57 protein-coding genes and 2 tRNA genes (1 of these 59 running past the window's edge) are annotated in these 53,693 nt (G+C 67.3%); 24 read left to right on the top strand and 35 right to left on the bottom strand.

Annotated features, from left to right (window positions below; genetic code table 11):
- The 3 genes in view from GO488_RS10600 to GO488_RS10590 are tightly spaced (each overlapping or abutting the next) and all read right to left on the bottom strand, a layout consistent with a single transcriptional unit that may run on beyond the window.
- Nucleotides 1-400, bottom strand: partial view of a DUF58 domain-containing protein gene (locus GO488_RS10600; protein ID WP_162317797.1) — the beginning only. 872 nt of this gene lie to the left of the window's left edge; only the first 400 of its 1,272 coding nucleotides appear in the window; the start codon lies at nt 398-400; the stop codon falls past the left edge of the window.
- Nucleotides 397-1,068 carry a DUF7269 family protein gene (locus tag GO488_RS10595; RefSeq protein WP_162317796.1) on the bottom strand — a complete coding sequence of 224 codons (672 nt, stop codon included), beginning with the start codon at nt 1,066-1,068 and terminating at the stop codon, nt 397-399. The genes GO488_RS10600 and GO488_RS10595 overlap by 4 nt, the downstream gene beginning before the upstream one ends.
- A complete protein-coding gene (locus tag GO488_RS10590) occupies nt 1,065-1,859 on the bottom strand; it encodes a DUF4129 domain-containing protein (RefSeq protein WP_162317795.1) in 795 nt (264 codons plus the stop codon). The genes GO488_RS10595 and GO488_RS10590 overlap by 4 nt, the downstream gene beginning before the upstream one ends.
- Nucleotides 1,860-2,072: 213 nt before the next feature.
- On the opposite strand from GO488_RS10590, the gene aglM reads away from it, so the two are divergent.
- Complete coding sequence (aglM, locus tag GO488_RS10585) at nt 2,073-3,377, top strand: UDP-glucose 6-dehydrogenase AglM (protein ID WP_162318630.1); 1,305 nt, start codon at nt 2,073-2,075, stop codon at nt 3,375-3,377.
- Between the two features lie 21 nt (nt 3,378-3,398).
- Here aglM and GO488_RS10580 read toward each other — a convergent pair whose 3' ends face one another.
- Nucleotides 3,399-4,382: an NAD-dependent epimerase/dehydratase family protein gene (locus GO488_RS10580; protein WP_162317794.1), complete on the bottom strand. Its 984-nt coding sequence runs from the start codon at nt 4,380-4,382 to the stop codon at nt 3,399-3,401.
- Nucleotides 4,383-4,509: 127 nt separating this feature from the next.
- On the opposite strand from GO488_RS10580, the gene GO488_RS10575 reads away from it, so the two are divergent.
- Nucleotides 4,510-5,595, top strand: a complete 1,086-nt coding sequence (locus tag GO488_RS10575) for a guanosine monophosphate reductase (protein WP_162317793.1) — start codon at nt 4,510-4,512, stop codon at nt 5,593-5,595.
- 36 nt (nt 5,596-5,631) lie between these two features.
- On the opposite strand, the gene GO488_RS10570 is transcribed toward GO488_RS10575, so the two are convergent.
- Complete coding sequence (locus tag GO488_RS10570) at nt 5,632-7,011, bottom strand: uracil-xanthine permease family protein (protein WP_162317792.1); 1,380 nt, start codon at nt 7,009-7,011, stop codon at nt 5,632-5,634.
- Nucleotides 7,012-7,101: 90 nt separating this feature from the next.
- Complete coding sequence (hpt, locus tag GO488_RS10565) at nt 7,102-7,647, bottom strand: hypoxanthine/guanine phosphoribosyltransferase (RefSeq protein ID WP_162317791.1); 546 nt, start codon at nt 7,645-7,647, stop codon at nt 7,102-7,104.
- Nucleotides 7,648-7,754: 107 nt separating this feature from the next.
- On the opposite strand from hpt, the gene GO488_RS10560 reads away from it, so the two are divergent.
- The gene (locus GO488_RS10560; RefSeq protein WP_162317790.1) at nt 7,755-7,982 is read left to right on the top strand and encodes an antitoxin VapB family protein; all 228 of its coding nucleotides are present in this window, start codon (nt 7,755-7,757) and stop codon (nt 7,980-7,982) included.
- Nucleotides 7,969-8,382: a type II toxin-antitoxin system VapC family toxin gene (locus GO488_RS10555; protein WP_162317789.1), complete on the top strand. Its 414-nt coding sequence runs from the start codon at nt 7,969-7,971 to the stop codon at nt 8,380-8,382. The genes GO488_RS10560 and GO488_RS10555 overlap by 14 nt, the downstream gene beginning before the upstream one ends.
- Before the next feature lie 18 nt (nt 8,383-8,400).
- Here GO488_RS10555 and GO488_RS10550 read toward each other — a convergent pair whose 3' ends face one another.
- Nucleotides 8,401-9,333 (bottom strand): NAD-dependent epimerase/dehydratase family protein, encoded by a 933-nt coding sequence (locus tag GO488_RS10550; RefSeq protein WP_162317788.1) that lies wholly within the window; start codon nt 9,331-9,333, stop codon nt 8,401-8,403.
- 2 nt (nt 9,334-9,335) lie between these two features.
- On the bottom strand, nt 9,336-10,508 hold the full coding sequence (locus GO488_RS10545; protein ID WP_162317787.1) for an NAD-dependent epimerase/dehydratase family protein: 1,173 nt from the start codon (nt 10,506-10,508) through the stop codon (nt 9,336-9,338).
- A 128-nt stretch (nt 10,509-10,636) separates the two neighbouring features.
- Between GO488_RS10545 and GO488_RS10540 the strand changes: the two genes are divergently transcribed.
- Nucleotides 10,637-10,709, top strand: a tRNA-Pro gene (locus GO488_RS10540).
- 200 nt (nt 10,710-10,909) lie between these two features.
- Here the strand turns inward: GO488_RS10540 and GO488_RS10535 are convergent.
- Entirely contained in the window at nt 10,910-11,179 is a 270-nt protein-coding gene (locus GO488_RS10535) for a hypothetical protein (RefSeq protein WP_162317786.1), read from the bottom strand.
- A gap of 137 nt (nt 11,180-11,316) precedes the next feature.
- Nucleotides 11,317-12,909, bottom strand: coding sequence for an ATP-binding protein (locus tag GO488_RS10530; protein ID WP_162317785.1), 1,593 nt, complete (start codon nt 12,907-12,909; stop codon nt 11,317-11,319).
- A gap of 173 nt (nt 12,910-13,082) precedes the next feature.
- Between GO488_RS10530 and GO488_RS10525 the strand changes: the two genes are divergently transcribed.
- The 3 genes from GO488_RS10525 to GO488_RS10515 all read left to right on the top strand — a co-directional run bounded on the left by GO488_RS10525 (nt 13,083) and on the right by GO488_RS10515 (nt 14,965).
- Nucleotides 13,083-13,745: a hypothetical protein gene (locus GO488_RS10525; RefSeq protein ID WP_162317784.1), complete on the top strand. Its 663-nt coding sequence runs from the start codon at nt 13,083-13,085 to the stop codon at nt 13,743-13,745.
- 147 nt (nt 13,746-13,892) lie between these two features.
- Nucleotides 13,893-14,489 carry a tRNA (pseudouridine(54)-N(1))-methyltransferase TrmY gene (gene trmY / locus GO488_RS10520; RefSeq protein WP_162317783.1) on the top strand — a complete coding sequence of 199 codons (597 nt, stop codon included), beginning with the start codon at nt 13,893-13,895 and terminating at the stop codon, nt 14,487-14,489.
- Nucleotides 14,490-14,542: 53 nt separating this feature from the next.
- A complete protein-coding gene (locus GO488_RS10515; RefSeq protein WP_162317782.1) occupies nt 14,543-14,965 on the top strand; it encodes a VanZ family protein in 423 nt (140 codons plus the stop codon).
- Nucleotides 14,966-15,168: 203 nt separating this feature from the next.
- Here the strand turns inward: GO488_RS10515 and GO488_RS20075 are convergent, their stop codons facing one another.
- Nucleotides 15,169-15,294: a hypothetical protein gene (locus GO488_RS20075; protein WP_277814709.1), complete on the bottom strand. Its 126-nt coding sequence runs from the start codon at nt 15,292-15,294 to the stop codon at nt 15,169-15,171.
- A gap of 83 nt (nt 15,295-15,377) precedes the next feature.
- On the opposite strand from GO488_RS20075, the gene GO488_RS10510 reads away from it, so the two are divergent.
- From GO488_RS10510 to GO488_RS10490, 5 genes are all read left to right on the top strand, one after another.
- Nucleotides 15,378-15,923 carry an NUDIX hydrolase gene (locus GO488_RS10510; RefSeq protein WP_162317781.1) on the top strand — a complete coding sequence of 182 codons (546 nt, stop codon included), beginning with the start codon at nt 15,378-15,380 and terminating at the stop codon, nt 15,921-15,923.
- Between the two features lie 52 nt (nt 15,924-15,975).
- Nucleotides 15,976-17,448, top strand: coding sequence for a tRNA guanosine(15) transglycosylase TgtA (tgtA, locus tag GO488_RS10505; RefSeq protein WP_162317780.1), 1,473 nt, complete (start codon nt 15,976-15,978; stop codon nt 17,446-17,448).
- Between the two features lie 147 nt (nt 17,449-17,595).
- Entirely contained in the window at nt 17,596-18,900 is a 1,305-nt protein-coding gene (locus GO488_RS10500) for an acetamidase/formamidase family protein (protein WP_162317779.1), read from the top strand.
- A gap of 118 nt (nt 18,901-19,018) precedes the next feature.
- A complete protein-coding gene (locus GO488_RS10495; protein WP_162317778.1) occupies nt 19,019-19,627 on the top strand; it encodes a class I SAM-dependent methyltransferase in 609 nt (202 codons plus the stop codon).
- A 192-nt stretch (nt 19,628-19,819) separates the two neighbouring features.
- A complete protein-coding gene (locus GO488_RS10490; protein ID WP_162317777.1) occupies nt 19,820-21,394 on the top strand; it encodes an FAD-dependent oxidoreductase in 1,575 nt (524 codons plus the stop codon).
- A gap of 5 nt (nt 21,395-21,399) precedes the next feature.
- Here the strand turns inward: GO488_RS10490 and GO488_RS10485 are convergent, their stop codons facing one another.
- The 3 genes from GO488_RS10485 to GO488_RS10475 are packed head-to-tail and all read right to left on the bottom strand — an operon-like array spanning nt 21,400 to nt 22,535.
- On the bottom strand, nt 21,400-21,930 hold the full coding sequence (locus tag GO488_RS10485) for a hypothetical protein (RefSeq protein WP_206674406.1): 531 nt from the start codon (nt 21,928-21,930) through the stop codon (nt 21,400-21,402).
- Between the two features lie 53 nt (nt 21,931-21,983).
- On the bottom strand, nt 21,984-22,235 hold the full coding sequence (locus tag GO488_RS10480; RefSeq protein ID WP_162317776.1) for a zinc ribbon domain-containing protein: 252 nt from the start codon (nt 22,233-22,235) through the stop codon (nt 21,984-21,986).
- 42 nt (nt 22,236-22,277) lie between these two features.
- A complete protein-coding gene (locus GO488_RS10475) occupies nt 22,278-22,535 on the bottom strand; it encodes a MoaD/ThiS family protein (RefSeq protein ID WP_162317775.1) in 258 nt (85 codons plus the stop codon).
- Nucleotides 22,536-22,617: 82 nt separating this feature from the next.
- Between GO488_RS10475 and arcS the strand changes: the two genes are divergently transcribed.
- From arcS to GO488_RS10460, 3 genes are all read left to right on the top strand, one after another.
- Nucleotides 22,618-24,405, top strand: coding sequence for an archaeosine synthase subunit alpha (gene arcS / locus GO488_RS10470; RefSeq protein WP_162317774.1), 1,788 nt, complete (start codon nt 22,618-22,620; stop codon nt 24,403-24,405).
- A gap of 79 nt (nt 24,406-24,484) precedes the next feature.
- Complete coding sequence (locus tag GO488_RS10465) at nt 24,485-24,850, top strand: VanZ family protein (protein WP_162317773.1); 366 nt, start codon at nt 24,485-24,487, stop codon at nt 24,848-24,850.
- A gap of 482 nt (nt 24,851-25,332) precedes the next feature.
- A complete protein-coding gene (locus tag GO488_RS10460) occupies nt 25,333-26,409 on the top strand; it encodes an archaeosine biosynthesis radical SAM protein RaSEA (RefSeq protein WP_162317772.1) in 1,077 nt (358 codons plus the stop codon).
- A 38-nt stretch (nt 26,410-26,447) separates the two neighbouring features.
- On the opposite strand, the gene GO488_RS10455 is transcribed toward GO488_RS10460, so the two are convergent.
- From GO488_RS10455 to purS, 3 genes are all read right to left on the bottom strand, one after another.
- Nucleotides 26,448-26,747: a DUF7967 family protein gene (locus GO488_RS10455; protein WP_367398176.1), complete on the bottom strand. Its 300-nt coding sequence runs from the start codon at nt 26,745-26,747 to the stop codon at nt 26,448-26,450.
- Between the two features lie 219 nt (nt 26,748-26,966).
- Nucleotides 26,967-27,644, bottom strand: coding sequence for a phosphoribosylformylglycinamidine synthase I (gene purQ, locus GO488_RS10450; protein ID WP_162317771.1), 678 nt, complete (start codon nt 27,642-27,644; stop codon nt 26,967-26,969).
- The gene (purS, locus tag GO488_RS10445; RefSeq protein ID WP_162317770.1) at nt 27,641-27,895 is read right to left on the bottom strand and encodes a phosphoribosylformylglycinamidine synthase subunit PurS; all 255 of its coding nucleotides are present in this window, start codon (nt 27,893-27,895) and stop codon (nt 27,641-27,643) included. The genes purQ and purS overlap by 4 nt, the downstream gene beginning before the upstream one ends.
- 414 nt (nt 27,896-28,309) lie before the next feature.
- On the opposite strand from purS, the gene GO488_RS10440 reads away from it, so the two are divergent.
- Together GO488_RS10440 and GO488_RS10435 are read left to right on the top strand one after the other, a co-directional pair.
- A complete protein-coding gene (locus GO488_RS10440) occupies nt 28,310-29,299 on the top strand; it encodes a formyltetrahydrofolate deformylase (RefSeq protein ID WP_162317769.1) in 990 nt (329 codons plus the stop codon).
- Nucleotides 29,300-29,525: 226 nt separating this feature from the next.
- Nucleotides 29,526-30,161 (top strand): RAD55 family ATPase, encoded by a 636-nt coding sequence (locus GO488_RS10435; RefSeq protein WP_162317768.1) that lies wholly within the window; start codon nt 29,526-29,528, stop codon nt 30,159-30,161.
- Here GO488_RS10435 and GO488_RS10430 read toward each other — a convergent pair.
- Nucleotides 30,158-31,192 carry a phosphoribosylaminoimidazolesuccinocarboxamide synthase gene (locus GO488_RS10430; protein ID WP_162317767.1) on the bottom strand — a complete coding sequence of 345 codons (1,035 nt, stop codon included), beginning with the start codon at nt 31,190-31,192 and terminating at the stop codon, nt 30,158-30,160. The genes GO488_RS10435 and GO488_RS10430 overlap by 4 nt on opposite strands.
- Nucleotides 31,193-31,226: 34 nt before the next feature.
- On the bottom strand, nt 31,227-32,132 hold the full coding sequence (locus GO488_RS10425; RefSeq protein ID WP_162317766.1) for an NAD+ synthase: 906 nt from the start codon (nt 32,130-32,132) through the stop codon (nt 31,227-31,229).
- A gap of 133 nt (nt 32,133-32,265) precedes the next feature.
- Here GO488_RS10425 and GO488_RS10420 point away from each other — a divergent pair, with 133 nt between their 5' ends.
- Both GO488_RS10420 and cofH read left to right on the top strand, forming a co-directional pair.
- The gene (locus tag GO488_RS10420) at nt 32,266-33,285 is read left to right on the top strand and encodes a sodium:calcium antiporter (protein ID WP_162317765.1); all 1,020 of its coding nucleotides are present in this window, start codon (nt 32,266-32,268) and stop codon (nt 33,283-33,285) included.
- Nucleotides 33,286-33,382: 97 nt separating this feature from the next.
- Entirely contained in the window at nt 33,383-34,732 is a 1,350-nt protein-coding gene (gene cofH, locus GO488_RS10415) for a 7,8-didemethyl-8-hydroxy-5-deazariboflavin synthase subunit CofH (RefSeq protein WP_162317764.1), read from the top strand.
- Nucleotides 34,733-34,914: 182 nt separating this feature from the next.
- Here cofH and cofG read toward each other — a convergent pair whose 3' ends face one another.
- The 5 genes from cofG to GO488_RS10390 all read right to left on the bottom strand — a co-directional run bounded on the left by cofG (nt 34,915) and on the right by GO488_RS10390 (nt 39,736).
- Complete coding sequence (cofG, locus tag GO488_RS10410; protein ID WP_162317763.1) at nt 34,915-36,021, bottom strand: 7,8-didemethyl-8-hydroxy-5-deazariboflavin synthase subunit CofG; 1,107 nt, start codon at nt 36,019-36,021, stop codon at nt 34,915-34,917.
- Nucleotides 36,022-36,054: 33 nt separating this feature from the next.
- Nucleotides 36,055-36,660 (bottom strand): 2-phospho-L-lactate guanylyltransferase, encoded by a 606-nt coding sequence (gene cofC / locus GO488_RS10405; protein WP_162317762.1) that lies wholly within the window; start codon nt 36,658-36,660, stop codon nt 36,055-36,057.
- Nucleotides 36,660-37,442, bottom strand: a complete 783-nt coding sequence (locus tag GO488_RS10400; RefSeq protein ID WP_241692927.1) for a hypothetical protein — start codon at nt 37,440-37,442, stop codon at nt 36,660-36,662. The genes cofC and GO488_RS10400 overlap by 1 nt, the downstream gene beginning before the upstream one ends.
- Nucleotides 37,414-38,598 carry a tubulin/FtsZ family protein gene (locus GO488_RS10395; protein WP_162317761.1) on the bottom strand — a complete coding sequence of 395 codons (1,185 nt, stop codon included), beginning with the start codon at nt 38,596-38,598 and terminating at the stop codon, nt 37,414-37,416. The genes GO488_RS10400 and GO488_RS10395 overlap by 29 nt, the downstream gene beginning before the upstream one ends.
- Nucleotides 38,599-38,833: 235 nt before the next feature.
- On the bottom strand, nt 38,834-39,736 hold the full coding sequence (locus tag GO488_RS10390; protein ID WP_162317760.1) for a complex I NDUFA9 subunit family protein: 903 nt from the start codon (nt 39,734-39,736) through the stop codon (nt 38,834-38,836).
- Between the two features lie 121 nt (nt 39,737-39,857).
- Here GO488_RS10390 and tmk point away from each other — a divergent pair, with 121 nt between their 5' ends.
- Nucleotides 39,858-40,451, top strand: coding sequence for a dTMP kinase (gene tmk / locus GO488_RS10385; RefSeq protein ID WP_162317759.1), 594 nt, complete (start codon nt 39,858-39,860; stop codon nt 40,449-40,451).
- Between the two features lie 2 nt (nt 40,452-40,453).
- On the opposite strand, the gene GO488_RS10380 is transcribed toward tmk, so the two are convergent.
- Both GO488_RS10380 and GO488_RS10375 read right to left on the bottom strand, forming a co-directional pair.
- Nucleotides 40,454-40,774, bottom strand: coding sequence for a DUF7991 family protein (locus tag GO488_RS10380; protein WP_162317758.1), 321 nt, complete (start codon nt 40,772-40,774; stop codon nt 40,454-40,456).
- A gap of 44 nt (nt 40,775-40,818) precedes the next feature.
- Nucleotides 40,819-41,049, bottom strand: a complete 231-nt coding sequence (locus GO488_RS10375; RefSeq protein WP_162317757.1) for an Lrp/AsnC family transcriptional regulator — start codon at nt 41,047-41,049, stop codon at nt 40,819-40,821.
- A 108-nt stretch (nt 41,050-41,157) separates the two neighbouring features.
- Here GO488_RS10375 and GO488_RS10370 point away from each other — a divergent pair, with 108 nt between their 5' ends.
- Together GO488_RS10370 and GO488_RS10365 are read left to right on the top strand one after the other, a co-directional pair.
- Nucleotides 41,158-41,844 (top strand): potassium channel family protein, encoded by a 687-nt coding sequence (locus tag GO488_RS10370; RefSeq protein WP_162317756.1) that lies wholly within the window; start codon nt 41,158-41,160, stop codon nt 41,842-41,844.
- Between the two features lies 1 nt (nt 41,845).
- Nucleotides 41,846-42,076, top strand: coding sequence for an Lrp/AsnC family transcriptional regulator (locus GO488_RS10365; protein WP_162317755.1), 231 nt, complete (start codon nt 41,846-41,848; stop codon nt 42,074-42,076).
- 160 nt (nt 42,077-42,236) lie between these two features.
- Here the strand turns inward: GO488_RS10365 and GO488_RS10360 are convergent, their stop codons facing one another.
- From GO488_RS10360 to GO488_RS10335, 7 genes are all read right to left on the bottom strand, one after another.
- Entirely contained in the window at nt 42,237-42,749 is a 513-nt protein-coding gene (locus tag GO488_RS10360) for a DUF5813 family protein (protein ID WP_162317754.1), read from the bottom strand.
- A gap of 66 nt (nt 42,750-42,815) precedes the next feature.
- Nucleotides 42,816-44,828, bottom strand: coding sequence for a PAS domain-containing protein (locus tag GO488_RS10355; RefSeq protein WP_162317753.1), 2,013 nt, complete (start codon nt 44,826-44,828; stop codon nt 42,816-42,818).
- A gap of 499 nt (nt 44,829-45,327) precedes the next feature.
- Nucleotides 45,328-45,412, bottom strand: a tRNA-Leu gene (locus tag GO488_RS10350).
- 40 nt (nt 45,413-45,452) lie between these two features.
- Nucleotides 45,453-45,794 (bottom strand): ferredoxin, encoded by a 342-nt coding sequence (locus tag GO488_RS10345; RefSeq protein ID WP_162317752.1) that lies wholly within the window; start codon nt 45,792-45,794, stop codon nt 45,453-45,455.
- A 57-nt stretch (nt 45,795-45,851) separates the two neighbouring features.
- Nucleotides 45,852-46,028, bottom strand: a complete 177-nt coding sequence (locus GO488_RS19665; RefSeq protein WP_164509637.1) for a DUF7501 family protein — start codon at nt 46,026-46,028, stop codon at nt 45,852-45,854.
- A gap of 410 nt (nt 46,029-46,438) precedes the next feature.
- Nucleotides 46,439-47,215 (bottom strand): MOSC domain-containing protein, encoded by a 777-nt coding sequence (locus GO488_RS10340; protein ID WP_162317751.1) that lies wholly within the window; start codon nt 47,213-47,215, stop codon nt 46,439-46,441.
- A 46-nt stretch (nt 47,216-47,261) separates the two neighbouring features.
- A complete protein-coding gene (locus GO488_RS10335; RefSeq protein WP_338401341.1) occupies nt 47,262-49,625 on the bottom strand; it encodes an amino acid permease in 2,364 nt (787 codons plus the stop codon).
- Nucleotides 49,626-49,729: 104 nt separating this feature from the next.
- Between GO488_RS10335 and GO488_RS10330 the strand changes: the two genes are divergently transcribed.
- The gene (locus tag GO488_RS10330) at nt 49,730-52,090 is read left to right on the top strand and encodes an amino acid permease (protein ID WP_162317750.1); all 2,361 of its coding nucleotides are present in this window, start codon (nt 49,730-49,732) and stop codon (nt 52,088-52,090) included.
- 29 nt (nt 52,091-52,119) lie between these two features.
- On the opposite strand, the gene GO488_RS10325 is transcribed toward GO488_RS10330, so the two are convergent.
- Together GO488_RS10325 and GO488_RS10320 are read right to left on the bottom strand one after the other, a co-directional pair.
- On the bottom strand, nt 52,120-52,668 hold the full coding sequence (locus tag GO488_RS10325; protein ID WP_162317749.1) for a peptidylprolyl isomerase: 549 nt from the start codon (nt 52,666-52,668) through the stop codon (nt 52,120-52,122).
- A 76-nt stretch (nt 52,669-52,744) separates the two neighbouring features.
- The gene (locus tag GO488_RS10320; RefSeq protein ID WP_162317748.1) at nt 52,745-53,671 is read right to left on the bottom strand and encodes an alpha/beta fold hydrolase; all 927 of its coding nucleotides are present in this window, start codon (nt 53,669-53,671) and stop codon (nt 52,745-52,747) included.
- Nucleotides 53,672-53,693 lie beyond the last annotated feature (22 nt).

Below are 53,693 nucleotides of genomic sequence, written 5' to 3'. Positions count from 1 at the left end.
ACTGGTGGCGGCCGTGGTCGGCCCCGACCTCGTAGCTGAACTCGGTGGTCTCGCCGGGGCGAAGCACCGCTCCGTGGCGGGGACTGCCCGACGCGACGGTGAGCATCGGCGGCACGCCGTCGATTATCCGGACGTCGGTGAGCGTGCTGTCGCCGACGTTGGTCAACCGCGTCGTCACCGTGACGGGGTCGCCCCGATCCGGGTGGTGGTCGTCGACGCGGCGGTCGAGTTCGAACTCGGCGCTCGGCGGGCCGGTCAGGCGCGGGTACAGCGCGAAGCCCGCGCCGACGACGCCCGCGAGCATCACCGGCGGACGGTCCGTGAGGATGCCGACGGCGACGGCGAACAGCGCGACGGCGACGATGCCGCGCCAGCGGCCGGTCGCTCTGACCGCCGTCATCGCGTCTCACCGCCGCTCGCTTCGCCGCTACTCGGCTCCGGCTGGCTCGCGCGCCGCTCCCTCTCTACGGGGCGCTCCGTCTCGGTCTCCCGGGTGAGTTCCCGCGCCGTCGCTCGCGCGCCGTGCTGGACCCACGAGTCGCCGAGCAGCCACAGTTTCGCTTGCTCGCCGAGCGCGGGCGAGGACGGATCATCGCTGACGAACTGACTGGCAACGGGGTCCTCCGTCCAACGGCCGTCGGCGACGCGCTTTTTGGCCCGCTCGCGCGAACGCCCGCCTCGCATCTCCGCGCGGACGGCCGCGGTCCGCAACCGGTCGCGCAATCGCTCGGCGGTCTCGCCGCTGTCCCGGTGACGCGGGACGGTCGTCCCGAGCAGGTCGTCGAACCCCTCACCGGGGCGGGGCGCATCGAGGATCGTCTCCGGGTCCGGCGGGTCCGCCTGCGTGACGCTGCCGGTCGCGCGCCGGCCGACCATCCACGCGAGCACCGCCAGCGCGACGCCGCCGAAGAGACCGAGCAGGAAGTAGTCGTTCCCCAGCGCCTCGACGAACGCCTCGACCGGGAGCGACGACGCCGCGCCGGGAACGACCGCGACCCCCAACGCGGCGACGCCGAGCGCCACCAGCAGCGCCCAGCCGAATCGGCGCACGCTGGACGTCCCGCTCATCTGCTATCGCCCTCCCGCTCTTCGCCGTCGCGCTCCGGTCGCCGGTCATCACCCGTCGACCGGCCGCCGTCGCTCTCCAACCGTCCGCCACCGCCGTCCAGCGTTCGCAGCGTCTCGCGGGCGCTGCGCTCACGCTCTTCGGTCGGCGGCGCGCCGCCGTACTGGACGTCCTCGAAGGCCCGGCGCAGTCGGTGGACCGCGTCGGCGTCGAACCCGGTCTCGACGGCGGCCCGGGCGCAGTCCCGCGGCGTCCGCGTCCGCGGCCGACTCACGCCCGCTCGCGTCACCAGCTCGACCCACGCCCGCTGGACGTCGTTCTCCGGAACGGGGACCGCCCGCTCGCCTCGTGCCTCGTCGCCCGAGTCGTCGGTCAACCGCCCGAACAGCGCCCGCAGGCGCTCTCGGTAGTAGTAGGCGACGCCTACGAGCGCGGCGAGCACCAGCAGCGCCGCCAGTAGGGCGACGAGATCGCTCTGCGAGGCGGGGTCGGCGCTCGAGGACGCGCTCGAGCTCTGCTGGCTCTGCGAGCTAGCGGAGGACGACGAGGACTGCGACTGCGACTGAGACTGCGACTGTGACTGGCTCGCCTCCTGATCGTACTGGTCGTGCAGTCGCTGTGCGGCCTCCTCCACGTCGTCGCCGCTGTCCCCGAGGGGAAGCGCCTCGTACTCTACGTCGATGGCGTCGGACGGGTCGGTCTCCATCGACGACCCCAGCGTCGACGCGGAGAACGTCAGGGCGACGACGACGGCGACGGCGATGCCGACCGACACTGCTCGTTCCGTGTTCATTGTCCCTTGCGTGGCGACCGGAATCGCCAGGCTGGTTCGGGCTGAGTCAGGCGGAGGCGTTGTTATAGGCCGGTTACGGCTGCAACGGACGCAACTGTCTCGGGACAGTCTCCGCGGCGGGCGCGTTCGGCGGGCCCGATTCGACGGCCGCGCTGCGGATTCCGGCCCGAAGGAACCGAATTCTCAAGGGGGGTGATGGCCAAACCATCGCCGATGAACGTCAGCATCGTGGGGAGCGGCTACGTCGGCACTACCGTCGCGGCCTGTCTCGCCGAGCTGGGTCACGAAGTCACGGCAATCGACGTCGACGAGGGTATCGTCGCCGCGATCAACGACGGCGAGTCGCCCATCCACGAGCCCGGGCTGGACGAACTCGTCGCCGAGCACGGCGGCGAGCGACTGCGCGCGACGACCGACTACGCCGCCGTCCGCGAGACGGACCTGACGATGCTGGCCCTCCCCACGCCCTCGAACGGGGACGGCAGCATCGACTTGCAGTACATGGAAGCGGGCGCGGCCTCCGTCGGAGAGGCGTTGGCCGCGGGCGAGGGCCGCGAGGAACCGCACCTCGTCGTCACCAAATCGACGGTCATTCCGACGACGACGGACGAGCGACTCGCCCCCCGCATCGCCGAGGAGGGCCTCGAACGCGGGACGGACTTCCTGGTCGCCTCGAACCCCGAGTTCCAGCGGGAGGGCACCGCCGTCGAGGACTTCCTGAACCCCGACAAGCTCGTCTTCGGGGCCGACGACGAGCGGGCCTTCGCCCTGTTGCGCGTCCTCTACGCTCCGCTTCGGGACGCCGCCGACGGCGAGGTTCCGGTCGTCGAGACCGGTATCGCCGAGGCCGAGATGATAAAGTACGCCAACAACACCTTCCTCGCCTCGAAGGTCAGTCTGATCAACGACATCGGCAACGTCTGCAAGGAGTTCGGCGTCGACGCCTACGAGGTGGCCGACGCCATTGGGTTAGATGACCGCATCGGCGAGCAGTTCCTCCGGAGCGGGGTGGGCTGGGGCGGATCGTGCTTCCCGAAGGATACTGATGCGATCATCGCCGCCGCCCGCGAGCGCGGCTACGACCCCGCCGTTCTCTCGGCGGCCGTCGAGTTGAACGACGCTCAGCCCGAGCGCCTCCTCTCCCTGCTGGACGACCACGTCGCCGTGCGGGGGAAGCGCGTCGCCGTCCTCGGACTGGCGTTCAAGCCCGGTACGGACGACATCCGGAACACGCGGGCCGTGCCGGTCATCGAGGGCCTACAGGAACGCGGGGCCGACGTGGTCGCCTACGACCCCGTGGCGACGGAGAACATGCGCGAGCGCTACCCCGACATCGAGTACGCCGCGTCGGCCGGCGAGGCGCTGGAGGGGGCGTCCGGCGCGGTGGTCGTCACCGACTGGGACGAGTTCGCGGCGCTCGACGCCGAGTTCGACGAGATGGCCGACCCGGTAGTCGTCGACGGCCGGCGGATAATCGAGCGGCGCGACGGCATCACGTACGAAGGACTGACGTGGTGAGCGGCGAGACGGAACGAGACGCTACTGCTCGCCGCCGTCTTCGGCGGCCAGCGCGTCGCGGATCACGGACTCGACGGTGTGGGTCGGCTCCCAGCCGAGCACCTCGCGCGTGCGACTCGTGTCGACGGTGAACGAGTCGACCATCGTCTCGTCGTCGCCGCGGGGGTTCTCGACCAGCGAGACGTCCACGTCGATGCCGGCCTTGGCCGCGGCCGACCGGACCAACTCGGCGACGTCGCGGACGCTCGGGTCCTCGTCGCTGGCGATCTCGTACTTCTCGACGCCCGTCTCGCCGCCGTCCAGTTGCTCGACCATCCGCTCGGCGCTGCGGACGTAAGCGCGGGCGACGTCCTTGACGTGGACGAAGTTGCGGGACTGTGTTCCGGGTTCGTACACCGTCAGCGTCTCGCCCGCCTCCGCGCGTCCGAGGAAGAAGTTGATGACGGTGCCCTTCGAGACGGACTGGCCGTCTATCTCGTGGCTCCCGTAGAGGTTCGAGATCATGAACTGGTGGGCGGGGAACGCGCCGTCGGCGAAGTCCTCGATGGCGCGTTCGGAGAGGAGTTTCGTCCGCCCGTACCAGTTCAGCGGGCCGCGCGGATTGTCGACGGAGATGGGGAAGTCAGACGGGTCGCCGATGACGGCCATCGAGAAGGGAAAGACCATCCCCGCGCCGGTCTGCCGGCAGAACCACGCGACGTTGTTCGTGCCCTGGACGTTCACCTCGTAGGCCAGGTCCTGCTTGTCCTCGCAGTCGTCGACGCCGGAGATGGCCGCTAAGTGCATCACGATATCCGCTCCGTCGAGCGCGGCCTCCAGCCGGTCGCGGTCGCGGATGTCGACGTGGTCGACGTCGACGTCCCCGACCGACTGGACCTGTCCGAGATAGAAGTTGTCCAGCGCGGTTATCTCCCAGTCGGGGTACTGCTCCCGTAGCTCGTAGACGACGCGACTGCCGATGTAACCCGCAGCGCCGGTGACGGCGACGTGGGGGGAATCCGCCATGCTACGGGGGTTGACACGAGACGGTATAAACACCCCGTGGTTTGCTGTTCGACGGGGGCGGCGGTCGGGCAATCCGGTGGGGGAATCGAGGGGTTTATTCCCGTGACACCCCTTAGCAATCGCGGTCATGAACGAACTCCGAACGGGGTTGAGCTACGGCGACGTACTGCTGGTTCCCCAGCGGTCGCCGGTCGATAGCCGGAACGACGTCGACCTCTCGACGCGGTTGACGCCCGGTATCGACCTCGAAACGCCGCTCGTCTCGGCGGCGATGGACACCGTCACCGAAGCGGACCTCGCCATCGCGCTCGGCGAGGCGGGCGGCGTCGGGACGGTTCATCGCTTTCTCACCGTCGAGGAGCAGGCCGAGACCGTCGCGGAGGTGGCCGCCGCGGGGGTCCCGGTCACGGCGGCGGTCGGCATCGACGAGGACCACGTCGAACGGACCGACGCGCTGGTCGAGGCGGGCGTCGACGCCGTCGTCGTCGACGTCGCCCACGGCCACATGGAGCGGACCCTCGACGCCGTCGCTGACCTCCGCGAGGAATACCCCGAGTTGGATATCGTCGCCGGGAACGTCGCCACGCCCGACGGCGTCGAGGACCTCCACGCGGCCGGTGCGGACTGCGTGAAAGTCGGCATCGGTCCCGGCTCGCACTGCACCACCCGAAAGGTCGCCGGGGCGGGGGTCCCGCAGTTGACGGCCGTCGACGACTGCGCCGAGGCCGCGGCGGACCTCGACGTCACGATCTGCGCGGACGGCGGCATCCAGACCTCCGGCGACGCGGTGAAGGCGCTGATGGCCGGCGCGGACACGGTGATGATGGGCAGTCTCTTCGCCGGAACGGCGGAAGCGCCGGGCGAGACGGTCGAGATCGACGAAACGCGCTACAAGCGCTCGCGCGGGATGGCGACGACGGCCGCCGCCGAGGAGCGCTCGGACAAGGCCGAGGACGTCACCGCCGACGAGGGCGTCGAGGGGCTGACCCCCTACAAGGGGCCGGCCGCCGACGTGGCCGAGGAGTTCTGTGCGGGCATCCGTTCGGGTCTGTCGTATTGCGGCGGCCACACTATCGAGGCGGCCCGCGAGAAGGCGGAGTTCATCCGCGTCGCTGAAAGCGCCAAGGAGCGAGAAGGCGCGCACTCGGACCGAGCGTGGGAGACGGTCAGCGTCGACAGCACGAAACACGCCACGGCCGACGCCGACGACTGAGGAGCGGACGGGAGAGAAATCGCGGCTCTCAGCCGCTCAGTCGTCCGAGCTAGTGATCCCCATCGCCTCGGCGGGCGTCTCGTCCGGGTCGGCGTCGAACAGCGGGCTCTGCTCGCCGGGGACGAACGTGTTGAGCACCAGCGCCGTCAGCGCCGTGAGGATGACCGGCTGGCCGAAGAACGTCTCGGCGGCCGCGGGCAGGCCCGACAGCGCGTCCGGTCGGGTCGCCACGCCCAGACCGAGACCGAGCGAGACGGCCATGATGACCATGTTGCGTCGGTCGAGTTGCGTGTGCAGGAAGATGAGCCGCGCGCCGCTGGCGGCGACCATCCCGACCATCAACAGGACCGCGCCGCCGAACACCGCGCTCGGGATCGTCGTGACGACGGCACCGACCTTCGGGCTGAGTCCCAGGAGCGCGAGGATGAGGCCGCCGACGCCGACGACGTGTCGGCTCATCACGCCGGTGAAGTTGACGATGCCGGCGTTCTGGGAGAACGAGGTCACCGGGAACGTCCCGGCGAGCGAGCCGAGCGAACTCAGCAGGCCGTCGGTGAAGAGGCCGCCGCGGAACTCCTCGTGGGTGGGCGTCCGGCCCTCCGCGGCCGTGATGCTCGACATGTCGCCGACCGTCTCCATCGCCGAGACCAGAAAGAGGAACGCGAACGTGATGATGGGGACCGGTTCGAACGCGAAGCCGAACTTGCCCGGTTGCGGGACCGCGAACCAACTGGCCTGGAACACCGGTGCGAAATCGACGACGCCGAGGGCGGTGGCCGTCGCGTAGCCGACGACGATGCCGACGAGGACGCTCAGCAGTCGGGTGACGCCGGTCGTAAAGAGGTTCAGGAGGACGGCGATACCGAGGACGAGCGACGCGAGGCCGAGATTCGTCAGCGACCCGTAGTTCTCCGCGCCGACGCCGCCGGCCACGTAGTCCATCCCGACCGGCACCAGATAGAGGCCGATGATGACTACGACGAGTCCGGTGACCAGCGGCGGGAAGAACGGTTCGATGCGCTTGAACTGCCAGCCGACGAGTCCCTCGACGACGAAGCCGGTGACGAGGATGGCTCCGAACACCGCCGCCAGCCCGTAGCTCGCGCCGATGGAACTGGCCGCGCCGACGAACGTGAAGCTCGTCCCCATTACGATCGGGAGCTTCGCGCCGACCGGGCCGACGGTGTAGGCCTGCACGATGGTCGCCACGCCGGAGAACAGCAGCACCATCTGCACGATGTAGGCGGTGTCGCCCGCGCTGAGCCCGACGGCCCCGGCGACGATGAACGCCACCGCCGTCGCGGGCACGATCATCACCGCGACGTGTTGCAGTCCCAGCAGCAGCGACGTGGGCAGCGGCGGCTTGTCGTCGCGCTCGTATTCGAGCTCTATCTCCCCGTCTGAGTCGGTTGCCATCTATAGCCAGTTCCTACAGAGATTGCCGCATAATGGTTTCGTCATCGCTTCGCGGCCGAGGCGACGCCGGCGCGCGCTCAGTGAGTGCGCTCAGTGGACCGTCACGTCGCCGTCCTCGACGGTGATGTCGACCAGGCTCTCGACATCGTGGTCCACGTCATCCATCGCCGACTCGCCGACCTTCCGCATGACGACGACGATGTCCGAGATCTCCGCGCCGATGCCGTCGAGCGCGTCACAGATGGCCGCGAGCGTCCCGCCGGTCGAGAGCAGGTCGTCCACGATGAGCACTCTGTCGTCCGCCTCGATGTCGTTGATGTACATCTCCGATTCGGAGTAGCCGGTGGACTTGTGCAGCGCGACCTCGTCGGGCAGGCCGTAGGCCCGCTTGCGGATGACGACCAGCGGGATGTCCGTCTGCAGGGAGAGCGCCGTCGCCAGGTGGATGCCCATCGCCTCGGGTGCGACGATCTTGTCCACGTCCAAGTCGGCCTCCTGCATGACCTCGACGACGACCTCGCGCAACAGCTGGGGGTCAAGCATCGGCACGCCGTTGCTGATCGGATGAACGAGGTACTCGTAGCCGTCCTTGTCGACGATGGGCGCTTCGTGTAGCGACTCGCGGAGGCGTTCCATGACGGCGACTTGCGGAGGCGCGGGAAAAGCGAATCGTTCCGCGGTTCGGTGTCGTAATCGAGACAGTAGTACGAACGTCTTTGTGTACCCACACCCATACGCAAAATATGAGCAAAAACATCTCGATCTCCGACGAGGTGTATCGGAAACTGAAGCGAGAGAAGGGAGACCGGAGTTTCAGTGAAATCATCGAAGAGCGCCTCGAAAGCGGCGGACGGCTCGCAGACGTGACCGGCCAGCAGATATTCGAACCGGGGACCCGCGACGCGGTGAAAGAAGATATCGGTCGGTTGAGCGACGGGACTCTGGACCGACTCGACGATGAAACTCGTTGATACGTCTGTCGTCGTCGATATCGACCGCGGCGGCGTCAACCAGAGGGTCTCGAAACTCGACGGCGAGGGCCGACACGCGATAAGCGTCGTCACGCTGACGGAACTCCGAATGGGCGTACACAAACAGTACGAGGGCGGTACTGAAGCACACGACGAAGCGATGGAAGCGCTCGAACGGCTCTGTGCTCGCTTCGAGATAGTCGACGTGACGAGACCGGGGGCCGTGAGAGCAGCGGATATCATCGCAGAACTGCAGCGTCGCGGCGAACCGCTACACGACCTCCACGATGTCTATATCGCGGCGACTGCACTGTCAGAAGAGCTCCCCGTCCTCACCGCGAACGTCGACCACTTCGAGCGAATCGACGACGTCCGGGTCGTCGATTGGGCGGACTATTGACGCGCTTCTATCCAACAATCAGGCCTGCGCGGTGAAGCGCGTCGCCAGGTCTCGGATGCCCTCCCGCAGCGTCCACTCCGTCTCGAAGCCGGTCTCCGCCAATCGATCGAAGTTGACGTGGTAGGAGGGACCCGGGTGTTCGTCCTCCAGATAGGTCACGTCGACCGGTGCAACTTCTTCGGAGACGATCTCGGCGATCTCGGCGATCCGGTAGTTGCCCTCGTCCGTGCCGACGTTGTAGGCGAGTTCGTCCCACGCGTCCGGGCGCAGGACCGCGTCGGCGTACGCCCGCGCGGCGTCGCGGACGTGGACGAACGGCCGCCAGTTCGAGCCGTCGCCGTAGACGGTGAGCGGCCGGCCGGTCAGCGCGCGGAAGACGAAGTAGTTCACGACGAGGTTGAACCGGACGCCGGGCGAGTGGCCGTAGTTGGTCGCCATCCGCAGGGCGGTCCCGGTCATGTCGAACTCCTCGCAGTAGTCGGCGAGCAGCGACTCGGCCTCCAACTTCGTCTCCGCGTAGGGGTTGATGGGGTCCGGTTCGACGGTCTCGTCGATGTCCGTGCTCGTCGCGCGGCCGTAGACGTTACACGAGGAGGCGAAGACGACGTGGTCGATACCGAGTTTCCCCGCCGCGTTGAGGACGTTCTCGGTGCCGTCGTAGTTGACCGCGAACGTCTCCTCACGGCGGTCGTGCGTGCTGGCCGCGCCGGTTATCGCCGCGAGGTGGACGACCCGGTCGACCTCGCGCATCGCGCTCTCGACGTCGCCGTACTCGGTCACGTCCCCGCGCCGGAACTCCAACCCGTCGCCGAGGATGCCGAGCAGCGCGCGGGGCGACCCCGAGGAGAGGTCGTCTAGGACCGCGACGCGGTCGACCCGGTCGTCGTCCTGCAGGATGGGGAGCAGCGCGCTCCCGATGTACCCGCAGGCCCCCGTGACGAGGACGTCCATCGTCAGTCCTCGCTGAGCACGCCCGGCAGGAAGCGGTCCTCGTGGGACTCGATGGTGTCGCTGTAGCGCGTCAGCGTCTCGAAGATGTCCGCGACGCCCTCCTCGAAGGACTGGGACTGCCCGCCGATGAGGTCGTCGTAGCGGTCGTACTCGATCTCCATTTTGTGTGTCTCGTCCTCGTCGCGGGGGTTCTCGAAGTGCTCGACGTCGACGTCGAGTTCATGCCGGCTTCCGACCTCGGCGATGGTCTCGGCGATCTCGACGATGCTGATAGCCCGCGTGACCTGATTGTAGACGGTGAGGTCGTCCGGTCGGTCGTCGGCGTCGCCGAGGGCCAGTTGCGCGAGCCCCTCGACGGCGTCTTCCAGCGAGACGAACGGCTTGCGCTGTTCGCCCTTGCCGTAGACGGTGACGGGGTAGCCGGCGACGGCCTGGGCGCAGAAGCGGTGCGTGACCGTCCCGAAGTAGTAGTCGAAGTCGAAGCGGGTCTTCAGCCGGTCGTCCTCGCGGGTCTCCTCGGTCTCGGTCCCGTAGGTGATGGCCGTGCGCACGTCCGAGATCGGGATGTCGAACTGCTTGTTGGCCAGCCGGAGGTTCGCCGCGTCGTGCGATTTGGTGAGGTGGTACCAGCTCCCGGCCATCGCCGGGAACGGCACGTCGTCGCGTTCGCCCTGGTTCTCCATCGTCGCGCCGCCCTCCGGAATTGGGAACTCGGGCGCGCCGTAGACGCCCGTCGTCGTCGTCTCGATGACGTGCGTGTCGGTCATGTCGTTCTCCTCGAGCCCCCAGAGCAGGTTCCGCGTCGCCTGCATGTTGTTGTGCTGGGTGTAGTTCGCGCGCTCGCCGTTGATCTGGGAGTACGGCGCGGAGGGCTGGGCGGCCGCGTGGACGATCGTCTCGGGTTCGTGGACCTGCAGCAGCTCGTCGACGGCGTCGCGGTCTGTCAGGTCCAACTCCGCGAAGGACATGTTCGTAATGCCCAGCGTTTCCTCGGCGGCGGCGAGTCTCTCGTCGATGGACGCGACGGGCGTCGCGCTCACCGCGCCGACCTCCTCGACCCACTCGCGGCGGGCGAAGTTGTCGACCAGCAGGACGCGCTCGTCCGTGCGGTTCGCGATACGCAGCGCGGCGGGCCAGCCGATGTAGCCGTCGGCCCCAGTGACCAGTATCGTCATAGTTACTCAGTTCGTGAGTAACCCGCTCGGAGTAAGTATCTTTTGCCCGACCGCGTCTCCACGGGTCCGACTCGGTCGTTCCGGAAGGGTTAAAAATCGGCCTCTCCTTTCTCCGGTTGCTATCGCACGGGCCGGTGGGGTAGCCTGGTATCCTTCGGCCTTCGGGTGGCCGTAACCGCGATTCGAATTCGCGCCGGCCCATTTTTGAACACAACCCACACCTGAGTAGTGCCGACCTTCGGGTGGCCGTAACCGCGTTCTCGTGAGCGAAGCGAACGAGGGCTCGCGGAGCTTTGCTCCGCGGCGATTCGAATTCGCGCCGGCCCATTTTCCGCGACACCACAACCGCGAGCGACAGCGAGCGGGGCAGTTCCTACGCCAAACAGTGACTTACCGACGAGTCAGTGGTCGAATCGCTTCGCTGCCCACTCCGTCCCTGCCACCCAGTCCATCTCGGCGGCGTCGGAGAACTCGGTATGCGTACTGACGTATCCGTCGACCGGGTTGTCGGGTAGCCGCTCTATGTCCGCTCTCGACTCGATCTCCCACGGGCTATGGGACCAGAATTCCGCTATCGACTCGAAGTCCGTGTACTCCCGCATGAACTCTCGGGTGAACAGCTCGGCTAACGAGAGCCCGCCCGCCTCTCCGGTCGCTTCGGTGCCCTCCACGTACGACTCAAATTGTCGGTCGGTAATACATATTGCTCTTCTAATACAAAATGACGCGAGCGACGACCATAATATATCCTCTCTACCCGTAACTGTCCGAACCGTATCCGCGAAACGAAGGAACTACGTAACGACACCTACTCCGCTCTCGACCCGTTCGTGTTCGTTATCTCGACGAGCGAGGCGGATTTCGGCTCTAGCTCCGCGTCCTCGACGGGTAGCGTGAAGTGGAACGTCGTCCCCTCGCCGACGGTGGACTCGACCCAGATGTCGCCGCCGTGTCGCTGGACGATCCGGTCGCAGATAGCGAGGCCGATCCCCGTCGAATCCGCCTCGTCGACGCCGCTGGCGTCGCCGTAGAACGCGTCGAAGACCCGGTCGACCTGGTCTTCGGGGATACCGATGCCGTCGTCCTCGACGGTGAACTGCCAGACGTCCCCCTCGCGGGTCGCGCCGACGTAGATGTGCGGTGCCTCGTCGTTGTACTTGATGGCGTTGCTGACGAGGTTCTGGAACAGCTGGACGAGCTGGTTGCTGTCGCCGGTGACCACCGGTAGCGACTCGCTCTCGACCTCTGCGTCGGACTCCTCGATGGCGATTTCGAGGTTGCGCCGGACCGTCGCGAGGACGGATTCGCAGTCGACCGCTCTGAACGGGTCGCCCTCGCGGTCGATTCGCGAGTACGTCAGCAGCTGGTCGATCATCCCCTGGAGGCGACGCGCGCCGTCGACGGCGAAGTCGATGAACTCCGTGGCGTCCTCGTCGAGTTCGTCGCTGTAGCGGTGTTCGAGCAACTGGAGGTAGTTGCGCACCATCCGCAGCGGCTCTTTCATGTCGTGGGAGGCGACGTAGGCGAACTGCTCGAGCTCGGCATTCGAGCGCTCCAGTTCGTCGACCACCTGATCGAGTTCGGCCTGCTTCCGTTCGAGTTCGGCCTGCTTCTGTCTGAGTTCGCTGATGTCGCGGGCGATGCCGCAGATGTATCGCGGTTCGCCGTTCTCCGTGACAAGCGACACCACGAACTCACAGGGGGTGCGCTCGCCGTCCGCGGCGACGAGGTCGTACTCGCCGACCGTATGGCCCTCGGTGAGTACCGACGCGAGGCTCTCGAACGCCTCTTCCCGGTGTTCCTCTGCGATGAACGCCATCGGGTCGCTCTCGGCGAGTTCCTCGCCGCTACGGCCGGTTATCTCTTCGAGACGGGTGTTCCACTCGACCATCTCGCGATTGACCGAGAACACGAAGAACGCGTCGAGCAGGTTGTCGAGGACCGACTTCATGAACTCGGGGTTGTCCCAGAGCGGCGTGTCCCGGTAGTCGTACTCCGCCTCGCCGCCGGTATCGGCGGCGACCGAACTGAGATGCGGACTCGACTCCGAGACCAACTCGGTGACGGCTTCCGGTACCGTGTCGGCGTCGGTCACGACGCGGTCACAGCGGGACGTGGGAGAGTCGGAACTGTTGGGAGGGTCGGAACGGTTGGAACGGTCTCCGTCGTAGACGACGACCGGCAGCGTCGGGAGGTTCTCGGTCACCCCGTCGAGGAACACGTTACGCTCGGTGCGATCGCCCGCGTACACGGCGCAGTCGAACGCAGTTCCGCCGAGGCGCGCGAGGGCGTCCTCGTGCGTGGCCGCGAGACAGATGGTGAAATCCGTCTCGTGCGCTTGCAACGCGTGAACCGGGCTCATCGTATCGCCGACGTAGAGAACGTGAAGTGACGGCGTCATCGACCTGTCACGGAGACGTGAGTGCCTGCGGAGTTAACTATTATTACGGATTATCGGAGAAGTCGGCAACCGAACGGCCACTTACCGGCGGGTAAGCGGCCGGAGTTTCTGTACGGTTAGCTTACACTTATGGGTGGAAAGCGGGCAAGATGTGTTTAGACAGGACCTAACCGATGTCATCCACGCAACTCACCCAGAAGGACGCACGAACCGAGACCGTTGCAGACGCTCCCGACCGTTCCATCGACGACCTCGCCGAGCACATGTCAGAGAACATCTGCAAAGGCTTCATCACTCACGACGACCGCCAGCGCGAGGCGTGCATTGAGGCGTTCTTCGAGGTCGATCGCTACCAGTTCCCGTACCTCTCCGAGGAAGAGGCGTACCGAGCCGCGACCGCCTACGTCGACGCGCTGTGGGCGAAAGACGACGTCGAAGAGCCGTACGTGAAGGACGACGGCTCGCTCGACCGCGACCCGCTCGACGACGCCGACTGGAGTCCCGTCGTCGACTGTCTCGAGCGCCGCGCCGACATCGTGGGCATGTCCCGCGAGTACGCGACGGCGACCACCGACGGCTGGCGAAAGCACAAGACCGGCGGCGACTACTGGACGCCCCACATGCGCGCACAGCTCCACGAGGTCCGCGCGGCGCTCGACGCCCCCGAGTACCCCCACAAGCGGGGCTCCAGCCGACACGGTCTCGGTCCGCTCCCCGCCCGCTACCTCGTCGGCATCGAGCTCCACGACATGAAGAGCGAGGAGCACTGGGAGGAAGCCGTCGACGTCATGCAGTCCTATTACGCGGAACTGCTTCGAAACCAGCGCGACGACTGAACGCGAGCGATTACCGCGAGGTAACTGACGGGTAACTCGGCCGGGTACGGGCCGAGCGGGGTAGTGCGGTTTCTCTATTCTCTTCCGTTTCGTCTCTCCGGTGACCGAATCCGATACACGTAACCGCGCTTGCCGAAACCGCTAGCTATGCGCCAGTTCGTCGTCGTCGGTCACGACGCCCCGACAGCGCCGGAGTTCTCGCTCGACGACCTCGCCGGGGCCGCAGGCCGTCTGGACGTGCTCTGTCGGTGTGTCAACAGCGCCTTCTTCCTGAGCCACGACATCCGGGAGGACGTCCGCGCCCACCTCGTGTTGGCCGACGAGTACACGGTCACGTTCGAGGGGAGCGACCTGCGCCGACTCAACCCCGACGAGCGGTCGACGGCCGCGCTCGTCCGGAACGCCCTCGAAGAGCGCGAGGAGGCCATCGGCCACGTCCCGGTCGAGACCTCGCCCGGCGTCTCGCTGACCCGCCGCGGGTTCGAGGGGACGCTGGAGGACGCGGCCCGCGACAGCACCGTCGTCCAACTGCACGAGGACGGCGACCCGGTCGTCTCCGTCGACCCGCCCGCGAATCCGCTGTTCGTCCTCTCCGATCATCACGACTTCACCGAGGACGAAGCCGCGTTGCTGGCCGAGCGAGCGGACGAGCGGGTTTCGCTGGGACCGAAGCGCCTCCACGCCGACCACGCGATCACCGTCGCGCACAACTACCTCGATACCGACGGGTTCACCGACTACTGAACCGACGCCTGAAGAAACGCTTTTGAGAACGTGCCGACGAGGGAAGCCAAGCGATGACTGTTCGGCTGCCACTGCTCCCGCGCTGGTTGCGATGGAGCGCCGTCGCTCTCGTCGGCGGGTTCATCTTCTACACGTCAGTCGTCGTCGCCCCGCCGGCGACCCCGATAGACGACGTCAAACTGACTCTCATTCCGCTCGATAAGTGGCGACACCTCGTCGCGTACGCGGCGCTCGCCGGAACGCTGGTCTACGCGACTACTGACTGGTCGTTGGAGCGACGGTGGACCGCGCTGACCGTCGTCGCCGTCGCCGTTCTGTACGGCATCGGTATCGAGGTCGGTCAGTCGTTTCGCCCCGACCGGTATCTCTCGCTGGGGGACGCCTACGCGAACGCCGTGGGCGCGCTGCTGGTCACCCCCTGGTATCTACTCCGACGATACGTCACCTTCGTCGACGTGCGGTCGGGGCTTCGATAGGACCGGGCCTCGTAGTGAGCGCCGTCGCGATCGCGCCGACAGGTATCGACGGGTTCGCCCAAGTTCGCGACGCCGACGAGCGGCGTCGCTACGAGCGGGTTCTCTGTCTCAGAAGCGGTGTGGAGACACCTGTTCGGTGTCGAACTCCCCGCATGACGGTCGGCTACGGAGAGACCGGACTGCCCGTGCTCGTCCGTGGCCGATCAGGAGCCGAGCCACCGGACGACCGCACCGGCCAGCAGGACGAGTGCGCCGGCGATGAACGTGCCGGGAATCGGGATCACGAACAGGAGAGCGCCGAAAATGAGTACGAGCGTGGATGCTTTCATTCCGCCCCATTTTCGGACGGGAGACGGGTACACTTTGTGGCCGGGACCGTCACCGGTTTGGCGGTCCCGGCCCCAGCCCCGGTATGTCAGACGACCTCGCCTGGGAGACGCTCGCGGCCGAAACGGCCTACTCCTGTCCGGGTTTCGACGTGGTTCACGAGGACGTTCGCCTCCCCGACGGGAGCGAGACGGACTTCGACTTCCTGCGGGAGGGCGACAGCGTCGTGATACTGCCGTTCACCGGTGACGGCGACGTGGTCGTCATCGAGGAGTGGCGACAGGCCGTCCACCGACTCAACCGCGGCCTCCCGGCGGGGAGCATGGAGGGCTACGACGACGAACCCGCGGCCGCCGTTGACCGGGAGCTCCGCGAGGAGACCGGCTACGAGGCTGATTCGGTATCGCATCTCTACACCGCGGAACCGGCAAACGGCTACGCCGACTCGGTCTTTCACTACTTCGTCGCCGAGGGCTGTGAACCGAGTGCCGAACAGGACCTCGACTTCAACGAGTCCATCCGCGTCGAGACGACGGCGTTCGACGAACTGGTCGAGAGCGTCCGGTCGGGGGACCTCCGCGACGGTCGCTCGGCGGTCGGCGTCATGTACTACGCGCTGTTCGAGCGGTGAGTTCTCGACCCGGAACACAACTCTTAGGCGCGCGCCCCGCCGACGACGGACAATGACCAACTTCGAGGTCCGCGCCTACGACGCCGCGGGTCGGCTGGGCGAACTGACCGTCCCGCGGGCCGGCGTCACCGTCGAGACGCCGACCATCCTCCCCGTGGTGAACCCGCACGTCCAAACTATCGAGCCGTCGACGCTCGAAGCGGAGTTCGGCGCGGAGATCCTCATCACGAACAGCTACATCTTACACGGCTCCGACGATCTCCGCGACCCCGCGCTGGACCGCGGCCTCCACGACCTGCTGGATTTCTCGGGCGCGATCATGACCGACTCCGGCTCCTTCCAGCTCTCGGAGTACGGCGAGATCGACGTGACGACCGAGGAGATACTGCGGTTCCAACGCGATATCGGGAGCGACATCGGGACGCCCGTGGACATTCCGACGCCGCCGGACGTGGAGCGCGAACAGGCCGAAGCCGAACTGGCGACCACACAGGAACGGCTCGAACGAGCCGTCGACGCGGACACCGGCGAAATGCTCGTCACCGCGCCCGTCCAGGGGTCGACGTATCCCGACCTTCGCGAACGGGCCGCGAGAGACGCCAAGTCGACGGGACTGGACGTGTTCCCGCTCGGGGCAGTCGTCCCGCTGATGAACGAGTACCGCTACGCCGACCTCGCCGACGTCGTCGCCGCCTGCAAGCGCGGTCTCGGCGAGTCCGGGCCGGTCCACCTCTTCGGCGCGGGCCACCCCATGATGTTCGCGATGGCCGCCGCGCTGGGCTGTGACCTCTTCGACTCGGCGGCGTACGCGCTGTACGCTCGCGACGACCGCTACCTCACCGTGCGGGGCACCGAGCACCTCGACGACATGGAGTACTTCCCGTGTCACTGCCCGGTCTGTACCGACCACACGCCCGCGGAACTGGCCGGGATGGCCGAGAAGGTCCGCGGCGAACTGCTCGCTCGTCACAACCTCCACGTCACCTACGGCGAGATCCGGACCGTCCGACAGGCCATCCGCTCGGGGACGCTGCTGGAACTCGTCGACGCCCGCGCCCGCGGTCACCCGACGATGCTCGACGGCTACCGCGCGCTACTGGACCACGCCGAGCAACTCGAACGCACCGACCGCGTCTCGAAGGGGACGTTCTTCCACACCTCCGCCGAGAGCGCGCGCCGACCGGAAGTGTTGCGCCACCACGAGCGACTCGATCGCTTCGATATCGACGCCGACGAGGTGTTGCTGACCGAGGGCGGGTCGAACGACCGCTACGACGAGACGTGGGGCGTCCGGCCGCCGTTCGGTCCGTATCCGCGGGAACTCGGCGACACGTACCCGCTGACCGCCGAGGTCCCCGACCGGACAGACCGGGCGGCCCAGGAGGCCGCGGCCGATGGCGTCGCCCGACTCGTCGAGTTACACCCCGACGTGTCGTTCACGCTGGTCCACGACGACTGGGCGGCGACGGCGCTGGAGCGGGTCCCGCAGCGGGTTCGGCTTCGCGACCTGCACGCGAGAGAGTAGCGAGGGACGCGTGACCGAGAGGAGCGGCTTCGAGTCGGAACGAGGGGCGAAGCGAGCGGGAACGTCCCGTCTTCCCCCGGTTTCCCGTTCGCGTAACCGAGCCCGAGGCGTACGTTTATCCTGTTCTACACCTAACCGAATCATGGTATGTCACAGCAAGTCACGCAAGAGCTCGAAGTCGACGAGTACACGCTCGGACTGGTCGGCCCGGAGCAGGAGTGGGCCGGGACGGTCGCCGACGGCGGAACGGTCAGAACGCACACGCCGCCTGCCTGCTGGGGGCCGATGATAACCCCGGAGTTCCGGGGCGGCCACGAGGTGACGAAACCCATCCGCGTCGACGGCGCGGCGGTCGGCGACGCCATCGCCATCCGCATCCGCGACATCGAGGTGACGAGCGTCGCCACCAGCACCGGGTCGATGGCGGAACGCGAGGGCGCGTTCGGCGACGACCCGTTCGTCGATCACAAGTGTCCAGAGTGCGGTGCCAAGTGGCCCGAGAGCGTCGTCGAGGGGACCGGCGAGGAGGCGATCCGCTGCGCGGAGTGCGGTGCCAACGCCTCCTCGTTCGCCTTCGAGTACGGCATCACCGCGGTGTTCGACCACGACGGCGAAGTCGGGCTGACGGTCGACAGCGAGGCCGCACACGGCCTCGCCGAGCGAGCGGACGAGGCGATGGCGCTCCCGGAGAACTCCCGCCAGCACCCCATCCTGCTGTACGAGCCCTCGGAGATGCCCGGGACGCTCGGCCACCTCCGACCGTTCCTCGGCAACATCGGGACGACGCCGCCCATCGAGCTACCGGACTCGCACAACGCCGGGGACTTCGGGCAGTTCCTCATCGGCGCGGACCACGACTGGGGACTCGACAGCGAGGACGAACTCGCCGACCGCACCGACGGCCACATGGACATCAACGCCGTCCGCGAGGGGGCGATACTCCTCTGCCCCGTGAAGGTCGACGGCGGCGGCATCTACGTCGGCGACATGCACGCCAACCAGGGCGACGGCGAACTCGCGCTCCACACCACCGACGTGAGCGGCCGCGCCGAGTTCGAGGTGGAGGTCATCGAGGGACTGGACATCGACGGCCCGGTCCTCCTGCCGAACGAGGAGGACCTGCCTCACATCGCCCAGCCCTACACCGACGAGGACGTCGCGGCCGGAGAAGCCCTGGGCGAGGAGTACGGCGTCGACGTCGAGACGGAGATGGGACCGATACAGGTCGTCGGGTCCGGTGCGACGGTCAACGACGCCACCGAGAACGCCTTCGACCGGGCGGGCGCGCTACTGGACATGTCCGAGGGCGAAGTCCGGACGCGCTGTACGTTCACCGGCGGCGTCGAGATCGGTCGCCTGCCGGGGGTCGTCCAGCTGACGATGCTCGCGCCGATGGACCGCCTCGAAGCGCGGGGGCTTGACCACCTCGTCCGCGAGCAGTACGACCTGTAGCCGGCCGCGGCGCGCCGTCGCCCGCGCGGCGACCGGCGCGTGATCCCGCTGGGGCACCCCGCCCCCGGCGTCGTCCGAGTCCGCGACGCCTTTCACGCTACCGCCCGTAGCGGCACGTATGAAGAAGTCCCTCGACGAACACGCCGACCGCTTCTCCGACCACGCCGCCGACTACGACGAGAGCCAGAACTCCCCGGAGTACCGTGCCTGTGCGAGCCTCGTCGTCGAACACGCCGACCCCCGCCCCGACGACGCGGTGCTGGACCTGGGAACCGGCACGGGCGCGATCGCCCTCGGCGTCGCCGAGGCCGCCGACTCGGTCGTCGGTCGGGACATTAGCGGGGGGATGCTCGAACGGGCCCGCGAGAAAGCCGACGCGCAGGGCGTCGAGAACGTCGAGTTCGGCGAGGGCCGGTTCCGCGACCCGAACTTCGACGGCCCGGTCGATATCGTCACCTCGAACTTCGCCATGCACCACCTGGGCGACGACGAGAAGCGCGAGGCCATCGACGTCATCGCCGGGCTGGAGCCGCGCCGAATCGTGCTGGGCGACGTGATGTTCTTCGGCGAACCGAACCCCGAGGACCCGTTCTACAGCCCCGAGGTCGACGACCCGGCGACGGTCGGGGTGCTCGCGGACGCCTTCACCGACGCCGGGTACGCCGTCACGGCCGTCGAGATGGTCTCCGATCAGGTCGGCGTACTGGTGGCCGAGCGACGAGACTGAGCCTCGCCGCGCCCGCTCACCGCTCGTCGGTAAACCCACCCTGGCACGTGCCTGCCTCGGACTTTTCCGCCCGATACCCGAACCACGTCCGGGCACGATAGTAGCCGCTGGAACCTTCGTACGTCGCTCGATCGGGCAGGCGTTTCTCAGCGAGTGCGCGCTTTCGGTCGCTCCTGTCGTCCCGGACAGTCCATGGTACGAAACGACATCGACTCTGACGGCGGTCCGGCGAAGGCGTCGACATCCATCTGGCTCGATGCGTCGTCGCCGACGACCTACGACCAACTGGAGCGCGACCTCTCGGTCGACACCGTCGTCGTCGGCGGCGGTATCGCCGGTATCGCGACGGCGACGAGACTCGAAGCGGCCGGCCAGTCCGTCGCGCTCGTCGAACGGGATCGCATCCTGACCGACACGACCGGCCACACGACGGCGAAGCTCACCTCGCTGCACGGGTTGCGGTACGACCACTTACTCGAGCACTTCGGCGCGACGGAGGCCCGACAGTACGCCGAGGCGAATCAGGCGGCCATCGACGAGGTGGAGGCGACCGTCGAGGCCCGCGACATCGACTGCGAGTTCGAGCGAACGCCCGCCTACACCTACGCGACCTCGCGCGACAGTCGCGGGGACGTCCGCGACGAGGTCGACGCCGCGAGGCGGGTGGGACTCCCGGCCACCTACACGGAATCGACGCCGCTGCCCTACGACGTCGAGGCGGCCGTTCGCTTCGACGAGCAGGCCCGGTTCGACCCCCGGAAGTACCTGCTCGCCCTCGCCCGGGACATCCCGGGCGACGGGAGTTACGTCTTCGAGAACACGAAGGCACTCGACGTCGAGGACGGGGAGCCCTGCCGCGTTCGGACCGAGTACGGCGACCTGATCGCCGACGACGTGGTCATGGCGACCAACTTCCCGTTCGTCGACCGCGCGCTGTACTTCAGCCGCCTGTATCCGAAGCGCTCCTACGTCGTCGCGGCGCGGGTGCGCGACGACCCCGTCGAGGGGATGTACTACCACTCCGAAGAACCGTACTTCTCGGTTCGGCCCCGTCCGGGCGGCGACGAGTCGATGGTGCTCGTCGGCGGGCAGAACCACCAGACTGGGCAGGGCGGCAGTACCGAGGAGCGGTATCGGGCGCTCGAACGGCAGGCCCGCGAGCGCTTCGACGTCGAGTCGATCGAATACCGCTGGTCGACGCAGGACTACACCTCCGTCGACGAGGTGCCCTTCGTCGGCCCGCACACGCCCCGCTCGGACCACGTCTACGTCGCCACCGGCTTCGGCGGCTGGGGGCTGACCAACGGCGTCGCCGCCGGTCGCCTGCTCTCCGAACTCGTCCTCGGTCGGGAGCCGTCATGGCGGGACGTCTACGACCCGAACCGCCTGCAGGTGGGCGCGTCGATGCGGGCGTTCCTCCACTACAACGCCGACTCGATGCGGCACTTCGTCGGGGACCGCCTCGAACCGTCGCCGGCCGAGAGGGTCGAGTCGCTGGGCCGGGGCGAGGGGACCGTCGTCAGGGACGGCACGACGCCAGTGGGGGTCTCGCGGGACGCGGACGGCGAGCTACGCGCCGTCTCCGCTCGCTGCACTCACCTGGGCTGTCTCGTCGAGTGGAACGACGGGGAGCGGTCGTGGGACTGCCCGTGTCACGGCTCCCGCTTCGACTGCGACGGCGACGTGCTCGACGCGCCGGCCGTCGAGGAACTGGAGGCCGTCGACCTCGGCGACCTCTCGATCGCGGACGACGAGTCGGCCACCTGAGCTCCTCACTCGTACACTTCGCCGAAGGCGTTCCGGGACCCGAGCCAGGTTCCCAGCGACAGGCCGTAGACGACGTGGCCGGCGTGGAAGACGAGCTTCTCGTCGTGCTCGATGGACTCGTCGAGGAGGACCGGGAAGACGACTGTCGTCCCGAACACTGACATGAACAGACTGTAGACGAACCCGGTGACGAGCCCGCCGCGTAGCCGTTCGTCCTCCCCGCCGAAGTCGAACCGACCGAACCCGACTCCGAAGAGTCCGCCGCCGACGGCCCCGTAGAGGAAGTGCAACAGCAGGCTCTCCGCGAAGTACTCGTCGGCCTCCCCGCTCCCGACGTACTTCGCCCAGAACTCCGCCGTCGGCGGCAGCGCGCGGAAGAGCGGGAGCCGGTACAGCGTCATCACGGCCGTGGCGATGAGCCCACCCTTCACTCCGAGCAGCGCCGCGCGTCCGGGCGTCAGCCTCGACGAGTCGCTCGTCGACTCGTCCGTCGCCGCCGCGCCCGAATCCGTCCGGATGAGATCGGTTAACTCCACACGTCGGCTACTCCCGAACGCGGCATGAGCGTGCGGCAGGCGAGAGCAGGGAGTCAGCGCCGGCGTTCCAGTCGCGTCCCGTCCCGCGGGCAGTAGTCGAACTCGGCGGCTTCGGTCTGGAATCCGCATTGGGGGCACTCCCGGAGTTCGCGTTCGGACTCGCCGCCCAACCCGCGAAACAGGAACGGGACGAACGGGAGAAAGAGGAAGATCAACAGGCTGTCGAAGTACCACCACAGCGCCGCGGTGACGACTGCGCTACCGAGGAGGCCGACGAGCGCCGTGACGGTTCGTGAGCCGACCATGTCCCCCGGTTACCGCCCGACGGTCAAAACCCCACGGCACGGTCACCCGCCCCGCATCGGCGGGTGGACGGCGAGTTCGGCGTCGGGCGGGCAGTCGTCGTCGGGGTCGACCGCCTCCCCGTCGACGGCCAGACGGACGCTCGGCGCGACGTCGTCGCCCTCGAAGAGCTGACGTTCGGCCCGCCGATACTCGTCGGCGAACGCCGACAGCGCGTCGCGGACCGTCCCGCCCTCGAAGTCGACGCTCACCGTCTTCTCGCCCGTGGCGCTTCGAAGTTGGCCGTAGACAGTGACCCGCATACCTCCGCCTTCGGACGCGACGGGGATTACTGTTGCCGGTCCAAAGGCAAGATAGTTGGTCGCGCGCGGCCGACGACTCCGCATGACCGACTACTTCGAGGTCCACGAGCGCGACGGGGCCGCGCGACTGGGCGAGTTGCGCCTCGCCGAGTCCGTGACGACGCCGGCGCTGGTGGACGGCGCTGACGCGACGACTCCCGGCGACGTCCACGCCGTTCTCGCCGACGCGGGCGGGCTCTGGGCCGAGGCACAGGAGGCACCCGAGGGCGACGATTCGCAGGTGACGATACTCCCGCATCGAGGGCTACCGGCCGGGACGCCCGACGAGGTCGAGGACGCCTTCGCCGGTTCCTACCCCGACGTGGACTACCCGAGCGCCGCCGTCGTCTCGCCGCGAACCGCGACCGACCACGGCAGCGACGCCTACGTCCTCTCGGGCGCGCCGGGGTACGTCGGCCATGCAGCGGCGTTCGTCGACGCCGTGACGACCACGCGCGAGAGCACGCCCGCCGATACCGCGCTGTACCTCCCCGGCGTCGCCACGCCGCGCAACGTCGCCACGCTCGTCTACGCGGGCGTCGATCTGGTGGACCCGGACCGGGCCGTGATTCGCGGGACCGAGGGCCGCTACCTGACGACCGACGAGGCGTACTTCCTCGAAGACCTGGAGGAATTCCCTTGTTCGTGTCCCGCCTGTCAGGTGCCCCGCGAGGAGTTCACCCGCGAGGACTGCGTCGCCCACAACGTCAACGCGCTCGCGGCGGAACTCCGGCGGGTCCGTCGCCGGATTCGGGACGGCCGCCTGCGCGACTACGTCGAGGGACAGGCCCGCCAGGACAACTGGCTGACGGCGACGGTACGCCGACTCGACCAGGAGTACGGCTACGTCGAAGAGCGCACGCCCCTGATTCGGCGCGCGCAGCTCTCGGCGGCCACCGAGGACGCCATCCGGCGCGTCGAGATCCAGCGCTTCGCCCAGCGCGTCACCGAGCGCTACGTCCCGCGGTTCGACGACCGGCCGCTGGTCATCGTCCCCTGCTCGGCGCGCAAACCCTACAGCGACTCACAGAGCCACAAGCAGTACCACGACGCCGTCCACTGGCGCGCCCACATGGTCTCGATGACCTCGCCGATCGGCGTCGTCCCCCAGGAACTCGAACTCACCTACCCCGCCCAGCACTACGACTCCGTGGTGACGGGCCGCTGGAGCGCCAACGAGATCGAGTTCGTCTCCCGAGTGCTCGAACGCTACCTCGAAGACGCCGACTACCCCGAGATAATCGCCCACGTCCCCGGCGAGGGCTACCGCGACATCTGCGAACGCGTCGAGGACTCGCTCGGTCTCGACTTCACCTACACCGTCTCCGACCACCCAACGACGGCCGATTCGCTCGGGAACCTCGCGGCCGAACTCGAAGGGTGGGACACCTACCGGAAATCCACCCGCGAGGCCAACACCATCCGAGCGGTCGCCGACTATCAGTTCGGGGAGGGGGCCGGCGACGAGCTGTTCGCCGACATCCAGACCGCGGGGCGGTACCCGCAACTGCGAGCGGAAGACGAGGACGGCGAGCAACTGGCGACGCTGGCCCAACAGTACGGCGTCCTCTCGTTTACCACCGCTGGCGCTCGCCGCTGGGCCGAGAGCGACGTGCCGACCAAAACCGTCGAGATCGAACCGTTCGTCCCCCACGGCTCGGTGCTCGCGCCGGGCATCGTCGACGCCGGCGACGACATTCGCGTCGGCGACGACGTGGTGGTACGGGGCGACGCCGCCTTCGGCGTCGGCCGCGCGGAGATGAGCGGTCCCGAGATGCAGTCCTCGACGCGCGGCATCGCCGTCCAGATGCGCCACGTCGAGGAGCGGTAAACTGTAGCCGGTCCGTTGGTCGATGTAGAACTGGTCCGTGGACCGGTCGACTTATCGCCCGAACTCGCTAATTCTCTGTATGGCTCGGACGGCGACGCGACGGCACCTGCCCGCGATAGCGTTCGCCACCCTCCTCTTGGTCACGTCGCTGCTGCCGCTGCCGAGCGGTGCCAGCGGACAGGTTCCGGCGCTGCTCGGCATCCAGCCGGACAAGTGGGTTCACGCGCTCAGCTACGGGGCGCTCACGGGGTTGCTCGCGTGGGGGCGGACCGCCCGAAAGGTCACCGTCGTCGCCGCGCTCGCGGGCGTCGCTATCGCCTACGGCGCAGGCATCGAACTCCTGCAAGGGTTGGTTCCCTCTCGGGGGACGAGCTGGCTCGACTTTCTCGCCAACGCGGTCGGCGCGGGCCTCGCGGGCGCGGCGTGGCTGTGGTACAGGCGGTGAGAAACGCTATCTGCGCTCAGTCGGCCCTGTTTCGCTCCCAGTCCGCCGAACGCTCGTCCAGAGAGTCCATCGCTCTCGAACGGAGGTGTGCTCCCGTGAGGACGGCGAGCATCGCTCCGAAACTGAGACAGAGTAGCCCCAGTGCGATAGCGACTTCGAACAGCGGTTCACTTGCGGATGAGAGTAGCGAATACATCGGCGACGAGTGTAGCCTCTACTCCCTCGGTTAGCGTCGGAACGGACATTCCTTTCGATAGTAGGATAATTACGAATCCTCTACGTTTTAGCATGACAGACGATTCCTGATAGGTAGAAATCGGGGCATACGGACGATGTAATTCCGATAGAATGCATCTCCGAAGACGGAATGAGAGCTCGAAATCAGCTATCGAATCGTCGAATAGTTAGAAACCCAAGAATAGATGACGCCCGGTAGCGAGCGGTCGAAGCGGATTTACGCGCCCGTCGGTTACCCCGGCACAATGAGCAAGCCCAGTCCCGACGTCTACGAGCAGGGCAAGGGCATGGACGCCCACAACTCGGTGATGCGCGAGGTGCGCTCGCGAAACGACTCGACGTACGACCCGCGAGAACCGACCCGCGTCTGGATAGACGAGGACAACACGCCGAGCGGGGTGTACCAGAGCCTGACGATCATCCTGAACACCGGCGGCTGCCGGTGGGCGCGCGCCGGCGGCTGTACGATGTGCGGCTACGTCGCCGAAAGCGTCGAGGGCGGCAGCGTCGCCCACGAGGACCTGATGGCCCAGATTCAGCACTGTCTGGACCACGAGACCGAGAACGCCGACGGGAAGTCGGGTCTCATCAAGATCTACACCTCCGGGAGCTTCCTGGACGAGCGGGAAGTCCCCGCAGAGACGCGGCGGGCCATCGCCGATACGTTCGCCGACCGCGAGCGGATCGTCGTCGAGTCCCTGCCCGATTTCGTCGAGGCGGAGCGCGTCGCCGACTTCGTCGACGTCGGCCTCGACACCGACGTGGCCGTCGGCCTCGAAACCGCGACCGACCGCGTGCGCCACGACAGCGTGAACAAGTACTTCGACTTCGCGGACTTCGAAGACGCGTGCGAAGAGGCCGAAGACGCCGGTGCCGGTATCAAGGCGTATCTCCTGATGAAGCCGCCGTTCCTCTCGGAGTCGGAGGCCGTCGAGGACATGAAACGATCGGTCAGGCGGTGCGCCGCCGTCGACGGCTGTCACACCGTCTCGATGAATCCCTGTAACGTCCAGCGCTACACGATGGTCGAGGAGCTGTACCACGACGGCGGCTACCGGCCGCCGTGGCTCTGGTCGGTCGCCGAGGTGCTCGAATCGACCGCCGACGAGGACGTCATCGTCGTCTCGGACCCCGTCGGTCACGGCAGCGACCGCGGCCCGCACAACTGCGGCGACTGCGACGACCGCGTCCAGCGGGCCATCAAGGACTTCGACCTTCGGCAGGACCCCAGCGTCTTCGAGCAGGTCGACTGCGAGTGCGAGGCGACGTGGGACGCCGTGCTGGAGCGCGAACGGAGTTACTCGCTCCCGCTGGCTCGATAGCGAGAGAGCGTACGCCGTCGATACCTCCGGGACTGCCGTCAGAGCGTGGCGTCGGGCGCGTGCTTCTCGCGCATCCGTTCTGCTTCGCTCGCGTACCGTTCGCGGGTCTCCTCGTCGTCGACGGTCCCGAGATTACCGACCTCGACCTCCATCGAGACCGGCGTCTCGCGGTGGTCACCCGTGTAGGAGGTCAGCGCCCGCTCTTTGCGGAAGTCGCGTTCGCCGTCCGGCGTCGCGTAGGTGAGGATGATGAGATTCTGCTCGTCGTCCGAGTAGGTCCGTTCGACCAGCCACACCCGCGCCGTCTCCGTCATCTCGCCCGCCTCGTCTGTAGACATATCGGACAGTACGTATCTCCCGGTGATGAGTCTGGTGGCGCTCCTAACGAGCCGAGAGTTTCAGTTCCACTTTCACTCCGGTAGGGTGGCGTTTTTACCTCTCCGGTTCCATAGGATGTTCTAGGGGCCGCGGAACCTGTCACACGCTCCACTGGCCCCATCCTATCCTTTGCTCGACATCGGAGCCACCGCAAAAGCAGCGACGCGTCTCTCGCGGAGTCAGTCCGCGAACCCCTGCAGAACCGGCCGGCCGTCGGTGCGACCGAGGTCTTCGAGCGACGCGCGCTCGGGGTGGGGCATCATCACGGCGACGTGGTCGCGTTCGCCGGTGACGCCGGCGACGGCGTGTTTCGAGCCGTTGGGATTCGATTCCGGGGAGACCTCCCCGTCTTCGTCGCAGTACCTGAAGAGGATGCGGTCGTCGGCTTCGAGTTCGTCGAGTCGCTCGTCGTCGATCTCGTAGCGGCCCTCGCCGTGAGCGATGGGGAGTTCGACGACCTCGCCGTCCTCGTAGTGGCTGGTCCAGGGCGTGTCGGCGTTCTCGACGCGGAGGTGGACGTGTTCGCACTGGAAGCGCGCGCTCTCGTTGGTCGTGAACACGCCGGGGGTGAGCGCGGACTCACAGCCGATCTGCGCGCCGTTGCAGACGCCAAGCACGGGCGTCCCCTCGTCGGCGGCCTCGCGGATCTCTTCCATGATGGGCGAGTGAGCGGCCATCGCGCCGGCCCGGAGGTAGTCGCCGTAGGAGAACCCGCCGGGGAGCATGATGCCCGAGACGTCCGCCGGCAGGCCGTCCTCGTGCCAGACGAGTTCGGCGTCGAAGCCGAGCGACTCCAGGGCCTGCACGGAGTCGCGGTCGCAGTTCGACCCGCCGAACTGGATAACGGCGATGGTCATTCGGCCCGTTCGACCTCCACGTCGTAGTCGTGGATGGTCGGATTCGCCAGCAGGCGCTCGGCCATCTCCTCGGCGCGCTCGGCCGCCCCGGCGGCGTCCTCGGCGTCTAAGTCGATCTCGAAGCGGTCGGCCGACCGCAGGTCGTCGAGTTCGAACCCGAGGCGTTCGAGTTGTCGCTGGGTGGTCTCGGCCTCCGGGTCGAGGACCCCGCGTTTCAGCCGAACGGTGACGGTGGCGGTGAAGGCAGTCATTACTCGGTGGCGGGCGTGCGGCGGAGAAAACGCTTGTGTTCTTGGGCAGCGCGAGACCGTCGGTCTCGCGTTAGAGAGCGGTGAGCGTAGCGAACCGCGAGCAGCGCGGAATCTGCGATTCCGCGCTATGGTGAACGGCGACTGCGTCGCCGTGAGCAGCGCGCGGTCGCGGATTACGTACTAGTTCCCGCTCACCGTTCGCATTCTCCGTGGAGCCTGCGGCTCCACGCTGCTCGCGGGTCACTTCGTTCCCCGCTCGCACTTTCCGCGAGACCGTCGGTCTCGCGCTGTTCACGACTCCCGCCGGTCGCCGTTCACAGATAACGTGGGACCGCAAGGTCCCACGCCCAAAACGAAGCCTTTTGCATCGCGCCCGCAGAAGAGAGCGGCAATGAATCGCTACACCGTAGGGAGGTGGCAGGCGTGACTCGCGGCTTCACCGAGATAACCGTCGTCGGCGACGACGACACGGGACTCATCGCGGAGGTCACCTCGCTCCTCTTCGAGCGCGGCATCAACATCGAGGACTTGGACCAGGCGGTCCGCGACGGCGTCTTCCGGATGACGATGCACGTCGACACCGCCGACATGGTGACGACCGAGGAGAAACTCCGCGAGGACCTCACCGAGTTGGGCGACGAGCTGGGCGTCGACGTACAGGTCCGGTTCCCCGCCGACCGCGAGACCCAGTCCATCGCCGTCCTCGTCACGAAGGAGTCGCACTGTCTGGAGGCGCTGTTCGAGGCGTGGGCCAACGGCGACCTCGGCGCGGACATCGAGGTGGTCATCGGCAACCACAGCGACCTCGAACCGCTGGCGGCGAAGTACGACGTGCCGTTCCACGACATCGGCGACGAGAAGGGCACGCCCGACGAGGAGCGACTGCTCGAACTGCTCGCGGAGTACGACGCCGACCTCATCGCGCTGGCCCGCTACATGCGCATCCTCTCCCCGGACGTGGTCTTTCGCTACGAGAGCCGCATCATCAACGTCCACCCGAGCCTGCTCCCCGCCTTCCCCGGCGCGTCGGCGTACATGCAGGCCATCGAGGAGGGCGTCCGCATCGCCGGCGTCACCGCTCACTACGTGACGACCGACTTAGATCAGGGGCCCATCATCACCCAGCGGGCGTTCAACGTCCCCGACGACGCCACCGAGGAGGAACTCCAGCGGCTCGGCCAGCCGCTCGAAGCCGAGGCGCTCATCGAGGCCATCAAGCTCCACCTCAACGACGAGGTGACGGTCCACCGCGGCCGGACGAAGCTCCGCGACCCCGAGGAGACCGACGTGCAACTCGGCGCACCCGAGACGCTTGACGACGAGAACCCGGACCGCCCTATCGACGGCCTCGGCGAGTTCGTGGCCGGCGAGGAACCGGAGTCTGAGGCCGAAGCGGACGACTAGCGAGGGGCTGACCGGAAGCCCCTCGAATGTCGAACGGGGAACGAAGTGACCCGTGAGACGCGTGATTCGAGCGGAACGGATCACGACGAGCGTCCCGACACTACGGAAGTCCCCGCCTGCGGAGCGGAAGCGAGCGGCTAACGCGGCGCTCGCGCTCTTTGTACGGGAAGTCCGAGGCCGTAGACGACGCGTTACAATACCCCAACGGCTGCGACTGTCGTCAGCCGTGTCACAGACGACCGACCGCTATCGAACCGGTATCGCCCCGCTCGACAGAGAGCTCGGCGGCGGGATCCCGGCGGGGAGCATCGTCGCGCTCACCGCGCCGCCGGCCAGCCAGTCCGAGCTGTTGCTCTACGGGATGGCAGCGGAACAGCAGACCCTCTATCTCACCGCCGAACGGACGACGCTGTCGGTGCGGACGGCGATCGAGGACAGCGGCTGCGACCTCACGCGCGTCAACGTCCACGCGGTGGACCGCGACACCCCGCTGACGGACGCCCTCGAATACGTCCGCCGCTTCGACTCGGCGTCGGTCGTCGTCGTCGACCCGATGGACGTCATCGAGCGGCGCGACCCCGCACAGCTCAGGGAGTTCCTCGTCACGCTCCGCGGTCGCTTGCTCGAAACCGGGAGCGTCGCCGTCCTGCACTGCCTCGATGGCGGAGACGTGCCCGAACAGCGCGACCGGACGCTCTACATGGCCGACGCCGTCTTCGACTTACGGACGCGCGTCGACGGCGAGCGGGTCGAGAATCGGTTATCGGTCCCGAAGTTCCGCGGCGGTCCGGCGCTGACCGAGGCGATGCGACTGGAACTCACGGAGCGGGTCGTGGTCGATACGAGCCGCGATATCGCCTAGAAGTCCCGGACGGCGTCGACGGCCTCGGGAAGCGGCGGGGCGTCGAAGACATCGCCGCCAACGTAGGCGTTCGTCCCGGCGCAATAGAGGTCGCGCACGGCCGCGACGACGGAGTCGTCGAGCGGTTCCGGCGAGCGCTCACAGAGGGATTTCCAGTCGGCGACGTTCTCCTCGTTCGCCCGGCGCTTGGCGTCGCTGACGGCGTCCACCCACTCGGGTTGGGTGTGTTTGTGATACTGGCGGACGACCTCTTTCGAGACCTGCTGGCCGTCGTAGGAGAAGCGGTTCTCGTCGAAGGTGCCGACGACGTCGGCGACGCGGACCTGGCCCTCGTGATAGAGGCACTCTATCTTCCCGTCCTCGTGGACGAGGTCGGCTTCCGCGGCCTGGTCGGTGACGATGTGGTTGACCGCGAGCGCGAGCTCGGCCAACTGGTCGATGTCCGCCGCGCCTGCGATGCGGTCGGCCTCCTCGCGGGAGAGATAGCGGTCCTGTTCCTCGTACTTCGTGGAGAACTCGACGATGGGTTCGTCCAGGTCGACGGGTTCGACGGGCCACTCGTCGTACTCCAGTCCGTGGTCGCTCGGGGTCGTGCGCGACCGCAGCGAGGAGCCGACCGGGACGCGGTTGCGGAAGACGACTTCCAGCGGGACGAGGTAGTTCTGCCCGGCGTCGTCGTGGAACGCCTCGTAGTCGTACGCTCCGTCTTCGAACGGGAGGTCGGGCACCTGCGTCAGCGAGATGACCATCTCCGACGGCACCTCGCCGGTCGAGAGCGCCTCTCCGAGGTCCAGCACCTCGTCGCCGACACCGACGCGGACGCCCTCGTAGTGGGTCGGGATGTGGTTCTCCTCCAGCAGCTGGAAGTTGAACGCCCCCATCGAGCACAGCGAGGCCCCCTTCTGCGGGATCTGGTCCGGCATCTTCCCCCAGTCGAACACCGAGTAGTCGTCCGTGAACACGAACGCCCCGCGGCCGAGGTCCGTGGCCGTCGCGGGTTCGTCTACGCGAAACTCCTTGACGCTCGTCATTGGCGTCGCTTCGCATGGGGGGACAAAGACGTTTTCACTTGCGACTGAACGAGGAGGGCCGGCGCGACCGACCGGAGAGCCCCGGCGTCGGCGGGACCGCTCGCTTGTGCGCCGACTGTCGGTACATTCTCGCCAGTCGTTCGGCCGTCTCCGAATCCAGATCGAGCCCCTCCGCGGCCGCCGCGGTCGGGAGGCCTCGATCGACGAGACGTTCGAGGAATGGGTCGATGGTCTCGTAGGGCGCGCCGAGGTCGGCGGCGTCGGTCTGGGCGGGGTAGTCGCCGGCGGTCGGTTCCGCCTCGACGATGCGCTCGGGGACGCCGAGGTGTTCCGCGAGGTCCCGGACCTCCGTCTTGTAGAGGTCGCCGAGCGGACAGAGGTCCGCCGCGCCGTCGCCGTACTTCGTGAGGTAGCCCAACAGGAGTTCCGAGCGGTTCGCCGTACCGAGGACGAGGCGGTTCGTCCGATTGGCGGCGTAGTACGCACACACCATACGGAAGCGAGCGACGGCGTTGCCGAGCGCGCGGTCGACCGTCGGCGTCGTCTCGTCCGTCTCCTCGGGGTCCAGTAGCGGGGCGACGCTCTGGTCGAACTGGTGGAGCAGCGGTCGGAGGTGAACGCGCTCGAAGTCGATGTCGAGGTGGTCCGCGACCGCCCCGGCCTCCATCGCCGCCGAGGCGTCGGTCTTGTGACAGGGGAGGGCGAGGCCGAGAACGCGGTCGCTCCCCAGTGCTTCGACGGCCAGCGCTACCGTTACCGTCGAATCGAGCCCGCCGCTCATGGCGACGACGACGCCCGCTGCGCCCGCCGCTTCGACCCGATCACGGACGAACGCGACGAGCGCCGACTCGACGGCTGCCGGGTCGTCGGTCGGTGTCGGGGCGTCGCTACCCGAATACTGCACGTCACCGTCTCGGATCGAACGATTGTTTCCTTCCATTGGAGAGAAGAACCGAACGGTGACATATACGACTGGTCCTTAAACAATTGATTGACTATTCCCGTCTGCCAATGTGTTGGTATCCGGCCGCACAGAAAACCCTCTTTGTTCCGGGCGACGTGGCGACGGCCACATGACCGCGAATCTGCTCGTCGAGGGGGCCGTCATCCTGTTGGCGACGGGGGCGATATGGAAGGGCAGCGACTGGCTGGAGACGGCGAGCGAACGGCTCGCGGCGCACTACGGCCTGCCGGAGGTGGTCCAGGGGGCGATAATCGTCGCCGTCGGGTCGAGCTTTCCGGAACTCGCGACCGTCGTCGTGGCGGCGCTGGGCGGATCGATGCCGCTCGGCGTCGGCGCGATCGTCGGGTCGGCCATCTTCAACGTCCTCGTCATTCCGGCCGCGGCGGGCATCGCTACTACCGACGACATCGAGTCGAACCGGACGCTCGTCTACAAGGAGGCGCAGTTCTACATGCTCGCCGTCTCGGTGCTGCTGATCACGTTCGCGCTCGCGGTCATCTACTACCCCGGCGAGGCGGCGCTCTCGGGAGCGGTCACTCGGCCGCTGGCGCTCATCCCGCTGGCGCTGTACGGTCTCTACGTCTTCATCCAGTACCAGGACACGGCCGACCACGAGGCCGAGGGGAGCGGGGCCGGCGACGTGGCCGTCGGCCGACAGTGGCTCTACCTCCTGGCGGGGCTGGCGGTCATCCTCGTCGCCGTCGAGAGCCTCGTTCACTCCGTCGAGGTCATCGGGCGGGCGATCGGGGCCGACGAGTTCCTGCTCGGCGTGACCATTCTCGCCGCCGCGACGAGCCTCCCCGACACGCTCGTCAGCGTCCGCGCCGCTCGCGATAACCGCGGCGTCGCCTCGCTGGCGAACGTCCTCGGGTCGAACACCTTCGACCTGCTCGTCGCGATCCCGATGGGCGTGCTCATCGCCGGCGTCTGGACCGTCGACTTCGCGATGGCGGTCCCGATGTTCGGCGTCCTCACGCTGGCGACGATTCTGCTGTTCACCGCCCTGCGGACGGACCTCGAACTGAGCGGCGCGGAGTCGTACGCGCTGCTCGGCGCGTACGTCCTGTTCGTCGCGTGGGTCGTCGCCGAGACGGCCGGTCTCGGCGTCGGTCTCCTGCCCTCGGAGTGAGCCGGACCGCGGCGAGAGACCCGTCGAACCGGCCGATCGCCGCCAGGCTCGCCGCCGACCCACACGCTTTTGGCCGTCGTCGTCGTCCGATAGACAAATGTCGGACGCCTTCGACGCGCGACAGCACGGCGGGGAATTCGACTTCGCTCACCGACCGGCGACCGACCAGTCCTTCGAGAACGCGCTGGCCAAGGCCCGGAACGGCGAACGCCTGACGGTCGACGACGGCGTCGAACTCATCACGACCGGGACCGACCGCGCGGGCATCGACGACCGCCGGAAGGAGCTGGTCTTGGAGGCCGCCGACCGGCGGCGCGCCGAGGTGGTCGGCGACGAGGTGACGTTCGTCGCCAACCTCAACAACAACGTGACGACGGCCTGCAACACGGGCTGTCTGTTCTGTAACTTCAAGGACCGCTCCGAGCAGTTCCGCAGCGACTATCAGGAGGAACACGGCGGCTTCACGAAGACCCCCGAGGAGTCCCGCGAGATAGTCGCCGACGCCGTCGAACGCGGCATCTACGAGGTCACGTCCGTCTCCGGGCTCCACCCGGCGCTCGCGCTGGACGACGAGCATCTGGAGATACTCGAAGCGAGCGAACGGGGCGACCTGAACTACCGGCCCGCGAGCGAGTACGACACCGACCCGGGGACCTACGCGGAGCAGATCCGCGCGATGAGCGTCGACGGCGTCCACGTCCACTCGATGACGCCCGAGGAGGCCTATCACGCCCGCCGGGGGACGGAGTGGTCCTACGAGGAGGTGTTCGAGCGGCTGCGAGAGGCCGGCCTCGACAGCGTCCCAGGTACCGCCGCCGAGATCCTCGTCGACGAGGTCCGGGAGGTCATCTGTCCGGGCAAGATCGACAGCGGCGAGTGGGTCGAGGCGATGGAGGCGGCCGCGAACGTTGGGCTCGACACGACGGCGACCATCATGTACGGCCACGTCGAGAACGCGAGACACCGCGTCATGCACCTCCAAACGATACGGGAGCTACAGGAGCGGACCGGCGCGATCACGGAGTTCGTCCCGCTCTCGTTCATCCATCAGGAGACGCCGCTGTACGAGCGAGACATGGTCGAGGGAGGGGCCAGCGCCGACGAAGACGAGCTGATGATCGCCGTCTCGCGGCTCTTCCTCGATAACGTCGACCACATCCAGTCATCGTGGGTGAAATACGGCGACGAACGGGGGCTGAAGATGCTCAACTGCGGCGCGGACGACTTCATGGGGACTATCCTCTCGGAGGAGATCACCAAACGCGCCGGCGGCGGCTACGGGGAGTTCCGCTCGGTGCGGGAGTACGTCGACATGATAACCGCGCTCGGTCGGACGCCCGTCGAGCGCTCGACGGACTATCGCCAGCGCCGGGTCGTCGATTCGGACGCCGACGTCGTGGGACCGACGCTCGGCCCGAAGGCGGACGGGACGCCGCTGTTGGAGTGACGGCGTCGTCACTCCGGGATCTTCTCTCGACGGTAGAACCGAGCCGGCCACCGACTGGTCGTGACCGACTCGAAACGGCGTCGCACCCGGGAGAAGCTGTCAGAGGCACGTCCCGGGTATGCAAAATATTGCGGGTGGGACCGGTATATACGTACCACCTAGACAGCTAGGCGGACGGCCGCTCACGCGTCGGCCGGGTTCTCGCCGCGGGCGAGTATCGACCGAAATCGCTCGCCAGCCGGGGTATCGGCGTCGACGGCGTCCTCGATCGGGGCCGAGAGCCAGCCGTCGTCGACGAAGCGTTCGTACACCGGGAGGCGCTCGACGAGCGGCACGCCGGCGGCGTCGGCGACCGCCTCTAACTCCCGGAGGGCGGGCCACTCGTACTCGGGGTTGATGTGGTCCACCGTCACCGGCGAGACGCCGCCGAGGTCGTCGACACCGCAGTCGGTCAGTTCGCGGGCCGGGGCGAGGTTCGGCGGCACCTGCACCGAGACCTCGTCGGGGAGACCCGCGCGGGCCATCGCCGTCACGCGGCGCATCGTCCCCAGATCGGGCGAACCGCCCCGCCAGCGCTCGTTCTCGGCGACGGGCTGGACGATGACCTCCTGTACGTGGCCGTAGCGCTCGTGCAGTTCGGCGATGGCCAGCAGGCTCTTCGCCCGATCGGGCCACCCCTCGCCGATGCCGACGAGGATGCCGGTCGTGAACGGGACGCCGAGTTCGCCCGCGGTTCGGATCGTGTTCAGTCGCTGTCCGGGATTCTTCGCGCGCGGGCCGCCGTGGGCCCGTACGTCCGCCGTCGTCTCCAACATCACGCCCATCGAGGCGTTCAGGTCCGCGACCGTCGCCATCTGCTCGCGGGTCTGGTCGCCGGGGTTGGCGTGGGGAAGTAACCCCTCCTCCAGCGCGATCTCACAGGCCTCGCGGAGGTACTCGTGGATCGTCTCGTGGCCGTACTCGGCCAATTGGTCGTACATCGCCGTATAGCGGTCGTCGGGGTCGTCGCCGAAGGTGAACAGCGCCTCCGTACAGCCGGCGTCGGCCCCTCGCCGGCACGTCTCGCGGATCTCCTCGGGGGACATGAGGTTCGCCTCCCCCGGCGGGTCGTAATAGGTGCAGTAGGTGCAGGTGTACCGGCAGGCGGTCGTCAGCGGGACGAACACGTTCCGGCAGTAGGAGAGTTCGTCGGCGGGCCGGACGTGGGTCGGCCTCGTCGTCAGCAGGCGCTCCACGTCCGCGTCGGCGATGGCAAGGTCGATGTCGTACTCGTCGGCCCCGGGAATCACGTGCGCCGTTCGACGCTCCGCGGTGAAAAGCGTTCACTCGCGCTCGACGCCGACGCGACCGCCGTCGAACGCCAGTTCGAAGCCCGCGTCGGCGAGCCACTCGCCGGCCGCGCCGTCGCCGTGTAACAGCACCTCCGCGAGGTCTGCCGGTTCGTCGATGTCCGTCGCCAGTAGGCGGGAGTCCACCTCCGCGAGGTCCGCTCCGGTCTCCGCGGCGATGCGGCGGTGGTCCCGGATCGACGCGCCGTGGTAGTCGACGCGAAAGTCGGGATGGCGGCAGACGAAGGCGTTCGTTCCGCCGCCCAGGCCGGGCGCGAGCACCACGTCGGCGTCGGGCGCGAACAGCCGCTCGACGGTCTCGGCGGTAACGAGCGGCAGGTCGGCCATCACCACCGTCAGCGGTCCCGCCGAAAGCAGGTCGTTGACGAGGGCGTCCAGTCCGCGGTCGTCGACCGTCACCGGCGCGTCACAGTCGATCGGTGCCGTCGAGACGACTTCGGGGTCGTGGCCGGCGGCGTCGAGCGCGCGCAGCACGTCGGCCAGCATCGCCTCGGTGAACTCGCGGCGCTCGTCCGGGGAGAGAACGGGGGAGAGTCGCGTCTTCGGGTCCGACCCCGAGACCGGGACGACGACGCGCATTACAGTTTGCTGTAATCGTCGCCCTGGGACTTAGTGTACAGGACGTAACCGACGCCGAGGAGGACGAGGAGGGCGACGAGCCCGCCACCGGCCAGCAGCAGCGTCTTGGTGGTCTGCTGGCTCTGTTCGGCCTGCTGAGCCGCGCTCTCGGCGTCCTCGGCGAGATTCCGCGCGTTCTCGAAGTTGTCGTTCTCGTAGGAGGAGACCGCGCTTTCGAGGAGGTTCTCGGCCTCCTGGTTCCCACCGGCGTTATCGATGGCCCGCTGGGCGCTGTCGATCGCCTGTCGGGCCTCTCTGCTCTCCTTCGTGTAGTGGTGGGCCGTGCTGTTCTGGAACGTCTCCTCGTTGTTCCCGCTCACGCGCGTGAGTTCGGCGACGGTGTACTGCTGCGGCGGTTCGTAGGTGTAGTTCGTCACTTCGGGGGCCGTCCCGGTGAGCTGCACCCGCACTTCGTCGCCGTTGTTGTCGATGTCCAGCGCCCTGCTGAAGTTCTGGCCACCGTAGGTCGTCTGGTCGACCTGACTGCCGGCGCGGAGCACCGTCACGGTCCAGCTCACGTCCCGCAGTTCCGTCCGCCCGCGGAGCGTCCACTGGTTCGACGTCCCCGTGAAGGGGTCGTCGATGGTGTAGGTGACCGACACCTCGCTGCCGACGGCCGTCTCCTCGGGGACGCCCTCCGCGGAGACGGAGAAGGCGCTCGCGGTGCCGGCGACGGCGAGGAGGCCGACCACACACAGGAGGACGACGGTTCCCCTAGAAGAGCGGATCGAGTTCATCCTCATCGTCTTCGACCAGGTTCTGTAGGTTGCCGTCGCTCTGTTCGCGGATGTCGTCGATGTTGTCCTGCGCCTCGATGGCGACCTGCTGGAGCTCCTTGATACGTGGGACGTTGTGGACGCCCGCCAACAGGATCGAGGCCGCGACCTTCGGGGAGTTGGTCGGGTAGTCCCCGCCGCGGACCTCCATCGACCCCGTCTGCTCCTCCAGCCACTTCCGCCCGCGCTCTATCCCCTTCCGATTGAGGTGGGCCGGCGGCCCGGCCATCACGAGGAGCGCGCGCTCCGCGCCCTCTATCTCGCAGGGCAGGGTCAGTCGACCGAGCGCCGCCTTCCGGACGAGAGACGTGATTCGGTTGGTCGTGTTCGCCGTGTCCAGCCCGTCGTCGCCGCCGTCGTCGCCGGTGAATCGGGAGAGGAGTCCCCCGCCGCCGCCGGACGTGACCTCGACGTCTTCGGAGGCGTACCCGACCGTCGAGACGCCGCCGCCGTCGAGCGTGTTGATGATCTCCGAGGAGTCGACGACGCTCTCGGCGATGTTGTCGCCGGCCTCCACCTCGCCGGCCCCGAACAGCACGCCGAAGCGGCGGACGATCTCCTCGTTGATGTGGTCGTAGCCGCCCTCGACGGACTCGCCGGTCTTTCGCCAGGCGTCGTTGTCGAAGACCATGAGGTTGTCCACCTCGCGGACGAACGTCTGGAACGAGCGGGCGGCGTTCAGCGTGTAGATGCCGCCCTCGTCGCTGCCCGGCAGGACGCCCAGGCCGTAGACGGGCTCGGTGTAGATGCGCTTGAGGTGCTTCGAGATGACCGGCGACCCGCCGGACCCGGTCCCGCCGCCCAGCCCCGCGACGACGAGGAACGCGTCGACCTCGTGGACGGGGATGTTGTCGATGGCCCCCTGCACCTCGTCGATGTCCTCTTCGGCGATCTCCGCGCCGAGTTCGTTGTCCGCGCCCACGCCGTGGCCCTTCACGCGGGCCTGGCCGATGAGCACTCGATTCTCCTCCGGGATGTGTTCCAGTCCGAGCAGGTCTGCCTTCGCCGTGTTGACCGCCACCGCGGAGCGGACGATTCCCGAGTCCGTGTTCCGGTCGTACTCGAGGAATTTGTCCACGATTTTGCCGCCGGCCTGCCCGAAGCCGATCATCGCGAGTTTCATGATTAGGTCTTCCGCTTAAAAGGGGTAAGTAGGATAGTGCCTATAAGTTTTTTCCCCAAATATCACCGCTGAAAGTCCCACTCAGGAATGAAAATGGGGCGAATAGACGGTGAGAACGCCCGTTCGGCCGCCAAAACCACGGAATGCTGCAGTTCGTGACTGTCGGGTAGAACTGGTGACCGAAACGAAATGATAGGCGAAGTGAAACGTCACCGGTGCGATTACCGCGCGCGACCTAGCGCACGCCGAGGTAGTCGCCGAACGTCCGGAACTCGCTCACGTCGTAGCCGAACGCGTCGACGTCGTTGTCCCGCGGCGTGTTGTCGAAGTCCAGCCCCTCGTACTGGTCGCTGCCCATCGGGAAGCCGAGGCTCCCCAGCACCGGGAGCCCGACCTTCGCCAGCTCCATCGGAAGCGGGACGATCGTGATGGACTCTCCCTCGCTCTCGTAGACGAGTTCCGTCGCCTCCCGGAGCGAGAGGACCTCGGGACCGCCGACCTCGTATATCTGCCCGACGTGTTCGTCGCTCTCCAGCGAGTCGGCGAGTATCGGCGCGAGGTCCTCGACCCAGATGAGCTGGAAGTGCGCCTTCCGACCGCCGCCGGGCAGGGGATACAGCGGCACGCCGGGGGCGAAGATCTGCTTGAGCCGCTTGGTGAAGTAGACGAACTCGTCGCCCTCGCCGAAGACGATCGAGGGCCGGAAGATCGTCCAGTCGAGGTCCGAGCGCTCGACGGCTTTCTCGGCCTTCCCCTTCGCCCGCAGGTAATGCGTCGGGCCGTTCGGGTCCGCACCGAGCGCGCTCATCTGGACGTATCGGGAGACGCCGTGTTCCTCGGCGGCGCGCACCGCGTTCTCCGTCCCGCCGAGGTGGACCACCTCGTGCATCTCGTCGCCGCCGTCGGGCTTGAACAGCGGCGTCAGCGCGGGGAGGAAGAAGACGGCGTCCTGTCCCTCGAACGCGCCCTCGATGCTGTCGTAGTCGGTGACGTCGCCCTCCTTTCGGGTGACGCCCGTCGGCAGGTCGGCGTCGTGAGGGTTCCGGGACAGCGCGGTGACCTCGTGGTCTCGATCGTCGAGTTCTCGACACAGATACTGGCCGACGAAGCCGGTTCCGCCGACGACGAGTACGTCCATACTCGAACGCTCGCCCGGACGCCTCCTAAAAGTACGCCGCAACCAGTTTGGGAGTCAGCAGGGAACGGCGGTTCTACCGGGGGTCCGAGGCGCTTACGTGCCCCCGCGCCGACGCTCGGGTATGCTCGTCACGCTCGAAGGACTCGACGGGAGCGGGAAGACCACGGTCTGGGAGCGGCTACGGGCCGACGACGCCCTGCCGCCGGATGCGACGTTCACCCGCGAGCCGACCGATAGCTGGTACGGCGAGGCCGTCCAGCGCTCTATCGACGACGGCGACGCGGACTCCGTGGCCGAACTGTTCCTCTACACCGCCGACCACGCCGCCCACCTCGCGGAGACGGTCCGCCCCGGCCTCGAAGACGGCGGGCTCGTCGTCTCCGACCGCTACTCCGACTCGCGCTATGCCTATCAGGGCGCGACCCTCGCCGAGACCGACTGGTTCGAGGACCCGCTCGATTACGTCCGCGAGGTCCACGCGCCGTGGACGCGCCCGCCCGACCTGACGCTCTTTCTCGACCTCGACCCCGAGACGGCGGCCCGGCGCAGCGGAGTCACGAACAAGTTCGAGACGGCGGACTACCTGGCGAACGTCCGAGAGAACTACGACCGTCTCCGCGAGGACGACCCCGAGCGGTTCGTCGCGGTCGACGCCACGGCCGACCCGGACGCCGTCTACGACCGGGTCCGAGCGGCCATCGTCGAGCGGCTCTGAGCTCAGTTCGTCGAGGTGGGGAGTTCGACGTCGTCCGGCGCGGGCATCCAGACGTAATCGAAGGTCATCCCGACCGCCAGCGGCACGACGATCGTGAGGAAGACGACGAACCCCGGACCGAGCGTGAGGTCGCCGCCGAACCCGAGCGTCGCCAGCACCATGAACAGGACGAACATGGCGACCGGACACAGCAGTATCGAGTAGAGCAGCCCGCCCCAGCGGGTGTTCATCCGTACCCGGAAGAATCGGGTCATGAGCGCCGTCACGGCGCTGTTCGCCAGCACGATGACGAGCAAGCCCACGAGTCCCACGACGCTGACCATACGGTCGTTACGACGGCGACGCTCTTTGCGGTGTCGGAACGGCCTCACTCCAGACAGATGTACGTCCGCGTGTCGGCGACGCCCTCTAAGTCCCGCACGCGCGTCGCCACCGACTGCATCACGTCGTACACCTCGTCGCCGCTCGCCTCCGCGATGATGTCGTACTGCCCGGCGACGATGTGCGCCTCGGTGATGCCCTCGGACTGGCGCACCGCCTCTAAGAGTTCGTCGGACTTGCCCGCCGCCGTCTTGACCATGATGAACGCCGTGACCATACTGTGCGATGATGTACCATGCCACCAAAAAGTTTCCCGCGTTCGCCCCTTCGCTACCGGTCCGTCCGTCGGGATACTTTTATTCATCCCCGTGTCTTACGACTGGACATGCGATTTGTTATCGTGGGTGCAGGCCGCGTCGGCCTCCGAACCGCACGCGTGCTGCAAGAGAGCGGACACCACGTCGTCCTCATCGAACAGGACGAGGGAGCCGTCGAGCGGGCCCAGACCGCCGGCTTCGAGGTCATCGAGGGCGACGGCGCCATCGAGGACACGCTGTCGCTCGCCGACCTCGACTCGGCCGACGCGGTCGGCGCGCTCACCGGCGACCTGAACGACAACTTCGTCGCCTGCATGATCGGCAAACAGCACGGCTGTCGAACGGTCATGCGCATCGACGAGGACTACCGCGAGGAGATCTACAAGCGCTACGCCGACGACGTGGACGAGGTCATCTACCCCGAGCGACTCGGCGCGATCGCCGCGAAGAACGCGCTGTTAGGCGGGAACATCCGCGCCGTCGCGGACGTGGCACAGAACCTCCAACTCGTCGAGTTCACCATCACGGACGCCTCGCCGATGAACGGCTACTCCCTCTCGGAACTGGAACTGCCCGCCAACGCCCGGCTCCTCGCCCACGGCAAGGGCGAGACCGCGCTGACGATTCCGGACCCGGACGAGACGCTCGAAGAGGGCGACCACGTCGTCGTCCTCGCGGGCTTCGACACCCTCGGCGACGTCCGGAGCATCGTCGCCGGTGAATCCGGCCGCGCGACCGCACTCGGAGGTGCCTGAGATGGTCACTGCATACATCATGGTCAAAGCCCACACCGGCGACGCCGACCGTCTGAAAAGCGAGATCGAAGCCATCGACGGCGTGCAGGAGGCTCACATCGTCGCCGGCGACGTCGACCTCATCGCCAAGGTGAGCGTCGATACGCCCGCGGAGGTCAAGGACGTCGCCGCGACCCACATCCAGGACATCGAGGGCGTCGAGAGCACGCAGACGTACATCGCCATGGACTAAATTTTACTGCGTCGGGTTTCCTCGCGTCGCGGTGCGACGCTGCGGGAACCTCTCCTTGCAAAATTTAGTACAAAACTCCCGGGCGCTCGTTTCACTCGCGCCCGGCGAACCGCCTCGCTTCGCTCGGCGGATGCGGGTGCTACGAAAACGTCCCGGTGATCTACAGCGGCGTTCCGCCGCGCGTCCCCTCGCTGCCGCCGGTGCTCGCCGAGTCCATCAGCTCGGCGACGGTGCCGACGTAGTCGTAGCCGGGGACGATCCCCTCGACGTAGGTCCCCTCCACGTACTCGACGAACGTTTTCGCCACGTCGGCGGCCTGCCGCTCGCCGCCGAGGCTGAACCGGTAGGTGACGACGATTTCCTCGCCGTCGCGCTCGACCGCGTACTCGTCGAGTTCGACGGCGGTTCGCGTCGCCTTGGGCGCGTCTTCGAGGCGGCGCTCCAGCGTGTCGAACCAACCGTCACGAACGGCCGCTCCCACGTCGTCGGCCGTCGCGGCCTGTAACGTCGGCGCTCTGACCGTCACCTCGTAGTTCGTCTCCCACGTCTCGCCCTCGCTGGCGGTCACGCGACCGCTGAAGCTCGTCGTCTCGAGGGTATAGCCCCCGTCGCTCTCGGCGAATCCCTCGCGGCTCTCGAAGGCGTCGGCAACGTCCGGTGGAACGTCGGTCATTGGAACGCTATAGCCGTCTGCGCCGGAAAAGCGCGTCGTCTCGCCGAACCGCCCCCGACCGCGTCGTCACGTCCGCTGTTCCCGACCGACGCCTCGGAGTTCGAAGCGCGCGCCGCCCGCCTCGCTCTCGAGCACGTCTACCTCCCAATCGTACGCGGCCGCTAACTCGCTGACGAACGCCAGGCCGAGCCCGGCCCCGCCCCCGTCGGCCGCAGTCGTATAGCCCGCCTGGAACACGGTCTCGCGTTCGTCCGGCGGGATGCCCGCCCCGTCGTCTTCGACGTAGAACCCGGTCGGGAGTCCGCCCACGGTGACGGTGACGTCCGGACCGCCGTGCTGGAGCGCGTTCTCGAAGAGGTTCCGTAGGAGATGTCTGAGGTACGTCTCGTCGGCCGCGACCGTGCAGTCGCCGTCGGTCTCCAGGGTCCCGTCGGCCGTGTCGATCTCCTCCCAGACGTCCCGCGCGACCGGTAGGAGCCGGAGCGTAGTCCGGTCGCTGACCGCCTCCTCTCCCCGGGTCAGCACCAGCATGACGTTTATCATGTCCTCGATGCGGTCGAACGCCTCTTCGACGTACTCGACCGCTTCCGAGTCCGGCTGTGAGGAGAGCTGTTGCGCGTAAATCTGCCCGATCGCGACCGGGTTTCTGAGCTCGTGGGCGAGCATGCTGGCGAAGCTCTCCAGCCGCTCGTTCGACTGCTCCAGTTGCCGCTGATACGCCCGGCGGTCGGTGACGTCCTGTGACAGCCCCAGCGCCGCGAAGACCTCGCCGTCGTCGTCGCGGACCGGATGGAAGTGGAACTGGTACGTCTCGTCGCCGACCGACTCCTCGAACGCGGATATTTCGCCGTCGAGTGCGGCTCGGTAGCGGGGAACGACGACGTCCGCCAGTTCCGCCGGCAACGCGTCCCGGAGCAGTTCCCCCTCCAGTTCCGTTCTCGTCACGCCGGAGTCCCCCTCCGGCGTCCCGCCGAACGTGACGTACCGGAGGTCGCGATTCACCAACGCGACGGCCCCGTTCGGGAAGTTCTCGACCAGCGTCCGGTACCAGGACCGATGCTCTTCGAGTTCGCGTTCGCGCTCCTTCCGCGTCGTGATATCCGAGATGATCCCCTCCAGCAGCACCAGTTCGCCGTCGTCGTCGAAGATGCCGCGCCCGTGGCTCCTGACCCACCGTCGCTCGCCGCCGACGGTCTCGATGCGATAGGTGATGGAGAACGGCTCTCGGTCGGTGACGGCGGTCTGGGTCCCCTCCCAGACGGCTTCGCGGTCGGCGTCGACGATGACGTCCTCGCCCCACACGACCTCGTCGCGTTCGACCGCGTCGGGCGCGTAGCCCGTGAGATCGCGGCAGGCGTCGCTGACGAACTCCATCGGCCACCCCCGCTCGTTCCGGCACCGATACACCATGCCCGGGACGTTCTCCATGAGCCGCGAGAGCTGTTCCTCGCGCTCTCGAAGTGCCCGCGTCTGCGATTTCCGTTCGGAGATGTCGCGGAAGTACACCGACAGGCCGGTCTCGGAGGGATACGCGTTGATCTCGTACCACGCGTCGAGCGGCTCGGGATAGTAAAACTCGAACACGGTCGGCTCCTGTGTCTCCATCGCGGCGTGGTACTCCGATTTCAACTTCGAGTCCGCCGCCCACTCGAACACCTCCCAGACGTTTTCGCCGACCAGCCCTTCGCCCCGATAGTCGATGAGCTCCTCCGCGCGCTCGTTGACGTACGTGAACCGCCAATCGGTGTCGAGCGCGTAGAAGGCGTCCGAAATCCGGTCGAAGACGTCCCGCAGTTCGGTCGTGAGGTGATCGTGTCTCGCCTCCACGGGTAGCAACTCCTCGACCGCACCGAGGGACCGACTCTCCGTCGCGGGCCGCCACCACACTCGCTGTCCCGCTTCGACCGCCTTACTGCGGAGTTCGCCTCGCTCGACCAGTTCTTCGAGCCGGTTCCGAGCCGTGTCACGCTGACAGCCGAGACGGTCGGCGACCTCGCCCGCCGTCACGGGTTCCCGAGCCGCACCTGCGGCGTCACAGGCACCGAGCACGTCGTCGGGCGTGATTCGGCCGGGATTCATTTCCCTGCTTTCCGCGCGTGAGGGTTAAAAGTCCGTTGCAGGTCCAGACAAGGTGGCGGCCGTCGTGTCGCGGTATCGAAACCTACCGCTCGATCCCTCGTCGGAAGTCGCGAGGGATGGGATTCTCACTCGATGCCAGACTTTGCTTCGCTCGGTCTGCCGTAGTTCGAATCTCAACGGCTGCATCTGCGGCTCACGGAGTGTTCGCCGCAAAAGTGCGAGGGATGGGATTCGAACCCGAAGCAAATCTTCACTGCGTTCAGATTTCCGTGATTCGAACCCATCCGGACGATTCGGCGCGGCGCGGAGTTGCGCCGCGCACTCATGCGAGGGATGGGATTCGAACCGAAATCAGACGTGCTCGCTCTGCTCACGGCTACGCCGTTCGCTTCGCGGTTCTCGCTTCGCTCGAACCGCGCACCCGCTGCGCGCGACTGATAGGCTTCGAATCGCCATCGGTTAGATTTTCACGACTCTCACGTTCGTTCGAGTCGGAAAATGCGAGGGATGGGATTCGAACCCATGGACCCCTACGGGAGCGGGTCTTAAGCCCACCGCCATTGGCCAGGCTAGGCGACCCTCGCGCACTCGCCCCTCCACGCCGGAGGGGAAAACGGGTTTCGATTACCAGTCGACCGAGAGGGTGCCGTCGCCGTGGGGATCGGGGGCGATCTCCTCGTCGGTTCGGCGGTCGACGACGTGGATAACGCCGCGGTCCTTCTTGGCCGGACAGACCTCGGCGGCTCTGACGTTGTGGTCGAGTTCGTCCTCGCCGAAGAAGTACGTCTCGGGCTTCGCGATGCCGGTATCGAGATCCAGCGACCAGTTCTCGGAGACCTCGGCGCACTTGCCCGCGCCGAAGCACTTGTTGGCCTCGAAGATGAGCTTGTAGGGCTTCTCCTCGACGGGCGGACCGCCCTGTTCGCCGATCTCGCTCGGGTCGACTGGCTCGTCGGCCTCTGTCATGTCACGCGGTTTGTCTCGAACGACCTTTCGACTGTCGATTCCGCGCGGGCGAGCGACTCACCCGCTCCAGCCGCCCGCGACGTCGTCGGTGATGCGGCTTCGCCACGTGCCGAAGGCGGCCTCGCAGTCCGCCTTCTCCTCGATGTGTGCGACGAAGCCGGCTCCCGGCGAGTCCAGCGCGTCGTCACAGAACGGACAGCGGTTCGGGTCGCTCCACGTCTCGGTAGTGGACATACACGGCAGTCCCCATCGGTAGTATATAAATTTCGGCTGAAAGGACACATATTACTCATTATGAGATTATATACCACTAATACGATTATGACTGATTGTGCCAAGCTCGGGAAAGAGGCGGATAAGAGAGCGCTATCCAGTCTAGATCCGCTTTCGAGGTGCACAGCGGCTCTCTATACGCCCTAATATTCGTATATCGATATTATAATAACTCTCATATACCGCGAGTGGCTCTCATCCGGTAATGGCAACGCACCAGCGAACCGCGGTCGAATCGTACCGATGTCCCGAATGCAGCGACGTACTCATGATGGTCGACTCCCCCTGTGAGTGCGGATACGTCCCGCGACGGAGCGCCGACTGAGACTCGGCGCAACGGATGAGCGGGGCCTCGCCCCGCATCACTATCCTCACCTCAGCGTCGTTACGTCGTCGCCGACGGCGATCGTCTTTTCTCGGTCGGTCTCCGGAACGCGAGCGATGAGCATCAGCGTGTAAAAGTGGTCGAAGGCGTCCCGATCGGCCCATTCGGGGAACGTCTCGCGTCGACGTTCGACGAACCGTTCGCGGAACTCCGGCGTCGGTTCGCCGGTGTCCGGGTCTCGCTCGGGGACGACACAGCGACCGCAGGGGGTGACGCCCTCGACGCGAACGTCGCCGGCCTCGAACGCCGGGGCGTCCTCTCCGACGAACCGATCCTCCCAGAAGGCTTCGACGTCGCCGACCTCGATATTCGCGCGGAGGCGGCGGCGCGCCCCCTCGACGGTCACGTCGTCGAACCAGGACGCGACCGCTTCGAGGGTCGCCGTGCTGATGACCGACGGCCCCATCTCCCGCCGGTCGACGTGACCGAGAGCGGTGTCCCGGGCCAGCGTCACGTCGAGACCGAACACCTCGCCGAACCAGTCGGCGGCCCGCTCGCGGCCCGACGCGGTCGCCAGTTCGAACTGTTCGGCCCCGACGTTCGGGACGGTCACGTCGAGCGTTCGCGTCTCGGGGTCGTAGGAACTCTCGACAGCGTGGACGCGGTCGGTCCGCTTGCCGTTGACCACGTCGCCGTCGGCGTCTAATAGTGCGAACTCCCGGTCGTGGGCGAGCGTGCCGCCCGAGAGCACGCGCGAACGTTCCACGTCACGACCGTCCAGTGCCTTCACCGGGTAGACGGTGAGTCGCTCGATGTGTGCCACTGACCGGTCGAAGGCCCGCCGCGATGATAGCCGTTACCCACGCGGATCAGAAGCGCCGGAGCAACTGGCGGACCCGCGAAGTCACCGGCAGCGCTCGCTTGGCCATGATGACGGTTCCGTCGGCCTCTCGTCCGACCGTCTCCGGGATGTCCCCGAACACCAGCTGTTCGAGGACGCTCTCGCGGGTCGCCCCGATGATGGTCAGGTCGTGGTCGCCCGAGGCATCGATGATGGCCTCAGCGACGTCGTCGCTCTCGACCTGTTTCTGCTCGGTCTGCACGTCGTCGAGTAGCCGCGCCGTCTTGTCCAGAACGCGGTCGGACGCGACGGGCGTGCCCTCGCCGGGCGCGACGACGCGGAGCGTCGTGACAGTCGCACCAGTGGTGTGGGCGATGGCCCGCGCGACGGCGGCGGCGTACTCGGCGTGGGGGCCGCCCGCGGTCGGGAGGAGGATGGACTCCGGCGCGCCCTTCGGCCCGATTCGCTCGACGAGCACGTCGCAGTCGGCCTCCTTGACGACGGTGTCGACGGTCGTGCCGAGCACCGCGTCACGGCGACGCTGGAGGCGGCCGCGCCACCCCAGCAACACCGCGTCGGACCCATGCTGGGTCACGGTGTGAGTGATCGCCTCGTCGACGTGGTGACCGACCCGGACGATGCCGTGGACCGGCACGTCCTCGTCACCGCCGCCGGCGTCGACGGCCATCGCCTGTCTGAGCAGTTCGTGGCGTTCCCGTGCCGTCGCGCGCCCCTCGGAGAGCGGCGTCTGTTCGGGCAGCGAGACGACCGAGAGGACGAGGACTTCGCCGCCTCGATCGGCCGCGATGTCGCGGGCGGTTCGCATCAACTGCTCGACGTGGTTGGGGTTCGCGATGGGAACGAGGATCTGGTACTCCCGCCCGTCGGTGTCGGTCTCCTCGACGACAGTCGGCGTCTGCTGTTCGATTTCTGCCTCCGATGTCGACCCGATGAGACCGACCCACATGAGGACGCCGATACCTTCGGCGGCCAACCCGAGCGCGAACGCTCCCGGTTCGACGTTGACGATGAGGACGAGGTTCGCGATGATCGCGACAACTGGCACGTACGGCACTGCGGGGACGGTGAACCCGCGGTCGATGTCGGGGTACTTCTGCCGGGAGCGGATGATGGCGAAGTTCACGACGATGAGGCCGGTCAGCAGCATGAAGTCCGCGAAGTGGGCGATGGCCTCGATGCCCATGTGGAACTCGACGAGCCCCGTCTCGATGGTCGTCGTCCCGAACGCGAGACCGGGGAGGACGGTGAAGAAGAAGATGAAGAACGTGATCATCCCGCCGGTCAGCAACACCGACCAGTAGGGCGTGTTGAACCGCGGGTGGAGGTTCTCGAACCGGTCGGGGAGGTGGTCGCGTCGGCTCATCGCTAGTTTGACCCGCGACCCCGCCAGCACGGTGGCGTTAGCCGCGGACAGCATCGAGAACAGCGCCCCGACGATGATGACGTAGAAGCCGACGTTTCCCAGATAGAACGAGGCCGCATAGCCCATCGCCAGTTCGCCGTTCTCGGCGATGTACGACCGTGCGCCGGCCGCGTCGGAGACGTCGCCGACGACGTCGATGAGGAGGTCGAGGTACTCCGGGTTGTTGATGGCCAGCGTCACGACGAGGACGACCAGCGCGTAGACGACAGTGACGAACCCCATCGAGAAGAAGATCGCGCGCGGGATGTTCTTGCCCGGTTCCTCTATCTCTTCGGCGTTGGTCGCGATCGCTTCGAAGCCGAAGAACGTGATGAAGACCAGCGCGGACGTGAGACCGATATCGCGGTACTTCGTGAGGTTCTCCGTGACGGACTGTTGGATCGTGGTCGCACTGAACGCCTGCAGGCCGCCGTAGAGAAAGACGACGATGAGACTGACTTTCAGCGCGGTGACGGCGATCTGGAACTGGCCGGACTCCTCGGTTCCTTTCAGGTTCAGGCTCACGAGCAGGCCGAGGATGACGAGTCCGGATATCCAGAACGGGAGCGTCTCCTGGAGGCCCTGCGAGAACAGCGGGACGATGAAGCGGTCGAACCAGTCTGAGAAGGAGGCCAAGTAGAACGCGGCGCTGGCGGGGTAGCCGAGAATCATCGACCACCCGACGATGTACGTCAGGTCCGAGTCGAACGTGTTCGAGACGTACGCGTAGCCGCCGCCGGACTCGGGATATATCGAGGCGAATTCGGCGTAGGCGAAGGCGGTAAAGGACGCGACGACGGCCGCGATCACGAACGCGACGATAGCCATCGCGCCGACGTTGCTGACGGCGAGTCCCGATAGCACGAATATCCCCGCGGCGATCATCGTCCCGACCCCGAGCGCGACGGCGCCGACGATGCCGATGTCTCGGTCCATCTCCGTCTCGACGCTAGTCCCCTCTCGACTCACATCCCCTATCTGACTTCGACCGAGTATAAGACTTGGTGCCCGTCGAAATCCCGGAAAACGATAACGTTACGTGAAGGCTGGGAGAATGCCTGTCCAGACGACTAATGGTCGAGCACACCCGGACCCTGGACTTCAAGATAGCGTTCGCCATCGGTCTCGGGACGATGATCGCCGCGGGGATCTTCTCGCTCTCAGGGACCGCCGTGGCGGCCATCGGCTCCAGCGCCGTCATCGCCTTCGTCATCGCCGCGGTCATCGCGGGCGTGACGGCGGCGGCGTACTCCGAGTTCGCCTCCATCTACTCCGAGAACGGCGGCGGCTACCTGTTCTGTTCGCGGACCTTCGAGGACCGCGACCTCTTGACCTACGCCATCGGGATGTCGCTGTTCCTGGGCTACACCGGGACGACGGCGTTCTACCTGGCCACGATGGACGAGTGGTTCTTCGAGTTCGTCCTGCCGGAGTGGCTCCACTTTCTCCCCCACGGGACGACCGGCGTCCTCGCGGCGCTCCTCTTGGGCGCGCTGAACGCGCAGGGGACCGAGGAGAGCGGCGGGTTCCAACTCGTCGTCACCGGCGCGAAGGTCGCCGTGCTGTTCGCGTTCATCGGCGGCGCGTTCGCCTTCCGCGGCCCCTCCACGGCGGTCGGGAACTTCGCCGCCAACTTCGGCGGCGGCCCCATCGACATTCTCACCATCTCCGCGCTCGCGTTCATCACCTTCTTCGGCTTCTCGGCCATCGCGGCCAGCGCCGGGGAGATCATCGAACCCCAGAAGACGGTCCCCCGGGCCATCGCGGCGAGCATGGTCACGGTCACGGTGCTGTACGCGTTCGTCATTATCGCGATGGTGAACTCGCCGGTTCCGGCCGAAGTCATCGCCCGGCAGGGCGAGACGGCGATGGGGGAAGTCGCCGCCGGCTTCCTCGGTCCCATCGGTCGCTCGCTCATCGTCGCCGGGGCCATCTTCTCGATGGTGTCGGCTTCGAACGCCTCGATTCTCGCGGCCAGCAGCATCGGGTCACTGATGGGCCGGCAGGGACAGGCCCCGCGTCGCTTCTCTCGCATCCACCGGAAGTACGGCACGCCCTTCTGGAGCATCGTCACCGCGACAGTGGTGATCGTCGCGCTCATCGTCCTCTTCATCGCGGTCTTCCCGGCGGAGGGCGGCCTGGTGCCGTTCGACCTCACGATATCGCTCCCGCTTCTCGGCTCGCTCGCGCTGACGAATCTCGGCCTCGAAGCGCTGACCGGGTTCGCCACGCTGAACCTCCTGATGCCGCTCGCCGTGGTCAACGTCGCGCTGATCTACTCGCGGCAGAAGCTCCCCGACATCACGCGCGGGTTCGAGGTTCCCGGCGTCCCGGTGGTGCCGATCATCGGCGTGCTGGCGAACATCGGCCTCATCTACAACCTCCCGCGCATCGGCGTCGTGGTCGGACTCATCATGACCGCGACGCTCGTCGTCGCCTATCTCCTCTGGGGCGGCGCGCCGGAGACCGACGACCTCCTCCGAGAGGTCGTCCCCGAATCGGGACCGTCGGCGACCGCGAACGGCACGGGCGAAGCGGAGGGAGACGTGTTCCGCGTCCTCATCCCCGTCGCTCGGCCGGACCGGGCGCTCCGATACGTCCGTCTCGCGGGCGCGCTCGCGGCGGTATCGGACGAACGACCGCTGATCCACGTCCTCAACGTCACGCAGGTGCCCGACCAGACGCCGTGGGAGACGGTACAGGACACCGCTCGCGGCCGCACCGAACGCATCCAGGACGAACTCGACAGTTCGGACGTGGGCGTCGACTACACCGTCGAGGGCCACACCTGTCGGGACGTGGCGTTCGACATCGTCCAGACCGCCCGCGACGACGGGGCCGACCTCATCCTGATGGGGTACCCCGAGCGCCATCACGACGTGACCGAGACGGTCGAACGCGAAGCCCCCTGTGACGTGTTCTTCGCCGGCCAGACGGCGTCGGCCGAGGACTTAGACGTCATCAACATCGGCGCCGGCGGCGGCCCGCACCACCAGGCGCTGCTGCCGCTCGTGAACGCGCTCGGACAGCACGGCAGCGAACTCCACCTCATCAACGTCTCCTCGGGCGAACGCGGCACCGACGAGACCCCCGGCGCGACGCTCGACGCACTGGAGGGCGTCGAGCGGACGGAGGTCCACAACGTCACCGCCAGCTCCGTCGCGGCCGGGCTCGTCGAGACGGCGGCCGAGAACGGGGGTATCCTCGTCGTCGGCGCGTCCCGGGACCGCTGGCTCAGACAGGCGCTGTTCGGCAGCACGCCCGACGAGGTGATCGCGCTGGCCGCGGAGATGGACGTGCCGGTGCTCGTCTACGCCAGCGAGACGGGCGTCTCCGACAGGGTGAGCGAACGGCTGTTCCCGGTCGTGCGGTACGTCAGAAAGCGGCTGCCGCTCACGGGGTCGAAACAGAGCGGCAGTCCGAACCGGAGCTAGAGCGGCTGTTTTCGCGGTCTCTCAGCCTCTCAGCGACTGATCTCGACGGATTCGAGGAGGATGTCGGAGGTCGGCGCGTCGTTCATGTCCGTGTCGGCCTCGGCGATGGACTCGACGACGTCCATGCCGTCGACGACCTTCCCGAAGACGGCGTGCTTCCCGTCGAGGTGCGGCTGGGCACCGAGTGTGATGAAGAACTGCGAACCGTTGGTGTCGGGGCCGCGGTTAGCCATGCTGACGACGCCCGCGCCGTCGTGCGAGAGGTCGTCGTCGAACTCGTCGTCGAAGGTGTAGCCGGGGCCGCCGCGGCCGGTCCCGGTCGGGTCGCCCATCTGGACCATGAAGTCGTCGATGATGCGGTGGATCTCGATGTCCGTGTAGAGCGGGTCGATCCGCTTCTCGCCGGAGTCGGGGTCCTCCCACGCGCCGGTGCCGGGTCCGACCTCCGCCTCGTCGTAGTCGTCCGCGCCCTCGGAGAGGCCGACGAAGTTCTCGACGGTGTTCGGGACCTCGTCCTCGAACAGTTCGATCTCGATATCGCCCTCGGTAGTGTGAAGCGTCGCGGTCAGGTCGCTCATACCCGGCCGGACGGCAGCACGGCAGAAAAGCCTGCCCCTCACCGCTCGGGAACCGCCGCGTCGGGCCGGACGGGTCTCAGGATAGATGTGAGAGCAGATGCTCGCTCACGCGGTCGGGCGCGTCGAACTGCACCCAGTGGCTCGCGTCGGGGAGCCGTTCGATCCGGATGTCTGCCACCCACTCGTCGAGGCCCTCGGTGAGGCGAACGTCGAGCATCCCGTCTCGCTCGCCCCAGACCAGCAGCGTCGGCACCTCGACGGACGCCTCGCCGAGACCGCCCCGCGTGAGCGTCAGTCGCGCGTTCCGGCGGAACAGCGACCGGTAGTAGTTGACGGCCGCCGTCAGCGCGCCCGGTCGGTCGAGCGCGGCCTCGTATCGCTCGATATCCGTCTCGGTGAACGCGTCCGGTCGGACGGGCTTCTCGCGGAGCATTCGCTCCAGGGCGGCGAAGTCGTCGTGCCGCAGGCTCCATTCGGGGACGCGCGGCACCTGGAAGGCGAAGGCGTACCACGACTTCGCCAGCTGGGCGGGCGAGCGCCGGAGTGCCCGCTCGTACCGCGCGGGGTGGGGCGCGTTCAGCACGGCCAATCGGTCCACGAGGCCGGGGCGATCGATGGCGGTCTGCCACGCGACGAGGCCGCCCCAGTCGTGGCCGACGACGTGTGCGCTCTCGCGGCCGAACGCCCGAACCGCTCCCGCCACGTCGCTCACCAGTTCGTCGACGTGATAGGCGTCGACGCCGTCGGGCTTCTCCGAGCGGTTGTATCCGCGCATGTCCGGCGCGACGACGCGATAGCCCGCCTCGGCCAGCGCCGGGATCTGGTGGTGCCACGCGTACCAGAACTCCGGGAAGCCGTGGAGGAGGACGACCAACTCGCCGTCTTCGGGGCCCGCGGTGACGGCGTGCAACTCCACGCCGTTCGTCTCGACGGTCTCGTGAGACCACGCCTCGCCGTCGGCGGGGACGGTCCACTCGGTGGCGGCCGCGTCGGTGGCTGGCATCGGTCGACGTTAGCGGCGGGCG

The sequence above is a fragment of the Haloarcula limicola genome (assembly GCF_010119205.1).
In the GTDB taxonomy this organism is placed as follows: domain Archaea; phylum Halobacteriota; class Halobacteria; order Halobacteriales; family Haloarculaceae; genus Haloarcula; species Haloarcula limicola.
The sequence above is the reverse complement of the archived record's forward strand: the minus strand, read 5'-3'. Positions and strand labels throughout refer to the sequence as shown.

What these genes read in the sequence shown, in the direction of transcription:
- GO488_RS10595 (WP_162317796.1), bottom strand. Translation starts at nt 1,068, where the DNA reads ATGAGCGGGACGTCCAGCGTGCGCCGATTCGGCTGGGCGCTGCTGGTG.
- GO488_RS10590 (WP_162317795.1), bottom strand. Translation starts at nt 1,859, where the DNA reads ATGAACACGGAACGAGCAGTGTCGGTCGGCATCGCCGTCGCCGTCGTC.
- aglM (WP_162318630.1), top strand. Translation starts at nt 2,073, where the DNA reads ATGAACGTCAGCATCGTGGGGAGCGGCTACGTCGGCACTACCGTCGCG.
- GO488_RS10580 (WP_162317794.1), bottom strand. Translation starts at nt 4,382, where the DNA reads ATGGCGGATTCCCCCCACGTCGCCGTCACCGGCGCTGCGGGTTACATC.
- GO488_RS10575 (WP_162317793.1), top strand. Translation starts at nt 4,510, where the DNA reads ATGAACGAACTCCGAACGGGGTTGAGCTACGGCGACGTACTGCTGGTT.
- GO488_RS10570 (WP_162317792.1), bottom strand. Translation starts at nt 7,011, where the DNA reads ATGGCAACCGACTCAGACGGGGAGATAGAGCTCGAATACGAGCGCGAC.
- hpt (WP_162317791.1), bottom strand. Translation starts at nt 7,647, where the DNA reads ATGGAACGCCTCCGCGAGTCGCTACACGAAGCGCCCATCGTCGACAAG.
- GO488_RS10560 (WP_162317790.1), top strand. Translation starts at nt 7,755, where the DNA reads ATGAGCAAAAACATCTCGATCTCCGACGAGGTGTATCGGAAACTGAAG.
- GO488_RS10555 (WP_162317789.1), top strand. Translation starts at nt 7,969, where the DNA reads ATGAAACTCGTTGATACGTCTGTCGTCGTCGATATCGACCGCGGCGGC.
- GO488_RS10550 (WP_162317788.1), bottom strand. Translation starts at nt 9,333, where the DNA reads ATGGACGTCCTCGTCACGGGGGCCTGCGGGTACATCGGGAGCGCGCTG.
- GO488_RS10545 (WP_162317787.1), bottom strand. Translation starts at nt 10,508, where the DNA reads ATGACGATACTGGTCACTGGGGCCGACGGCTACATCGGCTGGCCCGCC.
- GO488_RS10530 (WP_162317785.1), bottom strand. Translation starts at nt 12,909, where the DNA reads ATGACGCCGTCACTTCACGTTCTCTACGTCGGCGATACGATGAGCCCG.
- GO488_RS10525 (WP_162317784.1), top strand. Translation starts at nt 13,083, where the DNA reads ATGTCATCCACGCAACTCACCCAGAAGGACGCACGAACCGAGACCGTT.
- trmY (WP_162317783.1), top strand. Translation starts at nt 13,893, where the DNA reads ATGCGCCAGTTCGTCGTCGTCGGTCACGACGCCCCGACAGCGCCGGAG.
- GO488_RS10515 (WP_162317782.1), top strand. Translation starts at nt 14,543, where the DNA reads ATGACTGTTCGGCTGCCACTGCTCCCGCGCTGGTTGCGATGGAGCGCC.
- GO488_RS20075 (WP_277814709.1), bottom strand. Translation starts at nt 15,294, where the DNA reads ATGAAAGCATCCACGCTCGTACTCATTTTCGGCGCTCTCCTGTTCGTG.
- GO488_RS10510 (WP_162317781.1), top strand. Translation starts at nt 15,378, where the DNA reads ATGTCAGACGACCTCGCCTGGGAGACGCTCGCGGCCGAAACGGCCTAC.
- tgtA (WP_162317780.1), top strand. Translation starts at nt 15,976, where the DNA reads ATGACCAACTTCGAGGTCCGCGCCTACGACGCCGCGGGTCGGCTGGGC.
- GO488_RS10500 (WP_162317779.1), top strand. Translation starts at nt 17,596, where the DNA reads ATGTCACAGCAAGTCACGCAAGAGCTCGAAGTCGACGAGTACACGCTC.
- GO488_RS10495 (WP_162317778.1), top strand. Translation starts at nt 19,019, where the DNA reads ATGAAGAAGTCCCTCGACGAACACGCCGACCGCTTCTCCGACCACGCC.
- GO488_RS10490 (WP_162317777.1), top strand. Translation starts at nt 19,820, where the DNA reads ATGGTACGAAACGACATCGACTCTGACGGCGGTCCGGCGAAGGCGTCG.
- GO488_RS10480 (WP_162317776.1), bottom strand. Translation starts at nt 22,235, where the DNA reads ATGGTCGGCTCACGAACCGTCACGGCGCTCGTCGGCCTCCTCGGTAGC.
- GO488_RS10475 (WP_162317775.1), bottom strand. Translation starts at nt 22,535, where the DNA reads ATGCGGGTCACTGTCTACGGCCAACTTCGAAGCGCCACGGGCGAGAAG.
- arcS (WP_162317774.1), top strand. Translation starts at nt 22,618, where the DNA reads ATGACCGACTACTTCGAGGTCCACGAGCGCGACGGGGCCGCGCGACTG.
- GO488_RS10465 (WP_162317773.1), top strand. Translation starts at nt 24,485, where the DNA reads ATGGCTCGGACGGCGACGCGACGGCACCTGCCCGCGATAGCGTTCGCC.
- GO488_RS10460 (WP_162317772.1), top strand. Translation starts at nt 25,333, where the DNA reads ATGAGCAAGCCCAGTCCCGACGTCTACGAGCAGGGCAAGGGCATGGAC.
- GO488_RS10455 (WP_367398176.1), bottom strand. Translation starts at nt 26,747, where the DNA reads ATGTCTACAGACGAGGCGGGCGAGATGACGGAGACGGCGCGGGTGTGG.
- purQ (WP_162317771.1), bottom strand. Translation starts at nt 27,644, where the DNA reads ATGACCATCGCCGTTATCCAGTTCGGCGGGTCGAACTGCGACCGCGAC.
- purS (WP_162317770.1), bottom strand. Translation starts at nt 27,895, where the DNA reads ATGACTGCCTTCACCGCCACCGTCACCGTTCGGCTGAAACGCGGGGTC.
- GO488_RS10430 (WP_162317767.1), bottom strand. Translation starts at nt 31,192, where the DNA reads ATGACGAGCGTCAAGGAGTTTCGCGTAGACGAACCCGCGACGGCCACG.
- GO488_RS10425 (WP_162317766.1), bottom strand. Translation starts at nt 32,132, where the DNA reads ATGGAAGGAAACAATCGTTCGATCCGAGACGGTGACGTGCAGTATTCG.
- GO488_RS10420 (WP_162317765.1), top strand. Translation starts at nt 32,266, where the DNA reads ATGACCGCGAATCTGCTCGTCGAGGGGGCCGTCATCCTGTTGGCGACG.
- cofH (WP_162317764.1), top strand. Translation starts at nt 33,383, where the DNA reads ATGTCGGACGCCTTCGACGCGCGACAGCACGGCGGGGAATTCGACTTC.
- cofC (WP_162317762.1), bottom strand. Translation starts at nt 36,660, where the DNA reads ATGCGCGTCGTCGTCCCGGTCTCGGGGTCGGACCCGAAGACGCGACTC.
- GO488_RS10400 (WP_241692927.1), bottom strand. Translation starts at nt 37,442, where the DNA reads ATGAGGATGAACTCGATCCGCTCTTCTAGGGGAACCGTCGTCCTCCTG.
- GO488_RS10395 (WP_162317761.1), bottom strand. Translation starts at nt 38,598, where the DNA reads ATGAAACTCGCGATGATCGGCTTCGGGCAGGCCGGCGGCAAAATCGTG.
- GO488_RS10390 (WP_162317760.1), bottom strand. Translation starts at nt 39,736, where the DNA reads ATGGACGTACTCGTCGTCGGCGGAACCGGCTTCGTCGGCCAGTATCTG.
- tmk (WP_162317759.1), top strand. Translation starts at nt 39,858, where the DNA reads ATGCTCGTCACGCTCGAAGGACTCGACGGGAGCGGGAAGACCACGGTC.
- GO488_RS10380 (WP_162317758.1), bottom strand. Translation starts at nt 40,774, where the DNA reads ATGGTCAGCGTCGTGGGACTCGTGGGCTTGCTCGTCATCGTGCTGGCG.
- GO488_RS10375 (WP_162317757.1), bottom strand. Translation starts at nt 41,049, where the DNA reads ATGGTCACGGCGTTCATCATGGTCAAGACGGCGGCGGGCAAGTCCGAC.
- GO488_RS10370 (WP_162317756.1), top strand. Translation starts at nt 41,158, where the DNA reads ATGCGATTTGTTATCGTGGGTGCAGGCCGCGTCGGCCTCCGAACCGCA.
- GO488_RS10365 (WP_162317755.1), top strand. Translation starts at nt 41,846, where the DNA reads ATGGTCACTGCATACATCATGGTCAAAGCCCACACCGGCGACGCCGAC.
- GO488_RS10360 (WP_162317754.1), bottom strand. Translation starts at nt 42,749, where the DNA reads ATGACCGACGTTCCACCGGACGTTGCCGACGCCTTCGAGAGCCGCGAG.
- GO488_RS10355 (WP_162317753.1), bottom strand. Translation starts at nt 44,828, where the DNA reads ATGAATCCCGGCCGAATCACGCCCGACGACGTGCTCGGTGCCTGTGAC.
- GO488_RS10345 (WP_162317752.1), bottom strand. Translation starts at nt 45,794, where the DNA reads ATGACAGAGGCCGACGAGCCAGTCGACCCGAGCGAGATCGGCGAACAG.
- GO488_RS19665 (WP_164509637.1), bottom strand. Translation starts at nt 46,028, where the DNA reads ATGTCCACTACCGAGACGTGGAGCGACCCGAACCGCTGTCCGTTCTGT.
- GO488_RS10330 (WP_162317750.1), top strand. Translation starts at nt 49,730, where the DNA reads ATGGTCGAGCACACCCGGACCCTGGACTTCAAGATAGCGTTCGCCATC.
- GO488_RS10325 (WP_162317749.1), bottom strand. Translation starts at nt 52,668, where the DNA reads ATGAGCGACCTGACCGCGACGCTTCACACTACCGAGGGCGATATCGAG.
- GO488_RS10320 (WP_162317748.1), bottom strand. Translation starts at nt 53,671, where the DNA reads ATGCCAGCCACCGACGCGGCCGCCACCGAGTGGACCGTCCCCGCCGAC.